Annotated in this window: 48 protein-coding genes; 8 read left to right on the top strand and 40 right to left on the bottom strand. The window is 70.8% G+C overall.

Annotation, left to right across the window (positions count from 1 at the left end; translation table 11 throughout):
* Positions 1–168: 168 nt before the first annotated feature.
* Positions 169–2,388 (bottom strand): NADP-dependent isocitrate dehydrogenase, encoded by a 2,220-nt coding sequence (locus AB0O24_RS11970; protein ID WP_363375118.1) that lies wholly within the window; start codon positions 2,386–2,388, stop codon positions 169–171.
* A gap of 175 nt (positions 2,389–2,563) precedes the next feature.
* Between AB0O24_RS11970 and AB0O24_RS11965 the strand changes: the two genes are divergently transcribed.
* Positions 2,564–3,016: a GNAT family N-acetyltransferase gene (locus AB0O24_RS11965; RefSeq protein WP_058628148.1), complete on the top strand. Its 453-nt coding sequence runs from the start codon at positions 2,564–2,566 to the stop codon at positions 3,014–3,016.
* Positions 3,017–3,324: 308 nt separating this feature from the next.
* On the top strand, positions 3,325–3,576 hold the full coding sequence (locus tag AB0O24_RS11960) for a hypothetical protein (RefSeq protein WP_275797752.1): 252 nt from the start codon (positions 3,325–3,327) through the stop codon (positions 3,574–3,576).
* An 82-nt stretch (positions 3,577–3,658) separates the two neighbouring features.
* Here the strand turns inward: AB0O24_RS11960 and AB0O24_RS11955 are convergent, their stop codons facing one another.
* From AB0O24_RS11955 to AB0O24_RS11910, 10 genes are all read right to left on the bottom strand, one after another.
* Positions 3,659–4,414, bottom strand: a complete 756-nt coding sequence (locus AB0O24_RS11955) for a hypothetical protein (RefSeq protein ID WP_363375115.1) — start codon at positions 4,412–4,414, stop codon at positions 3,659–3,661.
* Entirely contained in the window at positions 4,411–5,139 is a 729-nt protein-coding gene (locus tag AB0O24_RS11950; protein WP_275797757.1) for an ABC transporter permease, read from the bottom strand. The genes AB0O24_RS11955 and AB0O24_RS11950 overlap by 4 nt, the downstream gene beginning before the upstream one ends.
* On the bottom strand, positions 5,136–5,855 hold the full coding sequence (locus AB0O24_RS11945) for an ATP-binding cassette domain-containing protein (RefSeq protein ID WP_363375111.1): 720 nt from the start codon (positions 5,853–5,855) through the stop codon (positions 5,136–5,138). The genes AB0O24_RS11950 and AB0O24_RS11945 overlap by 4 nt, the downstream gene beginning before the upstream one ends.
* The gene (gene mpaP, locus AB0O24_RS11940; protein ID WP_275797761.1) at positions 5,852–7,522 is read right to left on the bottom strand and encodes a daptide biosynthesis intramembrane metalloprotease; all 1,671 of its coding nucleotides are present in this window, start codon (positions 7,520–7,522) and stop codon (positions 5,852–5,854) included. The genes AB0O24_RS11945 and mpaP overlap by 4 nt, the downstream gene beginning before the upstream one ends.
* Positions 7,512–8,003: a hypothetical protein gene (locus AB0O24_RS11935; protein WP_275797763.1), complete on the bottom strand. Its 492-nt coding sequence runs from the start codon at positions 8,001–8,003 to the stop codon at positions 7,512–7,514. The genes mpaP and AB0O24_RS11935 overlap by 11 nt, the downstream gene beginning before the upstream one ends.
* 287 nt (positions 8,004–8,290) lie before the next feature.
* A complete protein-coding gene (locus AB0O24_RS11930) occupies positions 8,291–10,108 on the bottom strand; it encodes an ABC transporter ATP-binding protein (RefSeq protein WP_275797765.1) in 1,818 nt (605 codons plus the stop codon).
* A complete protein-coding gene (locus AB0O24_RS11925; RefSeq protein WP_275797767.1) occupies positions 10,105–11,970 on the bottom strand; it encodes an ABC transporter ATP-binding protein in 1,866 nt (621 codons plus the stop codon). Before AB0O24_RS11925 ends, AB0O24_RS11930 begins: the two co-directional genes overlap by 4 nt.
* Positions 11,971–12,285: 315 nt before the next feature.
* A complete protein-coding gene (locus AB0O24_RS11920; protein WP_363375107.1) occupies positions 12,286–12,780 on the bottom strand; it encodes a methylated-DNA--[protein]-cysteine S-methyltransferase in 495 nt (164 codons plus the stop codon).
* Positions 12,777–14,477, bottom strand: a complete 1,701-nt coding sequence (locus tag AB0O24_RS11915; RefSeq protein WP_363375133.1) for an AlkA N-terminal domain-containing protein — start codon at positions 14,475–14,477, stop codon at positions 12,777–12,779. The genes AB0O24_RS11920 and AB0O24_RS11915 overlap by 4 nt, the downstream gene beginning before the upstream one ends.
* Positions 14,478–14,644: 167 nt before the next feature.
* Positions 14,645–15,877 carry an MFS transporter gene (locus tag AB0O24_RS11910; protein ID WP_363375104.1) on the bottom strand — a complete coding sequence of 411 codons (1,233 nt, stop codon included), beginning with the start codon at positions 15,875–15,877 and terminating at the stop codon, positions 14,645–14,647.
* A gap of 81 nt (positions 15,878–15,958) precedes the next feature.
* Between AB0O24_RS11910 and AB0O24_RS11905 the strand changes: the two genes are divergently transcribed.
* On the top strand, positions 15,959–16,828 hold the full coding sequence (locus AB0O24_RS11905; protein ID WP_307382491.1) for a LysR family transcriptional regulator: 870 nt from the start codon (positions 15,959–15,961) through the stop codon (positions 16,826–16,828).
* Between the two features lie 98 nt (positions 16,829–16,926).
* On the opposite strand, the gene AB0O24_RS11900 is transcribed toward AB0O24_RS11905, so the two are convergent.
* From AB0O24_RS11900 to AB0O24_RS11875, 6 genes are all read right to left on the bottom strand, one after another.
* Positions 16,927–18,939 carry a hypothetical protein gene (locus AB0O24_RS11900; protein ID WP_363375101.1) on the bottom strand — a complete coding sequence of 671 codons (2,013 nt, stop codon included), beginning with the start codon at positions 18,937–18,939 and terminating at the stop codon, positions 16,927–16,929.
* A gap of 80 nt (positions 18,940–19,019) precedes the next feature.
* The gene (locus AB0O24_RS11895) at positions 19,020–20,087 is read right to left on the bottom strand and encodes a glycosidase (RefSeq protein WP_307382494.1); all 1,068 of its coding nucleotides are present in this window, start codon (positions 20,085–20,087) and stop codon (positions 19,020–19,022) included.
* Positions 20,088–20,089: 2 nt separating this feature from the next.
* Entirely contained in the window at positions 20,090–20,917 is an 828-nt protein-coding gene (locus AB0O24_RS11890) for a carbohydrate ABC transporter permease (RefSeq protein WP_363375097.1), read from the bottom strand.
* On the bottom strand, positions 20,914–21,888 hold the full coding sequence (locus AB0O24_RS11885; RefSeq protein WP_363375094.1) for a sugar ABC transporter permease: 975 nt from the start codon (positions 21,886–21,888) through the stop codon (positions 20,914–20,916). Before AB0O24_RS11885 ends, AB0O24_RS11890 begins: the two co-directional genes overlap by 4 nt.
* 1 nt (position 21,889) lies before the next feature.
* Complete coding sequence (locus tag AB0O24_RS11880; RefSeq protein WP_275796421.1) at positions 21,890–23,173, bottom strand: extracellular solute-binding protein; 1,284 nt, start codon at positions 23,171–23,173, stop codon at positions 21,890–21,892.
* A 38-nt stretch (positions 23,174–23,211) separates the two neighbouring features.
* Positions 23,212–24,237: a LacI family DNA-binding transcriptional regulator gene (locus AB0O24_RS11875; RefSeq protein WP_275796423.1), complete on the bottom strand. Its 1,026-nt coding sequence runs from the start codon at positions 24,235–24,237 to the stop codon at positions 23,212–23,214.
* Between the two features lie 258 nt (positions 24,238–24,495).
* On the opposite strand from AB0O24_RS11875, the gene AB0O24_RS11870 reads away from it, so the two are divergent.
* Positions 24,496–25,923: an NAD(P)/FAD-dependent oxidoreductase gene (locus AB0O24_RS11870; RefSeq protein WP_363375090.1), complete on the top strand. Its 1,428-nt coding sequence runs from the start codon at positions 24,496–24,498 to the stop codon at positions 25,921–25,923.
* Between the two features lie 9 nt (positions 25,924–25,932).
* Positions 25,933–26,448, top strand: a complete 516-nt coding sequence (locus AB0O24_RS11865; protein WP_363375088.1) for a DUF1697 domain-containing protein — start codon at positions 25,933–25,935, stop codon at positions 26,446–26,448.
* A 622-nt stretch (positions 26,449–27,070) separates the two neighbouring features.
* On the opposite strand, the gene purH is transcribed toward AB0O24_RS11865, so the two are convergent.
* The 11 genes from purH to AB0O24_RS11810 form a co-directional block, all read right to left on the bottom strand.
* Positions 27,071–28,681: a bifunctional phosphoribosylaminoimidazolecarboxamide formyltransferase/IMP cyclohydrolase gene (gene purH, locus AB0O24_RS11860; RefSeq protein ID WP_275797428.1), complete on the bottom strand. Its 1,611-nt coding sequence runs from the start codon at positions 28,679–28,681 to the stop codon at positions 27,071–27,073.
* 55 nt (positions 28,682–28,736) lie between these two features.
* On the bottom strand, positions 28,737–29,336 hold the full coding sequence (purN, locus tag AB0O24_RS11855; protein WP_307382506.1) for a phosphoribosylglycinamide formyltransferase: 600 nt from the start codon (positions 29,334–29,336) through the stop codon (positions 28,737–28,739).
* 48 nt (positions 29,337–29,384) lie between these two features.
* Positions 29,385–30,878 carry a DUF6350 family protein gene (locus tag AB0O24_RS11850; RefSeq protein WP_363375083.1) on the bottom strand — a complete coding sequence of 498 codons (1,494 nt, stop codon included), beginning with the start codon at positions 30,876–30,878 and terminating at the stop codon, positions 29,385–29,387.
* 87 nt (positions 30,879–30,965) lie between these two features.
* On the bottom strand, positions 30,966–32,525 hold the full coding sequence (locus AB0O24_RS11845; RefSeq protein WP_363375080.1) for a polysaccharide deacetylase family protein: 1,560 nt from the start codon (positions 32,523–32,525) through the stop codon (positions 30,966–30,968).
* Complete coding sequence (locus tag AB0O24_RS11840) at positions 32,522–33,061, bottom strand: hypothetical protein (protein ID WP_275797436.1); 540 nt, start codon at positions 33,059–33,061, stop codon at positions 32,522–32,524. Before AB0O24_RS11840 ends, AB0O24_RS11845 begins: the two co-directional genes overlap by 4 nt.
* 95 nt (positions 33,062–33,156) lie before the next feature.
* The gene (locus AB0O24_RS11835) at positions 33,157–34,296 is read right to left on the bottom strand and encodes a sirohydrochlorin chelatase (RefSeq protein ID WP_363375077.1); all 1,140 of its coding nucleotides are present in this window, start codon (positions 34,294–34,296) and stop codon (positions 33,157–33,159) included.
* Positions 34,293–35,432, bottom strand: a complete 1,140-nt coding sequence (locus AB0O24_RS11830) for a uroporphyrinogen-III synthase (RefSeq protein ID WP_363375074.1) — start codon at positions 35,430–35,432, stop codon at positions 34,293–34,295. The genes AB0O24_RS11835 and AB0O24_RS11830 overlap by 4 nt, the downstream gene beginning before the upstream one ends.
* On the bottom strand, positions 35,429–36,661 hold the full coding sequence (gene cobA, locus AB0O24_RS11825) for a uroporphyrinogen-III C-methyltransferase (protein WP_363375072.1): 1,233 nt from the start codon (positions 36,659–36,661) through the stop codon (positions 35,429–35,431). The genes AB0O24_RS11830 and cobA overlap by 4 nt, the downstream gene beginning before the upstream one ends.
* Complete coding sequence (gene nirD, locus AB0O24_RS11820) at positions 36,658–37,074, bottom strand: nitrite reductase small subunit NirD (protein WP_275798626.1); 417 nt, start codon at positions 37,072–37,074, stop codon at positions 36,658–36,660. Before nirD ends, cobA begins: the two co-directional genes overlap by 4 nt.
* A 62-nt stretch (positions 37,075–37,136) precedes the next feature.
* Positions 37,137–39,716, bottom strand: coding sequence for a nitrite reductase large subunit NirB (nirB, locus tag AB0O24_RS11815; RefSeq protein WP_363375129.1), 2,580 nt, complete (start codon positions 39,714–39,716; stop codon positions 37,137–37,139).
* A 448-nt stretch (positions 39,717–40,164) separates the two neighbouring features.
* The gene (locus AB0O24_RS11810) at positions 40,165–40,602 is read right to left on the bottom strand and encodes a nitroreductase family deazaflavin-dependent oxidoreductase (RefSeq protein ID WP_363375069.1); all 438 of its coding nucleotides are present in this window, start codon (positions 40,600–40,602) and stop codon (positions 40,165–40,167) included.
* A gap of 64 nt (positions 40,603–40,666) precedes the next feature.
* On the opposite strand from AB0O24_RS11810, the gene AB0O24_RS11805 reads away from it, so the two are divergent.
* Positions 40,667–42,118: an NCS2 family permease gene (locus AB0O24_RS11805; RefSeq protein WP_363375067.1), complete on the top strand. Its 1,452-nt coding sequence runs from the start codon at positions 40,667–40,669 to the stop codon at positions 42,116–42,118.
* 190 nt (positions 42,119–42,308) lie between these two features.
* Here the strand turns inward: AB0O24_RS11805 and AB0O24_RS11800 are convergent, their stop codons facing one another.
* Both AB0O24_RS11800 and AB0O24_RS11795 read right to left on the bottom strand, forming a co-directional pair.
* Positions 42,309–42,581 carry a hypothetical protein gene (locus tag AB0O24_RS11800; RefSeq protein WP_363375064.1) on the bottom strand — a complete coding sequence of 91 codons (273 nt, stop codon included), beginning with the start codon at positions 42,579–42,581 and terminating at the stop codon, positions 42,309–42,311.
* A 231-nt stretch (positions 42,582–42,812) separates the two neighbouring features.
* Positions 42,813–43,634, bottom strand: coding sequence for an arginase family protein (locus AB0O24_RS11795; protein WP_363375061.1), 822 nt, complete (start codon positions 43,632–43,634; stop codon positions 42,813–42,815).
* Positions 43,635–43,735: 101 nt separating this feature from the next.
* Between AB0O24_RS11795 and AB0O24_RS11790 the strand changes: the two genes are divergently transcribed.
* Positions 43,736–44,167: an Lrp/AsnC family transcriptional regulator gene (locus tag AB0O24_RS11790; RefSeq protein ID WP_363375058.1), complete on the top strand. Its 432-nt coding sequence runs from the start codon at positions 43,736–43,738 to the stop codon at positions 44,165–44,167.
* Positions 44,168–44,224: 57 nt separating this feature from the next.
* On the opposite strand, the gene sucD is transcribed toward AB0O24_RS11790, so the two are convergent.
* The 9 genes from sucD to AB0O24_RS11745 all read right to left on the bottom strand — a co-directional run bounded on the left by sucD (position 44,225) and on the right by AB0O24_RS11745 (position 51,713).
* Complete coding sequence (gene sucD, locus AB0O24_RS11785) at positions 44,225–45,127, bottom strand: succinate--CoA ligase subunit alpha (RefSeq protein WP_363375055.1); 903 nt, start codon at positions 45,125–45,127, stop codon at positions 44,225–44,227.
* A gap of 35 nt (positions 45,128–45,162) precedes the next feature.
* Complete coding sequence (gene sucC / locus AB0O24_RS11780; RefSeq protein WP_275801293.1) at positions 45,163–46,326, bottom strand: ADP-forming succinate--CoA ligase subunit beta; 1,164 nt, start codon at positions 46,324–46,326, stop codon at positions 45,163–45,165.
* Positions 46,327–46,499: 173 nt separating this feature from the next.
* Positions 46,500–46,727, bottom strand: coding sequence for a hypothetical protein (locus tag AB0O24_RS11775; protein WP_363375053.1), 228 nt, complete (start codon positions 46,725–46,727; stop codon positions 46,500–46,502).
* Positions 46,728–46,798: 71 nt separating this feature from the next.
* Entirely contained in the window at positions 46,799–48,355 is a 1,557-nt protein-coding gene (locus AB0O24_RS11770; protein WP_363375051.1) for a hypothetical protein, read from the bottom strand.
* Positions 48,331–49,065 (bottom strand): ABC transporter ATP-binding protein, encoded by a 735-nt coding sequence (locus tag AB0O24_RS11765; RefSeq protein WP_363375127.1) that lies wholly within the window; start codon positions 49,063–49,065, stop codon positions 48,331–48,333. Before AB0O24_RS11765 ends, AB0O24_RS11770 begins: the two co-directional genes overlap by 25 nt.
* Before the next feature lie 265 nt (positions 49,066–49,330).
* A complete protein-coding gene (locus tag AB0O24_RS11760) occupies positions 49,331–49,489 on the bottom strand; it encodes a hypothetical protein (protein ID WP_363375048.1) in 159 nt (52 codons plus the stop codon).
* Positions 49,486–49,770 (bottom strand): hypothetical protein, encoded by a 285-nt coding sequence (locus AB0O24_RS11755; RefSeq protein WP_363375045.1) that lies wholly within the window; start codon positions 49,768–49,770, stop codon positions 49,486–49,488. The genes AB0O24_RS11760 and AB0O24_RS11755 overlap by 4 nt, the downstream gene beginning before the upstream one ends.
* A 177-nt stretch (positions 49,771–49,947) precedes the next feature.
* A complete protein-coding gene (locus AB0O24_RS11750; protein ID WP_275801283.1) occupies positions 49,948–50,550 on the bottom strand; it encodes a response regulator transcription factor in 603 nt (200 codons plus the stop codon).
* On the bottom strand, positions 50,547–51,713 hold the full coding sequence (locus AB0O24_RS11745) for a histidine kinase (protein WP_363375043.1): 1,167 nt from the start codon (positions 51,711–51,713) through the stop codon (positions 50,547–50,549). Before AB0O24_RS11745 ends, AB0O24_RS11750 begins: the two co-directional genes overlap by 4 nt.
* A gap of 152 nt (positions 51,714–51,865) precedes the next feature.
* Between AB0O24_RS11745 and AB0O24_RS11740 the strand changes: the two genes are divergently transcribed.
* A complete protein-coding gene (locus AB0O24_RS11740) occupies positions 51,866–52,366 on the top strand; it encodes a small multidrug efflux protein (protein ID WP_275801279.1) in 501 nt (166 codons plus the stop codon).
* 224 nt (positions 52,367–52,590) lie between these two features.
* Here the strand turns inward: AB0O24_RS11740 and AB0O24_RS11735 are convergent, their stop codons facing one another.
* Positions 52,591–53,181, bottom strand: coding sequence for a DUF305 domain-containing protein (locus AB0O24_RS11735; RefSeq protein WP_363375040.1), 591 nt, complete (start codon positions 53,179–53,181; stop codon positions 52,591–52,593).
* Positions 53,182–53,262: the final 81 nt, after the last annotated feature.

Raw genomic sequence — 53,262 nt, 5'->3', positions numbered from 1 at the left:
GTCCAAGACACGCCGTAATCGGGGCGGCCGTTACGGCGTGTCTTGGACACTCGACCGGTCCCGGCGGGCCGTGGGACGCCGACACGATCCCGCGCGGGGGCGCGTCGCGACGGCAGAGGGGCGGATGCCAGTGGCATCCGCCCCTCCCGGGTTCAGCGTGTGAGCGGCTCAGCGCAGCGCGTCGACCACCGCGTTCAGCGTCGCGGACGGGCGCATGACCTTCTCGACGAGCGCGGTGTCGGGACGGTAGTACCCACCGATCTCGGCGTGATGGCCCTGGACCGCGTTGAGCTCGGACACGATGGTCTGCTCTTCGGCCGCCAGCTTGTCGGCAACCGGCGCGAAGACCGCGGCGAGGTCGGCATCCTTCGTCTGCTTCGCCAGCTCCTGCGCCCAGTACAGCGCGAGGTAGAAGTGGCTGCCGCGGTTGTCGATCGTGCCGAGAGCACGGCCGGGCGACTTGTCGTTCTCGAGGAACGTGCCGGTCGCGGCATCCAGGGTCTCGGCGAGGACACGAGCGCGCTCGTTGCCCGTGGTGTCGGCGAGGTGCTCGAGAGACGCCGCGAGGGCGAAGAACTCACCGAGCGAGTCCCAGCGGAGGTAGTCCTCCTCGACGAGCTGCTGCACGTGCTTGGGGGCGGAGCCGCCGGCACCGGTCTCGAACAGGCCACCGCCCGCGAGCAGCGGAACGATCGAGAGCATCTTGGCGCTCGTGCCCACCTCGAGGATCGGGAACAGGTCGGTGAGGTAGTCGCGCAGCACGTTGCCGGTGACCGAGATCGTGTCCTCGCCGCGGCGGATGCGCTCGAGCGAGTACGTCGTGGCCTCGGCGGGGGCGAGGATCTCGATCGTGAGGCCTTCGGTGTCGTGGTCGGCGAGGTACTCGTTGACCTTGGCGATGAGGTTGCGGTCGTGGGCGCGGTTCTCGTCGAGCCAGAACACGGCCGGGACACCGGTCGCGCGGGCGCGGGTGACGGCGAGCTTCACCCAGTCGCGCACAGCCACGTCTTTGGTCTGGGTCGCGCGCCAGATGTCGCCCGTGTTCACCTCGTGCTCGAGCAGCACGTCGCCGTTCGAGGCGACGACCTGCACGCGGCCCGGCGCGGCGATCTCGAAGGTCTTGTCGTGGCTGCCGTACTCCTCGGCGGCCTGGGCCATGAGCCCGACGTTCGGCACCGAACCGATCGTGGCCGGGTCGAGCGGGCCGTTGGCGATGACATCCTCGATCGTCGCCTGGTAGACCCCGGCGTACGAGGAGTCGGGGATGACGGCGAGGGTGTCGTCCTCTCCCCCGTCGACGCCCCACAGCTTGCCACCGTTGCGCACGAGGGCCGGCATCGAGGCATCCACGATCACGTCGGACGGAACGTGCAGGTTGGTGATGCCCTTGTCGCTGTTGACGTACGACAGGCGGGGGCCGGATGCCAGGGCGTCACGGATCTCGGCGGCGATGGCGTCGCCGCCCTCGACGTTCGCCAGACCCGCGAGGATCGAGCCGAGACCGTCGTTGGGGGTCAGACCGGCGGCCGCGAGGGCGTCGCCGTGTCGGTCGAACACGTCGGCGAAGAACGCCTTCACGACGTGACCGAAGATGATCGGGTCGCTGACCTTCATCATCGTGGCCTTGAGGTGCACCGAGTAGAGCACGTCGTCGGCCTTCGCCTGCTCGAGCGTGTCCGCGAGGAACGCGTCGAGGGCCGCGGCCGAGAGGAAGGTGGCATCCACGATCTCACCCTGCAGGACCTTCAGTCCCTCCTTGAGCGTGGTCACGGTGCCGTCGGTGGCGATGTGCTGGATCGACAGGACGTCGTCGTCGGCGATCACGACCGACTTCTCGTTCGAGAAGAAGTCGTCGTGGCCCATCGTCGCGACGCGGGTCTTCGAGCCCTCGCCGAACGGCTTGTTGCGGTGCGGGTGCTTCTTGGCGTAATTCTTCACGGCGAGGGGTGCACGACGGTCGCTGTTGCCCTCGCGCAGCACGGGGTTCACCGCGGAGCCCTTGATGCGGTCGTAGCGCGCGCGCACGTCTTTGTCTTCGACGCTCGACGCCTCGTCCGGGTAGTCGGGGATGTCGTAGCCCTGCGACTGGAGCTCGGCGATCGCGGCCTTGAGCTGCGGGATGGATGCCGAGATGTTCGGCAGCTTGATGATGTTCGCCTCGGGCAGCGTCGCGAGACCGCCGAGCTCGGCGAGCGCATCGCCCACCTGCTGCTCGGGGGTGAGGCGCTGGGGGAAGGCCGCGAGGATGCGGCCGGCGAGCGAGATGTCGCGGGTCTCGACGTCGACCCCCGCCTGCTTCGTGACGGCCTGCACGATGGGCAGGAACGACGCGGTGGCGAGAGCCGGCGCCTCGTCGGTGTACGTGTAGATGATGGTGGAATCGGGCACGTCAGATCTCTCCGTAGAGGCGGCCAGGGTGTGGTTTCAGCCTATCGCACCTCGGCAAAGTCTCTTGATGTCAAGATAATTCGGTGGTCGTCGCGATGGCCGCTTGCGGGTTTCGTCCGTGACTCTGCGGCATCCCCAAGGTTGCACACCCCCGCAGGCCCGATAGCCTGGGCGCATGGCCGACCTTCGTCTCGTCGAACTGTCCGCCGCCACGATCGTGGCGGTCAACACGCTGTCGTTGAAGCCCGGACAGGAACAGTTCCTGGCACCGGTGAGCTACGGCATCGCCGCCACCGTCATGAACCCCTCGACGTCGTGGCAGCGCGTGGTGCTCGACGGAGACGAGGTCGTGGGCTTCGTCAGCGCCAACTTCGATCCCGAGGCGCACGAAGAGCACTTCCGCTCCGTACTGTGGCGCATCAACGTCGACGCCGATGAGCAGGGCCGCGGCGTCGGCAGCTACGCGATCGCCGCGGTGCTCGCCGAGGCGCGCGAGCGCGGCATGGACCACGTCGACGTCATCTACGAGCCCGGCGTCGGCGGCCCCGAGGCCTTCTTCCAGCGCGTGGGTTTCCAGCCCGTCGGCGAGACCGAGTACGGCGAGGTGATCGCGCGCGTCAGCGTGTGACCCCGCAAAGCGGTGTCCTGACCTCCCGGGCCGGACGCGACCCCGGTGCGGCACGACGTTCGCAGAATCGCGCCGAACTCGCAGAGCGTCAGCGGGAATCCGCCCAGGACGCGGATTCTGCGAAGGCCGTGGGCGAGGCGCAGAGTGTTCGTGCACATCGGAAGACTTCCTCAGGTTCTGCCCATTTTCTGACCCGAAGCGTGCGCCACCGCGGGTGACAGCCCGGCACATTCGACACCGTGGATCTTCGCGAACGGATCATCGAGCGGGACGGTATCGCTGCCCGCCGCGGCGCGACGGATGCGGACGTGACCGCCGCGCGTGCGGGTGCGAGGATCGCGTGCATCACCGCTGCTCTCGACGTCGCCGCAGCATGCCACCCTCCGCAGCGTGTGGACGAAACCCATTGCGCCGGTCGGCAGAAACAGCTGCTCGAGTCGGTGGAAGACGCGCGCGCCCGCATCGTCCTCTGTGTGGGTCGCGAGGACGCGCTCGTGATCCGGGAGGCGGCCACGCGGGCTGAGCGACGAGATCCCGCGGCGCTCCGGCGCGGCGCATGACCGGGGACGGCATCCCGCCAGCTGGCCGAAGAGGTCGGCAGACTCTCCCACTCGAGGCTCGAGATGTACTGGCGCAGCCCGCTCAGCGAAGGTCGCGGCGAAGGAACGACCAGGCTCCCCCGCTCAGCACGGCCGCGATCCACACGGCAGCGAGGGCGGTCGCGGCGGCGGGCACCGGCCCCACGGCGGCGTCGATCCCGAGCGGTCCGAGCTCCCGGCCGACCGCGCGCAGAAGCGTGGGCAGGGGGAGCCACGCGGCGACCGAAGGCCACAGCGGCGCGATCAGGAACGCCGAGATGAGCGACAGCGGGGCGACGAACAGGGCCGGGAGATGCGCCTGCACGAGCAACCCGATGCCGAGTCCCCACAGCGCCGCGGCCGCCCCGATTACCGCGGAAATCCCCACCGAACCGAGGTCGAGCCCCCGCAGACCGAGGGCGGCCGTCAACGCCAGCCGACCGCCGAGCAGCGATGCCACCGCGACGAGCGCGCCGCTCAGCGCGGTGAAGGGGATCCGCGCGGCCAGATGCCACCGCCGCGGCTGCAGGGTGGCGCGCTGAGCGACGACCCCTGCGCGCCGGTCGACCGTGTATCGGAACGACCCGTAGATCGCCGCCATGACCGCGCCGTACATCGCGATCACGGTCGACAACGGTGCCGCGATCGCAGCTCTCGCCTCGTCGGGCGCCGTGGCGAGATCACCCGGAACGCTCGCCCCGATCGACGCGGACAGCACGATCGCGGCGACGCAGACACCCGCGAGGGGCAGATCGCCGACCGCGGAACGGGCCTGGGCGCTGAGTGCGCGCCCGAGTCCGACCGACACCGACACGTTCATCGGAACCGCCGACGCCCGACGGTCCACGCCGCGACCGTCAGGGCGACCGTCCAGCCCACAGCCACGAGGAGAGCGAGCCCTGGATCCAGCAGGACGGGATGATTTCGCGGCGAGGCGAGGGCGGCGAGCGACAGGCCGGGAGAGAACCGGGCGATGTCGGGGGCGGACCCCAGGAAGGCCATCTCGAAGGCGATCGGCCCCGCCAGCACGATGGCTGCGGCCACGTAGTAGTTGCCGGCGATCCAGCCGACCGCCGAGCCGAGGATGGCGCCGAGCATCGCACCGGGCAGGGATCCGAGTACGGTGGCCGTCGCCGCCGCGGACGGGGCAAACACGAGACCGTTCACGCCGAGGACGATCGTCGCGACGCCGCACCAGACCGCACCGAGCCCGACGGTGAGGACCACCGCCACCCCGATCGCGGCGACGCCCTTCGCGACGAACGCGCGACGGAAACCGATCTGCGCGACCGTCCGGGCCATCGAGACGTAATAGAACTCGCGCGTCACCCCGAACGCCCCGGCGAACCCCGCGACGACGAAGGACCACGCGAGCGGTGCGAGGAGCAGCTCCGTCGCGGTCGTGGCATCCAGGGATCTCATCCGTCCGAGGGTGTCGTCGCTGGTGAGAACGATCACCGGGACGAAAGCGCCGAGCAGCAGGACCGCGAGCGTGTTCGCCCCGCTGCGCGAGCGGAGGAGCTCGGAACGGATCACGCCGATCACGCGTCGCGCCCCTCGACGAGGTCGAAGTAGCGCTCCTCGAGCGACGCGCCGCTGCCCGCGGGCACGAGGTCGCTCAGCGCACCGGAGAAGAGAACGCCCCGCTGGAGGATCACGACCTCGTCGACGGTGTTCTCGAGTTCGGCGAGCTGGTGGCTCGAGACGAGCACCGTGCCGCCGGCCCGGGCGAAGGTCCGCAGGTACCGGCGGAACCATCGGATGCCGTCCGGGTCGAGGCCGTTGGACGGCTCGTCGAGCACGAGCGTCCGCGGCGAGCCGATGAGCGCGGTCGCGAGCCCGAGCCGCTGCACCATGCCCGTGGAGAAGGACTTCACCCGCCGACGGGCATCGGCGGCGAGGCCCACCTCGTCGAGCACCTCGTCCACCCGACGCCGGGCGGCCCCCACCGCGAGACGTGCGATCTCGAGGTGCCGACGCGCGGTGATGCCGACCTCGAAGCCGAAGCCGTCCATCTGGACGCCGACGTGCGCCGAGGGCTGCGCGAGGCGGGCGAACGGCATCCCGTCGATGAGAGCCTCGCCCCGGGTCGGAGCCGACAGTCCGACGAGCGTGCGCAGCGTCGTGGACTTGCCCGCGCCGTTGGGACCGAGAAGCCCCACGATGCTGCCGCGACGCACGGCGAACGAGACGTCGTCGACGGCGGTGCGGGAGCCGTAGGTCTTCGTGAGGTGGCGGACCTCGAGCGCGTTGTCTGTCATCGGGCCTCTTTCGGTTCGGATGTCGGGGGGTCGAGAAGGGAGAGCAGAGTGGACGCGGGCTCGACGACGTGGGTCGCCCACACGGCCTCGAGCAGCGAGCGCGAGCCGAGGTGCACGACCGCCCGGCCGGCGGCGGGCACGGCCCCGGCGGGGGCGTCGACCGCGCCGATCACGCGGACGTCGGCCGCGACACCGCGAACCTCGACCGGCGAGAACGCCGTGAGCGGTGCGGTGGTCGTCCGCGACGGCGCGGGCTGCACGACACCCCGCGCCACGACGACCTCGGCGACGATGCCGCTGGTCATCAGGTCGACCGGGAGGCCGTCGGGGAGGGCTCTGTCGTCGGCGGACCCGACGGGGACGACCAGCTCGATGCGGTCGTCGGCGGTCGTGAAGCCGACGGTCCGCGCGTCGCCCACGGGGATGGCCGCGGCCGCACAGACGACGGCCGCGACGAGCGCGGCGCTCACCAGCACGAAGCGGGAGCGCCCGCGCCCTCGTGTCCACCCGCCAGCGAGCCACCGGACGACCAGGGTCCCGACCGCGGCGACCACCACAGCCTCGAGGACCAGCACGACGACGGCACCGCCCGGCCCCGTGCCGGCCAGCCCGCGCACCGCGCGCTCCAGGGCGGCGCACACGAGTGCCGACGGAACGACCGCGCTCAGGATGCCGAAGGGAACGCTCCACCACCGGTTCAGTGCCCGGGGCGCGGACGCGCCGCCGAACAGGACGCGGCGCAGCGCGTCGGCGGCATCCGCCATCGTCCGCCCGCGCAGATTCGGTTCGTCCAGGGCGCTCATCAGCGCGATGTACCCGTCGAACCGCACGAACGGGAGAAGGTTCAGCGCGACGACCGCGACGCAGGCGCAGCTGAGGACGAGGAGTGCTCGCCGCGTGCCGGGGTCGGGCGCGGCGAGCGCGCACAGCGCCGCCACGCCGGCGAGTGCGGCGTGCACGGCGGGGCCGGCGAGAGCGACCCGGACCCGGGACGCGCGAGACGGCAACCGCCACGCGTCCGTGACATCCACGAAGAACGCCGGGCCGAGGTAGAGCAGCATCACGCCAGCACGCCGCGGACGTCCGCCACCGTGCGCGAGGGTCACCCCGTGCGCCGACTCGTGCACGAACGTCGCGGTCACGAGCACGAGCGCGACGCCGAGGACGTCGACCAGCGGCAAGGGGGACGTCAGCGCAGCGGCCACGTCGGAGGCCTGGAGCACCAGCGCTGCGAGCCCGCCGACGATCAGCGCGGCGAGGGGCCAGACGAGCCACCCGCGCAGCACGGGGCGGATGAAGCGATGGAGACGGTCGAACAACCCCGGCGCGCGCAGCGTCGCGAACTGGATCGTCAGAGGCGGGCGGTAGGTGAATCGCCCCGCGGCCCGCCGTTCGGAGCCGTGCAGCAGACCCGCGCGGCCGAAACGTTCGATGAGGGCGGCGAACTCCTCCGGTGTCTGGGTGGAGGCGAAGCGTCGACGCAGCTCATCGAGCCGTGCTTCCCCGTCCATGGCGCGTAGCATCGCGGCGACGGTCGACGACGCACGCGAGACCGGCACTCCGTCAACGCTGACGAGCCAGCGTTCGCCGCCCGCGGCCGGCTCGATGTGCACGGTGTCGGCCAGCCGAGGCGCCGCGCCCTCGGGGACGAGAGTGTCACGCGGCATGACGCGTTCCCCCGTCGACCCGGGAGCGGAGCAGCACCATACCGTCCCCCGTGGCGCTGCCGTGGGTGAGCACCGGGACGCTCTCCGGCGCAGGGAAGCCGGCATCCCGCATCTCGCCGGCGACGCGCGCTTCGTCGAGGATGTGCAGGCGGGTGGTCAGCACGGGCACCGGACCCGGCGCGGGCGGCAGGGGAAGCGGCATCCAGTTGACGATCCGGCGGGCACCGTCGGGTTCTACCTGCTGCGACTGGAGGTACGTGCGCGGCCCCACGGCGAGTTCTCGATCCGCCGACTCCCGGAGAGTGCGGAGGGCGCCGGCGCCCGCGACCGACAGCACGAACGAGCCGCCCGGCGCGAGGTGTCGGCGCACCGTGCGGAAGAGCCGACGGCGGTCGGCCGGCCCGAGCAGCGTGATCGAGGTCGCGGCGAGGACGATCAGGAGGCCGCCCGATGGAAGGACTCGTGCCGCCCCGTGATCCATTCCCCGACGATCCGCGCGTCCCGCGCGTCGACTGCCCCTCGTGTCACCGACACATCCCCCTCGCTCCGCTTCGCGCACTTCCGGAGCGCGGAGGCCCTCCGTCGAACGGGAGACCGAAAGAGAATGTATACATGCGCACCTGCGATCGGAAGCGCCGAGGCGAGCGAATCACCCGCCCCGTCCGCCACGATCACCATGGCGCGCGCGAGAGACGCAAGAGAGAGGTCACTTTCGAGGGAGCATGGGGGATGCCACGACCCCGCGGCCGCGGCATCCCCTCTCTCGCATCAGACCAGAGACTCGCGCCAGGCGGCGTGGAGCTGGGCGAACTTGCCGGTGCCGGCGATGAGGGCGGCGGGTGTGTCGTCCTCGATGATGCGGCCGTGCTCCATCACCAGCACACGGTCGGCGATGGCCACCGTCGAGAGGCGGTGCGCGATGATGATCGCGGTGCGATCGGCGAGCAGGGTCTGCAGCGCATCCTGGATCTGGCGTTCGCTCGGGATGTCGAGCGACGCCGTGGCTTCGTCGAGGATGAGCACGGCGGGGTTCGCCAGGAACGCGCGCGCGAACGAGATGAGCTGCCGCTGCCCCGCAGAGACGCGCCCTCCGCGCTTGTTCACGTCGGTGTCGTAGCCGTCCGGAAGCTTCTCGATGAAGCTGTCGGCGCCCACGGCCCGGGCCGCGGCGCGGATCTCGTCCATCGTGGCGTCGGGCTTTCCGAGCGCGATGTTGTCGGCGACGGTTCCACTGAACAGGTATGCCTCTTGCGTGACCATGACGATCGCGCGGCGCAGATCCTTGGGGTGAAGGCGGCGGAGATCGACGTCGTCGAGGGTGACCGCGCCCGCCGTGGGGTCGTAGAAGCGCGACACGAGCTTGGCCAACGTCGACTTACCCGCGCCGGTCGTGCCGACGAGGGCGATCGTCTGCCCCGCCGGAATGTCGAGCGAGAAGTTCGGCAGGATGACGCGGTCGTCGCTGTAGCCGAAGGTGACCTCGTCGAAGCGGACGTGACCCTGGGCCTCCCACAGGTCGACCGGGTCGGTCGGGTCGGGAACCGTGGGCTCCTCCTCCAGCACGCCCGACACCTTCTCGAGCGCCGCCGTCGCCGACTGGTACGAGTTCAGGAAGAACGCGACCTCTTGCAGCGGCGAGAAGAAGTTGCGGACGTACAGCACGGCCGCCGTCAGCACACCGATCTCGAGCGGTCCCGCGATCACGCGGCCGCCGCCCCACAGCAGCACGACCGCCACCGACACCGCGGCGACCGCCATGATGCCGGGCTCGAACGTGCCGAAGAGACGGATCGAGCGCATGTTGACGTCGCGGTAGTCGCCGGCGAGCTTGCCGAACTCCTCGTCGTTGCGGGGCTCTTTGCGGAACGCCTTCACGGCCCGGATCCCCGTCATCGTCTCGACGAACTTCACGATCACCTGCGCGCTGATCACGCGCGACTCGCGGTAGATCACCTGCGAGCGGCGGTAGAACCAGCGCATGAGCAGGTACATCGGGATACCCATGACCGTCAGGATCAGCCCCGACTGCCAATCGATGAGGAACAGCGCGACCAGAGTGAACAGGCCGTAGAGCACGCCGGACACGAGCTCGTTGAGCCCGCCGTCGAGCAGCTCGCGGATGGTGTCGAGGTCGCTCGTCTGGCGCGAGATGATGCGCCCCGACGTGTAGGACTCGTGAAACTCCAGGCTCAGCTTCTGCGTGTGCAGGAAGATGCGCTTGCGGAGGTCCAGCATCACCGCCTGGGTCAGCCGCGCGGCGACGACGACGTACCAGCCGATCAGGACGGCCCCGCCGACACCCGCCAGGAGGTAGATGCCCACGACGCCGATGGTCGGCATCCAATCGGCTCGATCGATCACCGCGGGCAGCGCGTTGTCGATGCCGTACGCGATCAGCGCGGGGCCGGCGACGCGGAGCGCGGTCGACACCACGAGGACGGCCGCCGCGAGGACGAGCTGCCACCGCAGGGGAGACACGAGCGAGCCGAGCAGACGCAGCGAGCGCTGACGGATCGCGCGGCTCTCGTCGCGCGTGTAGTCGGAACGGTCTTCGCCGCTGGTTCCGGAGACGGTTGCGGTGCTCATCGGGTCGCCTCCTTCTCGGTCAGGGTGTCGTCGTCATGTGCGCGGATCACGTCGATCGCACCGGTGCGCGCCTCGCGTTCCGCCTCTTCGAGGCTCGAGATGACGTATCGGTAGTGCTCGCTCTCGCGCAGCAGGTCGGAGTGAGCGCCGACGGCGGTCACCCGGCCGTTCTCGAGGAGCGCGACCCGGTCGGCGAGCGTCACCGTCGAGGGACGGTGCGCCACCACGAGGGCCGTCGTCTCACTGAGCACCTCACGCAGGGCGTCTTCGACGAGAGCTTCGGTGTCGACGTCGAGCGCCGACAGCGGGTCGTCGAGCACCAGGACGGCCGGACGCGCCGCGACGGCGCGCGCGAGCGCGAGCCGCTGCCGCTGCCCACCGGACAGGCTCAGCCCCTCTTCGCCGATGACGGTGTCGAGGCCGTCGGGAAGGTCGAAGACGAAGTGCGCCTGTGCGACCTGCAGCGCTTCGCGCAGGATGCGGTCGGCTTCGGCCGAGCCCGGCTCGAGGTCTTCGCGGCCCAGCAGCACGTTCTCGCGCACCGTCTGCGAGAACAGCGTCGCGTCTTCGAACGCCATGCCCACGTGCCGGCGCAGTTCGGCGAGGGTCAGTTCGCGCACGTCGACGCCGTCGAGCAGCACGCGTCCACCGGTGACGTCGTACAGGCGTCCGGGCAGGGTCGTGAGCGTCGTCTTGCCGGAGCCGGTGAGACCGACGAGAGCCATCGTCTCGCCGGGACGCAGCACCAGATCGACGCCGTCGATGAGATCGGGCTCGGTGGCAGCGGCATCCTGATACCGGAAGTGCACACCCTCGAAGGTGAGCTCGCCCCGGGGCTCCGCGATGGTGCGGGGGTTCTCGGGATCGACGATCGTGTTCTGCTCGTCGAACACCTCGAAGATGCGGTCGGTCGCCGTGCGAGCGTCGAGGAGGAACGAGAAGAGGAAGCCGATCGACTCCATCGGCCAGCGCAGCACGGTCGCCATCGCGAAGAACGCGACGAGCTCGGCGACCTGGAGCTGTCCGAGCTGAGTCAGCACGATGCCGGCGCCGAGGCACACCGCGAAAGCGATGTCGGGCAGCAGCACCAGGAAGAACCAGATCCAGCCGACGGCGCGGGCCTTGTCGATCTCGGTCTCGCGCAGCGACTCGGCCTGCCGCGTGAACTTCTGCAGGGCGTGCCGCCCCCGGCCGAAGGCCTTGAGGACACGGATGCCGTGGACGCTCTCTTCCACCGAGGTGGCGAGGTCGCCCGCTTGGTCTTGACTCTGACGGGTCAGGGCGCCGTAGCGCTTCTCGAAGCGGAAGCCGACGTAGATCACGGGGGCCGAGGTGACGAGGAACAGCGCACCGAGCAACCAGTGCCAGCGGAAGAGCAGGACCGCTCCGATCGCGATGGTCAGCAGGTTGACCACGAGCAGGATGACGCCGAAGGCGAGCCAGCGGCGGAGCATGCTGATGTCCTGCATCATGCGAGACAGCAGCTGGCCCGACTGCCAGCGGTCGTGGAACGCGACGGGCAGGCGCTGCAGGCGCGAGTAGAAGGACTGGCGCAGGTCGTACTCGACCTTGGTCGCCGGTGCGAGGACGAACCAGCGGCGCAGCCACACCATGGCCGCCTCGGCGAGGCCGAGCGCGAGCACCGCGACCGACCCCCACACGAGGGCGGTGGGGTCGAGCGAGGCGATGGGCCCGGCGACGATCTGCTCGAGCACCAGCGGGATCGCCAACGCCAGCAGGCTCGCGATGAGGGCCGTGACCGCACCCGCGATGAGGCGCGGGATGACGGGACGCGCGATGGGCAGAAGCCGGGCGAGAGCGCGCGGGGTGGACAGGTGCGGGCGAGGCGAAGCGGAAGTCATGATCCTCAAGGGGTCGAAGCGAGCGCCGGGATCGGGCGCGGAAAGGGGATGCCGAGGGCACCGGCATTCAGCCGGGACGGGCGCGGTGGGCGGCGCTCGAGCGCCGGCGAGAGGCCCTAGTGGCGCCCGTGAGGACGCGCGGAAAAGACGGAGGGCGCAGCGACACGGGCGACGGGGGCGTCGATGTGGTCCATGGCATCCTCCTTGAGATGAGCGGAAGCTGCCCGGGGGTGTGACAGCCCTTCAGGATATCTCTGAGCGAACGCCGAGGGCAAGAGCCGGTTCGAGACCAGGGGCCGCGCGACGCCCCTCCCCTCACGCCGCCTCGCGCTCCAGCAGACGCCGCTTGACGTCGGTCCCCCACGCGAATCCCCCCATCGTGCCGTCGCCGCGCAGGACGCGATGACAAGGCACGAAGAGGGCCGGAGCGTTACGGGCGCAGATGGATGCCGCCGCCCGGACGGCCGAGGGAGAACCGAGCGCCGCGGCGAAGCCGGTGTAGGTCAGCGGCGTGCCCGGGGTGATGCGGCGCAGGGCGTCCCACCCCGCTTGCTGAAGGGGCGTCCCGAACTGGCGCACCTCGACCGCGTCGATCGCGCTGAGGTCGCCGTCGTAGTAGGCCCGCACCGCGTCGGCCGCGGCGGTGGTGCCTTCGACGACCTCGTCGGGCCGCCGGTCGGGCCGAAGACGGGCGAGCACCGCCTCCGCGTCGGAGGTCCAGCCCGAGACGAGGACGCGTTCGTCGGCGTCGGCGAGGATCGCGAACGGTCCGTCGGGCGTATCGAGGAACTGCAGAGTCGAGGTACTCATCGGAGGGGCTCGCTTTCGGGTGCGGTGGGGAGGGGCGCGGAGGCGGTGGGGCACGCGGGCGCGGCAGGGGTCGCGGGCGCGGCAGGGGTCGCGGGGAGAGACGCGGGGATGTCCGCGGATCGGCGGTGCGATCTCTCGGGGACAGGCGTACGGCGGGTGACGGCTTTCCCGGGCCGCCGGACCGCGGCAGCCGCCGCCGTTTCGGCACCCGACAGCCGCCACGCCTGGGTGACAGGAGCGGCGTACCAGTAGTGAGCCATGGCGTAGCTGCGCCAGGGAGCCAGCCGCGCGGACCACTCCGTGAAGCCGGCCGGGCCGGACGGCAGGCCCAGGGCCGCCGCCCCCGCTCGCGCCGCGACGTCGCCGGGGAGGAGGACGTCGGGATCGCCGAGGACCCGCATGCGGACGTAGTCGGCCGTCCACGGGCCCACCCCGCGGAGGGCGAGGAGCCGCTGGCGCTGCTCGACGCCGTCATCGCCCGGTCCGAGCGTGAGGGAGCCGTCCGCCAGGGCTTCGGCGACGCCCACGATCGCCCTCATGCGGGCACCGGGACCGCGCAGCACCTCGAGTCCTCGATCGGCGATCGCCGCGGCATCCGGGAACAGGGTCAGCGGCTCGGGACCGATCGTGACCGACTCGCCGAGCTCGGCGGTCAGCCGCCCCTGCATCGTGCGGGCGGAGGCCACACTGATCTGCTGGCCGATCATCGCGCGCAGGAGCATCTCGCCCGCGTCGATCGCGCCGGGAACGCGGACACCGGGGATCGCCGCCACGGCGGCGGCGAGCTCGGGATGCCGCGACAGCTCGGTGTCGACCGCCAGCGGATCTGCGTCGAGATCGAAGAGGCGACGCACCCGCGCGATGAGCGTGCCCAGGTCGGCGAGGGCGGTGAGGCGCGCACGCAGGCGCAGCCGGCCGTCGTCGGCGAGGCGCACCTCGAACCACCCGGGCCCGCCGGGCAGGCGCACGACCCGCGCGAAAAACCGGTCGCCGCCGACCTCGACGCCCGGGATCGCGTGAGCCCGCATCCACCCGAAGAGACCCGTGGTGTCGATCGGTCCGCGGACGGGTAGGGCGAGATCGATCTCGCCCGCGGAGGCCTCGGCCCCGGACGCCCGCGACCGCCGTGCGCGCAGCTCGCGCGGCGGCATCCCGAACACCTCTCCGATCGTCTCGGTGAATTGACGGATGCTGGAGAACCCGGCGGAGAAGGCGACATCGGCCGACGACAGGTCGGTGCCGACCAACAACGCACGGGCGGTGTGCGCGCGATGCGCGCGAGCCAGGGCGAGAGGCCCCGCCCCGAGCTCGGTGGTGAGGACACGGATGAGGTGGCGCGGCGAGTACCCGAGACGTCGCGCGAGCCCCGGCACCCCCTCGCGGTCGACCACGCCGTCGGCGATCAGGCGCATCGCCCGGGCGGCGACGTCGCCGCGCACATCCCACAGCGGTGAGCCCGGAGCGGCCTCGGGCAGACACCTCTTGCAGGCGCGATAGCCCGCTTCGTGCGCCGCCGCCGAGGTGGCGTAGAAGGTGACGTTCGCTTCTCTCGGCGTCCGTGCGGGGCAGCTCGGTCGGCAGTAGATTCCCGTCGACCGCACGGCCGTGACGAACTGCCCGTCGAAGCGCCGGTCGCGCGACTGGATCGCGCGATAGCGCTCGGCGAAGCCCGGGGCGGTCGGAACGGGGAGGGTCATGGCATCCACCCTGCCACCGACCTCCGACATCGGCTGGCGGAAATCGGACACGAGGGTGGAGCCGATGTCGAGTGTCCAAGACACGCCGCAACGGGTGGGCCCGAAACGGCGTGTCGTGGACACTCAGCGGGAGACGATGCGCGGCCGCCGGGCCGGACGCCGCTCCGTCACGCGACCCGCGCGGTCTCGCGCAGGATGACCAGGCCGCCCCAGATCGTCAGCGCCAGCACCAGCACGACGAAGCCGAGGAACACCGGCACCAGCGGGAGGGCGAGGAGCGCGACGCCGACGGCCAGCGGCGGCACCGTCATGCCGGCGAAGGCGAGGAGGAAGACGCCCGAGGTGATCTCGCCGCGGGTGCGGGGGTCGGCGAGCGACCCGGCCGTGGCGAGGGCGCCGCGGAAGAGGAGCCCGACGCCGGCTCCCGCGACGATGCCGCCGACGAGGAAGAACGGGCCGGAGGTCAGCAGATCGGCGGCACCGAGGCTCAGTAGACCGGCGACCATGGCGACCAGGCCCAGCCGCAACTGCGTGCGTGTCGAGCGGCCCGCGAAGACGACCTGGGACACCGCGGCGGCACCGAAGACCGAGAACGACACGGCGCCGGCGACGAGGTGGTCCGTGACGCCGAGCCGCCCGGCCAAGAACGTCGGGGCCACCGAGCCGAAGAGCCCCGTCACCGCGAAGGCGGCGAAGGCCGCGGTCCCCGCGGCCCAGTAGGCGCGTCGTCCGTCCGCGGGGATGCGGACCCGCTGCGGCCGGTAACGGAAGGAGCGGTCGACCTCGACCGTCTCGGGAACGAAGACGTAGGCGAGGCCGAGCGCGAGGAACCCGACGAGGAAGACGACGTATGGCAAAACGAGCGGCGCCGGCGTGAACTCGGCGAAGAGGCCGCCGATCAGCGGGCCGAGGGCCAGGCCACCCATGTTCGCGACACCCGTGACCGTGGCGGCGAAACCCGGGGATGCCGGGTGCGACACGCGCCGGAGGTCGGCGAGGTGCGCCGTGGCCGAGGCCGTCAGGAGTCCGATGCCGAGCCCGGCGACGAGGCGAGCGGCGATGACACCGGCGGCGTCGGCGCGCAGCACGAACACCAGGGCCGCGACGATCTCGAGCACCGTGGCCGCGAGGATGAGCGGGCGGCGACCGAGACGGTCGCTGAGGTGGCCAGCCAGGTACAGCGACACCATGACGCCGATCGAATACGCGGCGAACATCACCGTGATGAGGAACGTGGGGAAGCCGTCGCGCGCCTGATACAGCGCGTAGAGCGGCGTCGGCACCGTGTTGAAGGCCATGAGCGCGAGGAACGTGGCGGCCGTGACCCAGAACCCGGTCCGGTGAGAGAGACGCGCGGATGCCACGGGAACGGCGACCGGAAGGGTGATCGAGGAAGTCATGACCTCAGGATGCCGCGGGTAAGACATCGAGGGAAACGAACAGTTTCGATGGAAGTAATCGACTAGATCTATCATTGCGCCATGGAAACGCGCCTGCTCGAATACTTCGTCGCGGTCGCCGACGAGCGCAACGTCACGGCCGCCGCCGCCCGCCTGTTCGCCGCGCAGTCGACGGTGTCCGCGGGTCTCGCGAGCCTCGAGCGCGACCTGGGCGTGCGCCTGTTCGAGCGCTCCACCAAAGCCGTGCGCCCGACGGCCGCGGGCGAGGCGCTCCTCCCCCTCGCCCGCGCTCTGCTCACCGATCTCGACGCGCTGCGGGGAGTGGCATCCGAGTCCGGGACCGGGATCCGCGGTCTCGTGCGCATCGGCACCTTCGCCGGCCTGCGGGTCATCGACCTCCCCCGAATCCTCGCCCGCCTCCGTCGCACGCACCCGCTGGTCGATGTCCGGGTCACGGTCTCGGCGACCGGCTCGCGGGGACTCTTCGACGACCTCGATCGCGACCGCCTGGATCTGGCGCTGACGGCTCTGCCCCCGGCATCCGGTTCCGTATCGCGACCGCTCGGTTCATTCCCCTGCGTCGCCGTGCTGCCCGAGGCCCACCCGCTCGCCCTCGCCGACGGGCCGGTCGCCCTCGCCGAGCTCGCGGGCGACGACTGGATCGACGTGCTCCCGGGATTCGGCAATCGCGTGCAGCTCGACGGCGAGCTGGAGCGCCGCCGGATCGCGCGGCACATCGTGGCCGAGGTCGGCGAACTGGCGACGGTCCCGGAATACGTCGCCGCAGGGCTCGGCGTCGCGGTGATCCCCGACGTGGTGCCGACGACCGGATGCCGCGTCCGTCCCGTCGCGGACGACCTCCCGCCGTGGATCGTCTCGCTGACGGTCGCCGCCGCAGCCGTGCGCCGCCGGCACGTGCAGGCGGTGGTGGAGGCGATCCACGCCGCGTGATGAGGCATCCGGGGTCGGGGCGCATCCGTCCGTTCGGGGCGTGAACATCGCGCCCCGAACGGACGATCACGCCCCGAACGCCTCACGAGCAGGAAGCGTCAGCGCTCCGCGACCGCGAACCCGCCGGAGGGCAGGACCACCGTGGTCTCACCGTCGAACGCGGTCGTGCGAAGCGGCGCACCGCGGGCGTCGTAGACGCGCACCGTTCCGCCGCCCGAGACGGTCGTCCGCTGCGCACCCGGCGCGCTCGACTTCACGAGCTCACTGCGGCTCCCGGTGCCCTCGAGCACGAGGCGTGACACGAACGGCCGCACGATGAGTCCGTCGAGCATCAGATCGCCGCGCTGGGCGGTGACGTTCAGCTCCGTCCGGCGCTCGGACACGGGCGCGGTGAGAGCGCGCGGCAGCAGCGCACCCGGGGTCGGTGAGATGCCCTGCGCGGGGCCGGTGATCTTCAGTGCCCCGTTCCCGCGCCATCGCGAGAGCGACTGCTCCCCCGGCTGTGAGAACACGACCGGCTCGACCCAGCGCTTCGTGTCTGCGGAGCCGATGTCCCACGTCGCGCTCTGCCCGGGCTTCAGAGTGAGAGCGTCGCCCGACCAGCTCGACTCGCCCGTCCACGACGTCGGCGTCGACACGGTGCCGTCGGTGGAACTGGCATCCTCCGCCTGAACGAACGTCAGGCCCACGCGGTCGGTGACGGAGGTGAGGGCCGTCGCACGCGCGGCCACATCGGGGTGCGCGTCGAGGGCGAGCGCGGTCAAGAGCCCGTGGATGGTCGACTCCGCGCCGCTGTTCCGGTTCACGGTCCCGTCGGGCTGGAGGCCGTCGAAGGTCACACCGGTCGACGGGTCGTACATCCGCGCTCCGGCGTGGTTCGCGCCGAAGAACCACGCGGCTTGCAGTCCCGCGAGCTCGGCGAATGCCGACGATCCGGTCGTGTCGGCCAGCGCGAGCAGGGACTGCACACGCGAGTCCGCACCGTACGCGATCTGGACGCGATCGGTGGGGCTCGGGAACCAGCCGTTGTCCGGCCCTCCCGCTGTCAGCAGCGTGGTGGTGAAGCTCGTGGCATCCGTGATCGCCGGGGCGACGAGCGCATCGTCGCCGAAGAGGTCTCCCGCCTCGGCGAGGGCCGCGGGCATCTGCGAACCCCACGCGTGCCACATCGCGGGCGACTGCGCCCACGGCAGGATCGCGCCGTACGGCCACTGACGGGTGTTCCCGGATGCCATGGCCGCGACGCCCTCGGCGAGCTGTCGCGCCGCGGTGGCCGAGGTGTCGTCACCGGCGCGGACGGCCGCGGTCAGTCCGAGGACGGCCTCGGCCGAGGCATCCGCCCCGTCGACGATGAGCCACGCGGGCACGCGCATGCCGTCGGCCTCGGTGTACTGGCCGTACTTCGACAGCACGTCGCGTTCGATCGCGCCGCGCGACAGGGCCAGCCGCTCCTTGAGGAAGGCGGCGAAACCGGGGTCGTCGTCGACGAAGGCCGCATACCCCTCCCCCAGCGCCCAGACCGTGCGTGCCGTCCAATAGCTCGGGCCCGAGTCGGACGGGTCGGGCAGCTCGACGGGCTCGGCGGACGGGTTGAGCTCGCCGTCCGGCTGCATCCAGAGCACGACGTTGCCGGCCGAGGGTCCGTCCGTCGTCTGGTGGTAGGCGACCGTCCGCAACAGCTCGTAGGCCTTGTCCCGGCTGTCTGCGTCGCCGGTCTGCTTCCAGTGCCGGAGGTAGACGACGGCGGCGCGGGTGTTGTCGTCGGCGTTGTACGCGCCCTGGCCCCAGTGACCGGTCGCGGCGTCGAGCGGACCTCCACCGACACGCTCGAAAGTGCCGCCGTCACGGGCATCGGCGTAGGTCCACGGCGCGAGGAGGGTGGGTTCCTCGGTCTGACGGTAGGTCGAATGGCCTTCGACGCCCGCGGGAGGGGTGGCCTCGTCGAGGAGGAAGTCGAGATGGGCGAGGTTCGTCAGCGGCGCGGCCGGGGCGGCCTCGGCCGTGGCGGTGGACGAGGTCGCGAGGGCCGACGCCGGGCCCGCCGTGAGCGGCACGGCCAGGGCGACGGCAGCGAGAGTCGCCGTGATGCGCGCACTCCATCGTGCGTTCATGGGAGGGGGATCCTTTCGATGGGGGTGGATGTCGCGGGTGTCGCGCCCGAGGTGTCGAGGCCCGGGCGCGGCCCGACGCGTCAGTCGGTGCGCTCGAGCAGGGCGACGCCGATCTTCGAGTCGGCCATGCCGTAGAACACGAAGTGTCGGCCGTCGATCTCCTCGATCGCGGTCGGGAAGACCACGTTGGGCACGATGCCGCTGCGCTCGTCGTCGGTCTCGGGGGCCAGCAGCGGCTCGGGCGTCCGGGCGATCACGCGGCTCGGGTCATCGGCATCCAGGATCAGGGCACCCGCGGCGTAGTTGACCTTCTGCTGCTGCGAGAACGCGCTGTCGATCACGCCGGTCACGCCGTGGTGCAGCACGAGCCAGCCCTCGGGGATCCGCAGCGGGGGCGGTCCCCCGCCGATCTTGACGGCCTCGAACGGGAACGCGGGACCCGCGACGAACCGGTGCTGTTCCCACAGCGCGAGGTTCGCGAGGTCCTCGCGGACGGATGCCACGGGCACGTAGCTGATCCAGATGGACTGCCGCTCGTCCTCGACGCCGGCCGGCACCCGCACGCCCTGTCCGGGCTTCGTCTCGCCGAGATCCCACATGGGTCGGTGCAGCACGGCGAACGCCTCGCTGCCATCGGGGGCCGTGACCGTCTCGGGGAAGAAGACCGTGTCCTTGTTGTGGAACAGATTCAGGTCCATGTCGAGGTCGTCCTGGTACCGGAAGAGCACCGGGCCGAGCCGCCGCCAGTCGCGCAGGTCCTCGGAGACGGCGACGGCGGTGCGCGGGCCCAGGGGGCCATAGGCGACGTACGTCATGACGTGCAGGCCCAGCGCCTCGATCCAGGTCGTGCGCGGGTCTTCGGTTCCGGCGTTATCGGCACCGCGCTCCCACCCGCGGTCGGGCTGGAGCACCACGCCCTCGCGTTCCACGGCGACGGGCACACCGTCCTCGACGACGACGCGGGCGAGGCCCACGCGCGAGACGTTGCCCTCGGCGACCAGGCGCGGCAGCAGGTACAGCTCGCCGTCGGGGCCGCGACCCGAGGCCGGGTTGAGCACCCCCTCGGCTTCGTCGATGTTGCCGGGCTCGGGGGTCATCACCACACCCACGCGCGTGAGGCGGTAAGGGACGGGGGATTCGGGGGTCATTGTCATCCTTTCACTCCGGATCCGAGGTCGTTGGAGGTGAAGTAGCGCTGGAAGATCAGGAACAGCGCCACCGCGGGGGCGGCGAGCACGACGGCGCCGGCCATCATCGCGCCGAAGGGGTTGGTGGTGGAGGCGGCGATCGTGGAGATGAAGTTCGCCAGCGACACCGCGAGCGGCTGCATCGTGGCGTCCTTCGTGATGAGGAAGGGCCACAGGAACTCGTTCCACGGACCGATGAAGGTCAGCAGCACCGCCGTCAGCAGCGCCGGGCGCACGAGCGGCAGCGCGACGCTCCAGAGCAACCGGAACTCGTTCGCTCCGTCGATGCGGGCGGCGTCGAACAGTTCCTTGGGGAGCTGCAGGAAGTACTGCCGGAAGATCACGACCGCCGTGGAGTTGATGAAGAACGGCAGGATCATGCCGAGGTAGCTGTCGCTCAACCCGTAGTCGCGGGCGATCATGACGTACAGCGGGATCATGAGCAGCTGAAACGGGATCACCTGCACCAGCAGCACGAGCGCGAAGGTCGCGGACCGGCCGCGCCATTTCAGCACCGCCAGCGCGTACCCGGCGAGCACCCCGAACACGATCGTGCCGAGGATCACTCCCCCGGTGAAGATCCCCGAGTTGACCAAGCCCTTCAGCAGATTGATGCGTCCGTCGATCGCCATGTAGTTCTCCAGCGTCAGGTTCGATGGGTGCGGGAACGCCCCCGCGATCGTGGAGTCCGGGTTCGTCTGCAGCGAGCCCACGACCATGTAGTAAAAGGGGAACAGGAACGCCAGGGCGCCGAGCGTCAGGACGCCGTAGGTCACGATCTTGGTCTTCATGATTCCTCCCTCCCCACGAAGCGGCGCTGGAGCGCCGCGATGATCAGCACGAAGATGATCAGCACCACCCCGATGGCCGCGGCGACGTCGGGGTTCTGCTGCTCGATGCCCTTCTGGTAGATGAGGAGCACGGGCGACGTCGACGCCCCGTTGGGGCCGCCGCCGTTGGTGAGCAGGTACGGCTCGGTGAAGAGGTTCGCGCCGGTGATCGTGGCGAGCAGCACCACGAGGAACGTCGCCGGACGCACGCCCGGAACGGTCACCGAGAAGAACTGCCGAAGGCGTCCGCCGCCGTCGACCGCGACCGATTCGTACAGCTCGCGCTGCACGTTCTGCAGCGCCGCGAGGTACAACAGGATGTAGAACCCGAGTCCCTTCCACGTCACGAACAGGGCGATCGTCGGCATCGCCAGCGCGGAGTTGACCAGCCACGACGGGTTCGGTGCCAGCGGGCCGAGGGCGTTGTTGATCAGCCCGTCGTTCGAGAACAGGAACAGCCACACCGCGACCACCGCGACGGATGCCGTGACGTAGGGCACGTAGAACGCGACCCGGAAGAACGCGCGGGCGCGCACCACGCGGTCCAGCGCCGTGGCCAGCACGATCGACAGCACGACCGTCAGCGGGACGTTGATGAGCAGGAAGATCCCGACGTTGCCGAACGATCGCCACACGGCCGGATCGCTCAGGGCCGTGACGTAGTTGTCGAGCCCGACGAACGGCCGCGCGACGTTCGCGCCCGGGGCGGTGAAGAAGTAGTCGTGGAACGACATCCACACCGCGAACACGATGGGGTACGCGAAGACGACCGCGATGAAGATCAGGTACGGAGCGGAGAACAGGATGCCGAGCGGCTGCGCCCCGAGAAGTCGGCGACGCTTCTTCCCGGCATCCCCCGCTCCCCCCGCACGTCCGGACCGGCCGGGGTCGCCCCCGGTCCGCCCGGACGTGCGGGTGAGATCGACGATCATGTCACTTCCCCGCCGCGAGCTGGTCGATCCGGGTCTGGGCGTTGGAGAGGAATGTGTTCACGTCCTCTTCGCCGAAGATGACCGCCTTGGAGTACTCGTCGCGGAAGGCCTGCCAGATCTCGACCGAGCTGACGACGTTCGGCACCTCGACCGTGCGCGCGGCCTGGTCGCCGAACTGCTGGTAGGCCGGGTTGGCGCTGAAGTAGTCGGCGTACGTGGTGGTCAGGTCGGTGCGCAGCGGCATCTGCCCCGTCTCCTCCAGCCACTTCCCGTCCTGCTCCTGGCTGGTGGCGAACTTCAGCACCTCCCACGCGGTGCCCTTGTTCTGGCACGCGGTGAAGAGGCCCACGTTCTTGGCGTCGCTGAAGGTCCAGGTCTGGTCGGCCGCGGTGCCCTTCTCCGTGGGAACGGGCACGGCACCCCAGTTGACCTTGTCCTTGTAGACCGAAACGGCCCACGGCCCGACGATCGCCATCGCAGCCTTGCCGTCGGCGAACGCGTCGCCCTGGTACTGCTCGTTGCCGGCGAGCTTGTCGGCGTAAATGGTGCGCCAGAAGTTCGCGACGGCCTCGCCGTCGGCGTCGTTGAAGGTGGCCTTGCCGTCCTCGACGAGCTGCTTCCCGCCGGTCTGCGCGGCGTACAGCGGATAGAAGTCGAACCACGACTGGAAGAACTCGCTCGTGGGCGCCGGGTTGATGGCGTAGTCCGAGACGCCCGCCGCCTTCAGCTTCTGCGAGGTGGCGAGGAACTCGTCGTACGTCGACAGCTGCGGGTTCTCGGCGTCGAGGCCGGCTTTGGCGAAGAGGTCCTTGTTGTAGAAGATCATGACCGGGTTGCTCTTCCAGGGCAGCTGGTAGAAGCCGCCGTCATCGGAGCGGTACTGGTCGGCGAGGTCGCCACTGCGCTCGGTGATGTACTGCTCGCCGTCGGGGAAGTCCGACAGGTTCACGAGGCCGCCCTGGCGCTGGAATCCGGGCACCGCGGCGGGCGAGGTGTTGAACACCAGGCACGGGGCGTTGCCGGCGGTGATCGCCGCGCCGATGACCTCTTCGCTGGAAGACCCGGCGGGGATCTCCTGCGCGGTGATCTGCTCGTCGGGGTGGTCGGCGTTCCAGGCCTCCACCATCTGCTGGCCCCACGCGATCTCCGCCGCGTTGTTGGAGTACCAGATCGTGATGGGGCCCTTGGCATCCATTCCGGATGCTCCCCCGCCACCTCCGCTGCACGCGGAGAGGGCGAGGATGCCGGTGGCGGCTACTGCTGTGGCGAGAATGCGTCGTCGCATGTCTTCCTCCTTGTGGGGCGGGCGGGGGCCCGCGGGTGTCAGCTTCGGATCGGCGGCGCGGTGGAGTCGCGCACCTGCAGGCCGGGGTCGGCGAGGGCTAACGTCTCGGGCTCTCCCCCCGCGATCGCCTCGAGCAGAGCGCGGGCCGCGGCCGCTCCCCAGCCCCGCGCATCGGTGGAGACGCTCGTGAGGGCGGGGAACAGGTGCCGGCCGAGTTCGGTGTCGTCGAACCCGGTGATCGAGAGGTCGCGGGGCACCGACAGGCCGCGGCGCTGCGCCGTGCCGAGCCCCGCGACAGCCATGTTGTCGTTCGAGTACACGATCGCCGTGGGCGTGACCTCGGCGTCGAGCAGGGCCGTGGTGGCCCGCGCCCCGTCGGCGGCGCTGAAGTCCGTCTCGACGACACGGGCCCGGATGCCGCGCGCTCGCGCCGCGGCCTCGAACGCCGCGGCGCGGTGGCGTCCGTGCAGCATCGCGAAGGGTCCCGCGACGTGGGCGATGTCGGTGTGCCCGAGGTCGGCGAGGTGGTCGACGGCGAGGCGGATGCCGGCGCCGTCGTCGACCGAGACCGAGGTGAAGGGGCTGTCGACGTCGGGGACGCCGAGGGTGACGGCCGCGATACCGAGGCTCGCGACGAGTTCGATCCGCGGATCGTCGGCTCGGAGGTCGGAGAGGATCACGCCGTCGACGCGACGGTCGGCCGCGAGTCCGCGGTAGGTCTCCTCTTCGTGACGGCCCGGAGTGGCGGCCGCGAGCACGAGGACCTGTCCCGAGACGGAGAACTCGTCCTCGACGCCCGCGATGAACGAGGGGAAGAACGGGTCGGCGGCGATGACGTCGGGGCTGCGGCCGATGACCAGGCCGCACGCGAAGGCGCGGCCGACGCTGAGCGACCGCGCCCGCAGGCTCGGGCTCCACCCCATCTCGGCGGCGACGGAGAGGATGCGGTCACGTGTGTCGGGGGCGACGCCGGCGCGGCCGTTCAGCGCGAACGACACGAGGCCCTTGCTGACGCCGGCGCGGCGCGCGACGTCGGCGATCGTGGGTCGCGTCTCGTTCGTCATGGTGCACCTCGTCGTGGCATCCGTCGGTCTAAACCGGTTCAGTGGGATCGAGACTAAACCGGTTCAGGTCGAACGTCAAGCCCTCGCCGCTCGCGACGCGCGGCGGTGCACCCTCGGTTGATTTGGGTTGGGGCGTATTCCTCCGTGCGGGGCGCGGCTTCGCGCGCGCCGCACGGGAACTCGCGCCCCGAACCTCAGCCTCGCGCGCCCGTGCCGCAACCCCTCGCCGATGTCGGAGGCCCTCGATAGCGTGAGGACATGAGCGAACGCGAGTACGACCTCATCGTCATCGGAGCCGGCCCCGTCGGCGAGAACGTCGCCGACCGCGCCGTGCAGGCGGGGCTCACCGCCGTGATCGTCGAATCCGAGCTGGTCGGCGGCGAGTGCTCCTACTGGGCGTGCATGCCGTCGAAGGCGCTGCTGCGCAGTGGAGCTGCGCTCCGCGCCGCACGAGATGTCGACGGTGCGAAGCAGGCCGTCACCGGCGACCTCGACGTCGCCGCTGTCCTTCGTCGCCGCGACACGATGACGAGTAATTGGGACGACGCCGGTCAGGTCTCGTGGCTCGAGGGTGCGGGCATCGAGCTCGTGCGCGGCCACGGCCGCCTCACCGGAGAGAAGACGGTGCGCGTCACGGCCGACGACGGCACCACCACCGACCTCGTCGCGCGCCACGCGGTCGCGGTGTGCACGGGTTCCGCGGCGCTGCTTCCCGGCATCCCGGGGCTCGCCGACATCGAGCCGTGGACGAGCCGCGAGGCGACCGCGGTACAGAGCGTCCCGGCCTCGCTCGCGATCCTCGGCGGCGGCGTCGTCGGCGCCGAGATGGCGACGGCCTTCGCGAGCCTCGGCGCCGAGGTCACGATCATCGCGCGCTCGGGGCTGCTGGGCGGCACCGAGCCGTTCGCCGGCGAGCTCGTCGCGGATTCGCTCCGCGAGCGCGGTGTCACGGTGAAGACGGGTGTGGATGCCACGGCCGCCCGCCGCGACGACGACGGGCGCCGCGTGCTCGAGCTGTCCGACGGCACCACCGTCACCGCCGACGAGCTTCTCGTGGCCACCGGCCGCGTTCCCCGTACCACCGACCTCGGCCTCGAGACCGTCGGGCTGGAAGAGGGGTCGTGGCTCGACGTCGACGACACCCTCCTCGTGCGGGGCTTCGACTGGTTGTACGCCGTCGGCGATGTCAACCACCGCGCGCTCCTGACCCACCAGGGCAAGTACCAGGCCCGCGCCGCGGGCGACGTGATCGCCGCGCGGGCGCAGGGTGGCGAGGTCGACGACGCCCCGTGGGGCGCTCATGTCGCCACCGCCGACCACGACGCGGTGCCGCAGGTGACGTTCACCGATCCCGAGGTGGCATCCGTCGGTCTCACCGCCGCCGCCGCCGAGAAGCGCGGGGTGAACGTGAAGGTGCTCGACTACGACCTGGCGCACGTCGCGGGCTCCAGCGAGCAGTCCGACGCGTACGTCGGCAAGGCCCGCGTGATCGTCGACCTCGACCGTGGCGTTCTCGTCGGGGCGACGTTCGTCGGTCCCGACATCGCCGAGCTGCTGCACTCCGCGACGATCGCCATCGTCGGCGAAGTGCCGATCAAGCGGCTCTGGCACGCCGTGCCGTCGTACCCCACGGTCAGCGAGGTCTGGCTGCGCCTCCTCGAGACGCTCGGCCGCGACAGCGCGTAATCTGGCGCCATGCCGCGTTCCGTCGCGCTCATCCGCGGGGTCGGTGGACCCACGGCGATGAAGATGCCCGCACTGCGCGAGGTGTTGGCATCCGCCGGTCTCGGCGAGGTCGAGACGCTCCAGGTGGCGGGGAACGTCGTGCTCGACGACGGCGGCCGCTCCCCCGACGAGATCGCACGGGCGATTCGGGATGCCGTGCGCGCAGCGTTCGGCCACGACCTTCCGGTGATCGTTCGCTCGCACGCCGAGCTCGCCGATGCGCACGCCCGGAACCCGTTCGCCGACGCCTCGGAGGGACGCTGGGTGCAGACGGTGTTCCTCGACGCGGCGCCGGTCGTCGCGCTCGAGGTGCCCGATGGCATCCCCGAGGAGGCCGTGCTCGACGGCCGCGAGGTGTTCGTGCGGTATCCCGAAGGAATCGGCGGGTCGAAGCTGCAGGCCGGCTGGTTCGAGAAGCGCCTCGGTGTCACCGGTACCGCCCGCAACGCGAACACGATCGCGAAGCTCGTCGCGCTGAGCGTCTGAGCCGCGGGGACCCCGCGCCTCGCGCTCTACGCTCCGTGCCGCCACGACCACGCATAAACGCGATCTACGCACATAAACACGCGCACCACGCGTTTATGCAAGCAAACAGCGTTTATGCCGCGGCACTCCGCGCGCGGCACCCCGCGCCTCATCGAGGCATCCCAGCCCGCGGCACCGAGGCGCGCCGCCAGCGCGTGCCCACTCGCACACCGACGCGGGCCCAATCCGCCACGCCCACATCCATAAACGCGATCCACGCACATAAACACGTGCGCCACGCGTTTATGCGAGCAAACGGCGTTTATGCCGCCGCAGCCCGCCCCGGCGACACCCAGCGCGCCGCCAGCGCGGCCCGCCCTCGCACCGGCCAGAGCCCCGCCAACGCATGCCCGCTCGCACACCCGCGCGACCCCAACCCGCCATGCCCGCACCCATAAACGCGATCCACGCGCATAAACACGTGCTCCACGCGTTTATGCGAGCAAACAGCGTTTGTGCCGCACCAGTGCGGCGCCCCGCCCCGCGCCGCACAGCCCCGCCGCATAACCCCGCACCGCAACCCCACCCCGAAACGCACGCCGCCCCCGCAACCGAAGTCGCGGGGGCGGCGGGACAGCGCGGGTCAGTGGAAGAAGTGACGCTCGCCCGTGAAGAACATCGTGACGCCGGCGGCGCGCGCGGCGTCGATGACCTCGCCGTCGCGGACCGAGCCACCGGGCTGGATGATCGCCGAGATCCCGGCGTCGATCAGCACCTGCGGGCCGTCGGCGAAGGGGAAGAAGGCGTCGGATGCCGCGATCGAACCGCGGGCACGGTCGCCCGCGCGCTCGACGGCGAGGCGGCACGAATCCACACGGTTGACCTGCCCCATGCCGATGCCGACCGTGGCCGAAGCCTGCGCGAGCACGATCGCGTTCGACTTCACCGCGCGGCACGACTTCCACGCGAAGATCAGGCTCTCCATGTCGGCCTCGGCGGGACGCTCGCCCGAGACGAGCTCCCAGTCCTTCGCGACCGACTCGATGTCGTCGGGGAAGCGGTCGGCATCCTGCAGCAGCAGGCCACCCGAGACCAGGCGCACGTCCATGCGCTCCTGCTGCCAGTCGGTGGGCAGCTGCAGCACGCGGAGGTTCTTCTTGAGCTTAAACACCTCGAGCGCCTCGGGCTCGAAGTCGGGCGCGATGATCACCTCGGTGAAGATGTCGCGCAGGTTCTCCGCCATCTTGAGCGTCACCGTGCGGTTGGCCGCGATCACGCCGCCGAATGCCGAGACGGGGTCGCACTCGTGCGCGCGCAGGTGCGCCGAGGCGATGGGGTCGAGCGCGTTGGGCGCCGCGACGGCGATGCCGCAGGGGTTCGCGTGCTTGATGATCGCGACGGCGGGCTTGACCATGTCGAAGGCGGCACGCAGGGCGGCGTCGGCGTCGACGTAGTTGTTGTACGACATCTCCTTGCCCTGCAACTGCGTCGCCTGGGCGATGCCGTGGCCGCCGACGCGCGTGTAGATCGCGGCGCGCTGGTGCGAGTTCTCGCCGTAGCGCAGGGTCGAGAGGCGCTCGGCCTGGATCGTCAGGTGCGCGGGCAGGTCGATGTCGTCACCGAGCGTTCCCTCGGCGAACCACGTCGACACGGCGGTGTCGTACGCGGCCGTGTGCGAGAACGCGCGGGCGGCGAGCTCGCGGCGCTGCACCAGCGAGGTCCCGCCGTCGCTCTGTAGGGCCGAGATGATCGCGGGGTACGACTCGGGCGAGACGACGATGGCGACGTTGGCATGGTTCTTCGCCGAGGCGCGCACCATCGCGGGGCCGCCGATGTCGATCTGCTCCACGACGTCGTCGCCCTCGGCCCCGGATGCCACGGTCTCGACGAACGGGTAGAGGTTCACGACCACGAGCTCGAACGGCAGGATGCCGAGCTCTTCGAGCTGCGCTTCGTGACCGGCCAGGCGAAGGTCGGCGAGGAGACCCGCGTGGACGTTCGGGTGGAGCGTCTTCACGCGACCGTCGAGCGACTCGGGGAAGCCGGTCACCGCCGAGACGTCGGTGACGTCATAACCGGCCTCGCGCAGCAGCGTCGCCGAGCCGCCCGTCGAGACGATCTCGACCCCGGCCGCCGCGAGAGCGGCTCCGAGCTCGAGAAGGCCGGTCTTGTCGCTCACCGACACCAGCGCGCGGCGGATCGGGACGATGTCGCGGGGACGGTAGTCGGCGGGGTCGTGGCGGGGTCCGGCCATGGCTTCGGCTCCTGTGTCTCGTGCGGTTCGAAGAGCGGGCGACCGCCCGCGGGGATCAGGGGATGCGGGATGCCGCGGCGGCGAGGTCGAGCTCGCCCTCGGCGATGCGGCGCACGACGTCGATCAGCAGACGTCGTTCGACGGGCTTGATGCGCTCGTGCAGGGCGTGCTCGTCGTCGCCGGGGAGGACGGGGATGCGCTCCTGCGCGAGGATCGGGCCCGTGTCGACGCCGGAGTCGACGACGATGACGCTCGCCCCCGTCTGGTCGACGCCCGCGGCGAGCGCGTCGCGGACACCGTGGGCACCCGGGAACTCGGGCAGGTACGCGGGGTGGGTGTTGATGATGCGCGGTTCCCACGCGGCGACGAGGTCGGCGGGCAGCAGGCGCATCATCCCGCTCAGCACGACGAGGTCGGGGTTCCAGACCGCCAGCTGTGCCCCCAGTTCCGCTCCCCACTCCTCGCGCGAGTCGAACGCGCTGAAGGGGACGAGGAATGTGGGGATGCCGAAGTGCTCGGCGTGCGCGAAGCCGTCGGCCTCGCGATCCGCACCGACCGCGACCACGCGCGCCGGGAAGTCGGGGGCGGCAGCCGCCTCGAGCAGGGCGCGGAGGTTGGAGCCGGTGCCGGAGATGAGAACGGCGACCGTGAGCACGGAGGCCAGTCTACGCAGGTGCGTCCGAGCCCGCCGAGCGGGTGACGCTCAGCCCCGCCCCGCCGAACCGCCGTCGTCGGGCTTCGCCCACGCCGCGCGGATGCGCGCGCGCACCTCGTCGTCGCTGAGCTCGCCCGCCGGGTCGGTCTCGCCGGGGGCGCGATACGAACTCGGCCAGACGTCGTGGGCGATCCCGGCACCCGGTGCCGACACGGTGGGGGCGGGCCCGGTGGCGTGCTCGTCGCGGTCGAACGGCGCGTGCGTGCGCGGGGTGAACGAGAACGCGGGCACCTCGTCACGCGTTTCCTCGTACGGGCGCGGCGTGGTGTCGTCGTCGACCGCCGGACCGAAGCGCGGGCTCAGCAGCAGGATCGCGAGGCCGACCAGCACCTCGAGGCCGAGGGCCAGGGCGAGCGGGCCCGGCTCCGGGCCGGTGTGGGCCAGACGCCCCGGGCCGATCGCTCCCGTCGACGCGACCGCGATGAGCGCGCCCACACCGCCGGTGAGCGCCGCGACGACGATCGCGAGGACCAGACGCGGGCCGACCGGTTCGGGGTCGGTGGTCAGCGGCATCCGGGATCGAAGGATCCACCCGGTCAACGCGCCGATGCCGACGGGGAGCAGCACCAGCAGGAGCAACCACGGCGAGGTCGTGTCGGGGATCGCGCCGAGCACCGGGACGCCGGGGAGCGCGCCGACCTGTGTGGCGGCGGGGGTGACCGCGGTGTCGGTGCCGACCGCGAACCCCGGTCCGGCGATGAACGCCACGGCCCACAGCACGAGCGTCGGGAGGTACACGAGCTGGCAGAGGGCGATGACGGTGGCGCCGATGGCGTCCGCGTTGCTCGCCTGGTAGATGCCGATGACCTGGGTCGAGCGCGCGATGAGTCCCGCGACGACGACGACACCGCCGGCACCGACGAGTCCCAGCGTGGTGAGGGCAAGGCCCCGCAGAGCGAGCGGCGGCACGCTCCCCCACGCTCCCGGCAGACGCGACAGCTGACCGCGCAGCGCGTCGATCGGCCCGTCGTCGCCGACGCGCCATGCCCCGACCACAGCGCCGAGGAGAGACGGAACGAAGAACAGCAGCGAGGGCAGCAGGATGGCCAGCCAGGTCTCGGATGCCACGAGCGCGGCGTTGCCGGTCAGCGCGACGACGCTCGCGATCGCGGCGAAGACCAGCGAGCCCGACAGCCATCCCGTTATCCCGGCCCCCGCTTCCGCGGCGCGAACGCCCGAGCGCGCGGCGAAGAGCGCGGTGAACGCGGCGAACGCCAGCGGCGCGAGCGACAGGGTGAAGTTCGCGAGCGAGGGGTCGATGCCGGTGGCCGCGAGGTAGGTGTCGGGGAGGGTGACGGCGAGCGGCACGAGGTGCCCGAGGTGCCAGATGGCGGCCGTCGCGGGCCACAGCGCGCTCCAGTCGGGGCTGCCGAGACCGGCCACCCAGAGCAGGGCGAGCGGGGCGAGCACGACGGCGATACCGCCCGCGGCGGCCAGGACGGCGTCGAGGGCGGCCAGGAGGGCGACGAGAAGGCGATGCATGGGCGAGTGAGACCCTACCCGCGCTCCCCCAGCGCTCCCCTCAGGCGCGGCGGCGAGCGCTCGAGACCAGGTCGCGACGCGGCGAGATCAGCGCGCGCTGCGCCAGGCACCCGAGGGGGGTGCTGTCCCGCCGAACAGCTCGGTCACCGTGACGAGGGTGAAGCCACGGTCACGAAGACCCCGGATCACCTCGGGCGTGACGCGCGCCGTGAGTTCGTGGACGTCGTGCATCAGCACGATGGAACGCGGTTGCGCGCGGTCGACGGCTCGCGCGACGAGCACCTCGGGGTCGGGTTGCTGCCAGTCGTTCGTGTCGACGTCCCACAGGATCGCGGGCAGTCTCGCCGCCTTCAGGACCTTGTCGTCGTACTCGCCGTACGGGGGCCGGAACGTCGTCGGGGTGACACCGGTGGCGTCGCGGATGGCGTTCTGGGTGTCGCGGATCTGCCGCCCGATGGCGGCCTCGTCGAGCGTCGGAAGCTGCGGGTGGTTCCACGTGTGGTTGGCGAGCTCGTTGCCCTCCGTCACCATGCGGCGCAGGGTATCGGCACCCCCGGCGACGTTCCGGCCGATGGCGTAGAACGTCGCCGCAGAGCGTTCGGCGGCGAGGGCGTCGAGGATGCCGGGGGTGAGCGGTCCCGGGCCGTCGTCGAAGGTGAGAGCCACGCACGCGGCCAGACGGCAGTCGGTCGTGCCGGTGCGCGTGGGCGGCGCGTCAGGTGCCCGGAAGGCCGCGCCCGCAGCCAGGGCATTCGACAGGGTGACTCCGAGCGGCGACGCGAGCACGGTCACTCGAGCGGGAGGAACGGCGATCAGGCGCTCGGCGGAGGATGCGGCGGCTCCGAGCGCGTCGAGTGCGGGCGAGGTGAAGCCCGCAGGGAGCCGGAAGACGAAGGAACCGTCGGGTGCGGGCACGGTCGTGTCGAGGATGCCGGCGAAGCCCTCCACCGCAGCGGCGTCGGGCGGGTCGACGGGAGCCAGGCTCAGCGAACCCGCTTCGCGCCGCAGCATGTCGGACACCTCACTCCACAGGGACGCTGCCGCCTCGACACCCCACAGCCCGCGCGCTCCCACGATCTCGCCGCTCGCCACATCAGCGAAGAACACCTCGGCGCGATCTGCGGTGGGCGCACCGCCGACGGCGTCGATCGTGCGGATGCGCTGGCCGATGACGGATGCCGTTGCGGCGAGGATGTCGCAGACGACGGCCGTTCCCGTGCCCCCGACCGGGCCCAGCGCCGGATCGGCGATGACGTCGCCGGCGGGGCGTAGCGTCGAACCCGCGACACAGCGGCGCTCGGCGAGTCCGGCCTCGCGAGCGAAGACCTCGGGTCGCATGGCGCGCCCGGTGCTCGCCTCGCGCGCGTCGATGGCTGCGCGCAGGCGTTCCATCGCCGCGGTGCTCACGGCCGGCGCCCCCGGCACGACCGCCACCCGCGCCTGCACCCCGAGCGTGTCATTGCGCACCCGCTCGCCGGCGAGACCCGGCACGTCTCCGGCTGAGAGGGGCGACGGCGCCTCCTCCACGACCCGCAGGTCTTGCGCGTTCCAGCCCCGCGGCATCCAGTCGGGATCGCTCGGCTGCATGCACCCGGCCAGCGTCAACGCCGCGACGAGACCCACGATCGGAGCGAGAACGCGCCTCACGATTCGACCCGCACGGTGTCGAGCAGACCGGCGATCTCTGCGCGGTACTCCTCCAGCGAGACATCCTCGGTGACACGGACCACGAAGCGCCCCGACGCGCGTTCCCCGCCGATGGCGGCGACGAGCGCCTCGGCTGCTTGAGCGTGCACGAGGGGCGCGCCCGTCGTCACCGTCTCACGATGCAGCGGTCCAAGACCCTCGATCCCGGCGGTCGAAGCGGCCGTGGCCAGGTCAGCGTCGGCGACATCGACGGTGATCGAGAGCTTCGCGTCGGGAGTACGCACGACCACGCGCGGGGCATCCTCGCTCTCGCGCTGCACACTCCACCCGGCGGGAACGACCACCGTGACCGCCGTCCCCGCGTCACGCACGCTCTCGGTACGATCCGTTTCCGCGACGCTCGTCTGCAGGTTGGGCAGGACGAACGGAACGAAGACGAAGGCGAAGGCCGCGAGTCCGGCGCCGAGGGCGACGACGACGATAACGGCGGCAATCGACGCTGCGCGCCATCGCGACCGACGACGACCGACCCCCATCGCTCCCCTCCGCACAAGCACGAGCCTAGGTGGCCGGAAAACGCAAGCGCCGCACGGCGCGCCAGGGATGCCGGCAGGCGAGCGACCGGCAGCCTTCAGGCGCGGCGGCGAGCGCCCGCGAGCAGGTCGCGCACCGCGGCGAGAAGGCCGCGCCGTGAGGTCGCTGAGTCCGTCGACGGGTCCGGCCCGGCCGCACCACCGGAGGCTTCGACAAGCTCAGCCACCTCCACACACCCAGGCCCCTGAGCCTGTCGAAGGGACCGACACCCATCGAGACCACCGGAGGCATCGACAAGCTCAGCCACCTCCACACACCCAGGCCCCTGAGCCTGTCGAAGGGACCGACACCCATCGACACCACCGGAGGCATCGACAAGCTCAGCCACCTCCGCACACCCCGGTCCCTGAGCCTGTCGAAGGGACCGAGACCCATCGACACCACCGGAGGCTTCGACAAGCTCAGCCACCTCTACACACCCAGGTCCCTGAGCCTGTCGAAGGGACCGAGACCCATCGAGACCACCGGAGGCTTCGACAAGCTCAGCCACCTCCGCCGGGGCGACCTTCCGCGCCGCCGCCCACCTCTCCCACACGACCGTCGCGAGACGCGGGTCCGCGCCGATCGGGGCGGTGGTGAGATCGGCATCCGCCTTCTCGATCACCCGGGAGAAGTGCCCGGGCGCGAGGACGTAGCTCGCCGCGACGGTACGGTGACCGGCTTTGCGCGCCACGTGCACGGCATCCGGGATCCGCGGTTCGGATGCCGCGGCATACGCCGTCACGACGGGACCGGCGATCCCGGCCTCCGTCATCAGCTCGGCCATCCGCTCGACGTCCACGACCGCGCCGGGGCGCGTGGAGCCCGCCGCGGCGAGCACCACGGTGTCGTCCGCGCCGGCGCCGGTCGCGCGCACGCGGTCCACGAGGATCTCGGCGAGCACGGGGTGCGGGCCGAGCGCGGGAGCCACGGGAAGGCCGTCCGCCGCCTCCACGAGGTCAACCTCGGTGTGGTACCCCGTCGACAGCAGCAGCGGCACGATGACGATGTCGTCCGTGCGCTCGCGCGCGGCCGCGACGACGTCCGTGACGTAGGGCCCGTGCACGTCGACGTAGGCCTCGTGCACCTCGACGCCCGGGGGCGCGGTCTCGCGCAGCACCTCGAGCAGCTCGCGCACGACGACGCGCCCCTCCTCGAATCTCGTGCCGTGCGCGCAGGCGATGAGTACGGCGGTCATGCGTCCTCCTCGTCGATCACGTCGAGCCGGTAGCCGCGCTTGTACACCGTGCGGATGAGGTCGAGCTCGCCGAGCGCCTCGCGCGTGCGGGCGACCGCGACCTCGACGGCGTGTCCGCTCGCCTCCGAGCTCGACAGGGCCGCGATGAGGTCGGCGCGCGAGACCACTGCCCCGGGCTGGCGGCCGAGCGCGCGCAGGATCTCGACGCCCGTGCGGGGCAGGGGCGTGAAGACGCCGTCGAGCACGATCCCGGACGACCGGATGCCGAGGCGCCCCGCCGTGGTGGGGATCAGCGGAGCGTCCGCCCCGCCGTAGTACGTGACGACCGCGCGCACGAGCGCTCCGAGCCGACCACGATCGGGGATGAGCGGCGGGATCCCCGCCTCGATCAGCGGACCCGCGGTGATGGGGCCGACGGCGGCGACCAGCACGTGCCCGCGGGCGGCACGGGATGCCACCCCGTCGAGCGCGTCTGCCCGCTCGGCCGCGAGGATCCATTCGCGAGCCGCGGGAGCGGAGGTGAACAGGACGGCGTCGATCTCTCCGCGCGCGACCTGCTGCGTCGACGCCGCGACGACCTCGGGGTCGGGCGGCGGACCCCACCGGTAGATGGTGAGGCTCGTCACGCGCGCTCCGGCGGCTTCGAAGGCTTCGTCGAGGCCGTCCGCGCCGGAGCCGTGGTGCTGGACGGCGACGTGGAGCCCCTCGATCCCCTCGGCGACGAGGAAGTCGCGGAGCTCTGCCGCCGTCTCGCTCTCGGCGACCCAGTCGGCCTCGAATCCTGCCTGCTGGATCGCGCCGCGCGCCTTGGGTCCGCGCGCGACAATCCGCGCGGCGTCGAGCACGGGGGCGAGAGTGTCGTGGAGTCCCGCCTCGTCCGCCGTCTCCATCCACGCGCGAAATCCCACACCCGTCGTGGCGACGACGACATCGGGAGGGTCGTCGACGAGGGTCCGGGTCTGCGCGATGAGCTCCTCGTCGTCGACGTGCGGGACGATCGTGAGCGCGGGCGCGACGCGCACGCGCGCGCCGTGGCGCTCGAGCGCGGCGGACAGCTCCCCCGACCGGCGATCGACGGGAAGAAGCACGGTGCACCCCTGGAGCACCGTGCTGATCGTCCGCGCGGGTGTCGTCACCCGATCCCCTCGCTCTGGGCGACCGTCACCGGCAGGAGCAGGTCGGGCCGGGCGACCTCGCCGAACACCAGCACCGCGGGGTTGGCGAGGCGATGGGTCTCGGCATCCTGGATCGCGGTTCCGAGCGTGGTGCGGATCGTGCGCTGCGCGGGCGTGTGGCCGTTCTCGACGAAGGCGACCGGCCGCGTCTCGGGAGCACCGGCGGCGCGGGCGGCGGCGACGAACCGCGGCAGGGCACTCACGCCCATGAGGGCGACGACGGTGGCGGAGTCGTCGCGGAGCGCCGCGAGTGTCGCTTCGCTCGGGGACTCCTGACCGTTCACCACGTGCAGGGTACCGGCCACTCCGCGGTGCGTCACGGGGATTCCCGCGGCGGACGGGACGGCGATCGAGCTGGAGATCCCCGGGACGACCTCGACGGGGATGCCGGCCGCCCGGCACGCGATGACCTCTTCGCCGCCGCGTCCGTAGACGAACGGATCGCCGCCCTTGAGTCGCACGACGCGCAGGCCCCGAGCGGCGCGGTCGACGATCAGGGCGTTGATCTCGTCCTGCGGGACGGGGTGGTGCTGGGGGCGCTTGCCGACGTCGATGAGCTCGACGTCGTCGCCGAGCTCGGCGAGCACGCCGGTGGGTCCGAGCCGGTCGTGCACGACGACGTCGGCCTCGGCGAGCAGCGCGCGAGCGCGCACCGTCATCAGATCGACCGGGCCAGGGCCGCCGCCGACGAGCGCCACGCTCCCCACGAGCGGGCGACGTCGGCGGCGGAGCGGAAGGGCGCCTTCGGCGAGGCGCTGGGCGATGGCGTCGCGCACGGCGACGGTGCGGCGCGGGTCGGCACCCGCGGTCGACACGACCCCGACCATCACATCGCCGCTCGTGGTCTCGGCGGCCAGGCGTGCGGTGCCCTTGCCGCCGTGGCCGGCGTTGACGCACCACACGCGGCGCGCCTCGGCGGCGGCCACGACGTCGGAGTCGACGGATGCCGAGCCCGTGGCCGTGTGGCAGAACCAGGCGTCGTCGAGGTCTTCGGGCTCGAAGGAGCGTTCGTGCCACTCGATGTCGCCGGCGACGGCGAGCGCCGTGAGCCCCGCGGTCGCGACCGGGGCGATCAGACGCACTCGGGCTCCCGCCGCGCGGAGCCGCGCGATGCGCTTCTCGGCGACGGAGCCGCCGCCGACGCACACGACGAGACGGTCGGTGAGGTCGAGTCCTGCGAGAGCGATCATCGGGGGTCCTTTCCTGCGCCAGCGGCATCAGCCGCGGGGGCGAGCTTGACGAACACGACACCGTCGGTCACCGCGACCGGGTGGACCCGTACGCTCTGCGGTTCCTTGCCCTGCGTGTCGAGGCACACGCCGGTACGCAGGTCGAAGACCTGCTTGTACATCGGGGATGCCACAGTCGGCACGCCCGCGCGATCGCCGACGATCCCGCGCGACAGGATCGCCGCCCCGCTGAACGGGTCGATCTGGTCGGTCGCGAAGATCCGGCCGTCGTAGGTGCGGAACAGCGCGATCTGCCGCCCGTCGACGAGGGCGGCCGCTCCGCGCTCGACGAGAAGGTCGTCGACGTGGCAGATGCGGGTCCAACCGGGAGCGGCGGGCGAGGCGGGGGCAGGTGCGGCGGTGGCCCCGGGCATGGCGGCCGCGGGGGTCTCGGCATCCGGAGTCATGGCATCCGTCCTGGTCGCGTTCACGATCGTCACGAGCGCACCGCCAGCGTCGTGCCGCCGATGAACACCGCGCCCGAGGTGCGCTCCTCGGCCGTGGCGGGGCGGGGCTGACCGCGCTCGCTCACGTAGGCGAGCGTGGGGTCGGCCGTGTCGGGGGCGTTGACGAAGCTCTGGAACCGCTTGAGCTTCTCGGGGTCGGCGAGGGTCGCGGCCCACTCGTCCTCGTAGTTGTCGATGTGGGCGGCCATCGCCCGGTCGAGGTCTTCGGCGATGCCGAGGGTGTCGTCGAACACGACGCCCTTCAGCGCCTCGAGGCCGCCCTCGTAGTCCTCCATCCAGGGCGCGGTGCGCTGCAGCCGGTCCGCGGTGCGGATGTAGAACATCAGGAAGCGGTCGATCGCGCGCAGCAGCCCCTCGTCGTCGAGGCCCTCGGCGAAGAGCACCGCGTGGCGCGGGGTGAAGCCGCCGTTGCCGCCGACATACATGTTCCAGCCGGCCTCGGTCGCGATCACGCCGACGTCTTTGCCGCGGGCCTCGGCGCACTCGCGCGCACAGCCCGAGACGCCGAACTTGATCTTGTGCGGCGAGCGGAGGCCCCGGTAGCGCAGTTCGAGCTGCACGGCCATGCCCACGGAGTCCTGCACGCCGTATCGGCACCAGGTCGAGCCGACACACGACTTCACCGTGCGCAGCGACTTGCCGTACGCCTGCCCCGACTCGAAGCCGGCGTCGACGAGGCGCTTCCAGATGGCGGGCAGCTGCTCGAGGCGCGCCCCGAACATGTCGATGCGCTGGCCGCCGGTGATCTTCGTGTAGAGCCCGAAGTCACGGGCGACCTCACCGATCACGACGAGCCCCTCGGGCGTGATCTCGCCGCCCGCGATGCGCGGAACGACACTGTACGTGCCGTCGCGCTGGATGTTCGCCATCACGTGGTCGTTGGTGTCCTGCATCGTCGCGAGCTCTCCCTCGAGCACGTGCTCCGCGTACAGGCTCGCGAGGATGCTCGCGAGAGCCGGCTTGCAGATGTCGCACCCGCGTCCGGTGCCGAAGCGCTCGACGATCGCGGTGAAGGTTCGAAGCCCCGAGATCCGCACGGCGTCGAAGAGCTGCGCGCGGGTGAACGAGAAGTGCTCGCACAGCCCGTTCGAGACCTCCTTCCCGGATGCCGCGAGCTCGGTCGCCACGAGCTTCTTCACGAGCGTGAAGCACGAACCGCACGCAGCCCCCGCCTTGGTACAGGCCTTGACCTCGGCGGCATCCGCGCAGTCGTGCTCCGTCACGGCGCCGCGGACGGTGCCGGCGGTCACGCCGTTGCAGGAGCAGACGATCGCGTCGTCGGGCAGGTCGCCCTGCGGGGCCGGGGCGAGGTCGCTCGGCATGAGGTAGGCGGCCGGGTCTCCCCCGAGCGCGCGACCGACGAGCGGGCGGAGCGAGGTGTACGCCGAGGCGTCGCCGACCAGGATGCCGCCGAGCAGCGTTCGCGCGTCGTCGCTCAGCACGAGCTTCTTGTAGACGCCCGAGACCGGGTCGGCGTAGGTGACGTCGAGGGCGTTCGGGGTCTCGGCGAACGCGTCGCCGAAGCTGGCGACCTCGACGCCCGAGAGCTTGAGCTTGGCCGACGTGTCGAAGCCGTCGAACGCGGCCTCTCCCCCGAGCAGGCGGGTCGCGGCGACCTCCGCCATTGCGTAGCCGGGGGCGACCAGGCCGATGCACTGCCCGTCGAAGCTCGCGACCTCACCGATCGCGAGGATCGCCGGGTCGGAGGTGTCGCAGCCCGCGTCGATCACGACACCGCCGCGCGCGTCGACGGCGAGCTCCGCGGCGCGGGCGAGCTCGTCGCGGGGACGGACGCCGACCGTGAACACAACGATGTCGACGGCCTCCCACGTGCCGTCACGGAGCTCGAGGCCGCACACGGCGCCGGTCTTGTCGGCATCCACCCGGGTCGTCACCGACTGCGTGCGCACCTCGATGCCGCGCGCCTCGATGAGCCGCTGCAGCGCCTTCGCGCCGCCGAGGTCGAGCTGCGCCGACATGAGCCGCTCGTTCGACTGGAGCACGAACGGCGAGACGCCCTCGGCCTGGAGCGCACCGGCAGCTTCGAGGCCGAGCAGGCCGCCGCCGACGACAGCGCCGCGCAGGGGCCGGCCGAGCTGCGCGGAACGCCGCGCGATCCAGGCGCGCATACCGGCGACGTCGTCGAGCGTGCGGTAGACGAAGCAGCCGCGGTGGTCGAAGCCGTCGAGCGCGAGGCGCGCGGCGTAGGAGCCGGTGGCCAGCACGAGACGGTCGTACGCGTGCGTCTCGCCCGACGCCGTGGTGACGGTGCGGTTCGCGCGGTCGATTCTCGTGACCCGCGCGTCGGTGTGCACCCGCACCCGCTCGTGGTCGAGGACGGTGGGGTCGAGGGCGAGGTCGTCCGGCGTCTTGCCGCTGAAGATCCCGGTGAGCCCGACGCGGTCGTAGGGGCCGCGCGACTCGTCGCCGAGCACCGTGATCGACCAACGGCCGTCGGTGTCGCGGCTGGTGAGGCTCTCGACGAAGCGGTGGGCCACCATTCCCGCGCCGACGACCACGACGGATCCGGATGACGCGGGGTGGAGCATGCCGTCACCGTACGCGGCGGACTTTGCCGACGCGTCAGCGCCGTGTTTCGTTCCGGTTGCGGGATTCGAGCGGGCCATGCCCCGACGCTAAGCAGCCGAGGTTTCCCCCGCCGTCGCCCCGGCGTTACCCCCGGCGAACGTTTCTCTCACGCGGCGGCGGCGGTGGTGTGAGGTTTCGCCAGCGGCATCCGGTCCCTTGGACTAGCTCAGGGACCTCCGCCCAGGTGGCTGAGCCGACGCGCGAGGTGGCCGCGCCCGCAAGCAAGGTGGCTGAGCCCGTCGAAGCCACCGCAACCCGCAGAACGCCCGGACCCTTCGACAAGCTCAGGGACCTCCGTAGGTGGCTGAGCCCGTCGAAGCCACCGCAACCCGCAGAACGCCCGGACCCTTCGACAAGCTCAGGGACCTCCACCGAGGTGGCTGAGCCCGTCGAAGCCACCGCAACCCGTTACTCGACCGGCTCCAGCACGAACACCTCGATGCGCCGCTCGGTCTTCTTCTGGTACTCGTCGTAATCGGGCCAGACCTCGGTCGCGTAGCCCCACCACTCGTCGCGCTCGGCGCCCTCGGCCTGATGCGCGTCGTACTCCTTCTTCACGTCGCCGTCCTGCAGCGCGACGCGAGGGTTCTTCACGAGGTTGTAGAACCACGCGGGGTGCGCGGGAGCCCCACCCTTGGATGCCACGACCGCGTACTTTCCGTCGTGCTCGACCCGCATCAACGCGGTCTTGCGGAGCCCTCCGGTTTTGGCCCCGACCGTGGTCAGGACGATGATGGGAACGCCCCGCAGTTCGGCGGCTTCCCGGCCTCCCGAGGCCTCGAACGTCTCGGCCTGCTGGCGGGCCCATTCGCTGGTGCTGGGCAGATACTCTCCTGAGAGCGACATGTCACCACGATACGTCGGCGCCTCCCCCTCCGGTTCTCACCCTCCCCTGTTTCTTGGAGCCTTCATGAGCGCTTCTGCTCCCGAGACCACGGCCGCCTCCGAACCGAAGAACGGCCTCGACCGGTTCTTCGAGATCACCGCCCGCGGTTCGACCGTCGGGGCCGAGGTCCGCGGCGGCGTGGTCACGTTCGTGACGATGGCGTACATCGTCATCCTGAACCCGATCATCCTGTCCGGAACCCCCGACGTCGCCGGCAACGCCCTCGGCTTCCCCCAGGTCGCCGCGGTCACCGCGCTCACCGCGGGTGTCATGACGATGCTGTTCGGCCTCGTCACCCGCCTTCCGTTCGCGTTCGCCGCTGGCCTCGGGATCAACTCGTTCCTCGCCGTCGGCATCGTCGGCGAGGTCACGTGGCCCGAGGCGATGGGACTCGTCGTCATCAACGGCCTGATCATCGTGCTGCTCGCCGTCACCGGCCTCCGCCGGATGATCTTCGAGGCCGTTCCGCTCGCTCTCAAGACGGCGATCACGGTCGGCATCGGCCTCTTCATCGCCTTCATCGGCTTCGTCGACAGCGGTCTCGTCACCTCGACCGGGCTCAACTCTCCCCCGGTCGGCCTGGGCGTGGGTGGCTCGATCGCGACGATCCCGACCGCGCTGTTCGTTCTGACCCTCGTGATCACCGCTGTGCTGCTCGTCCGCAAGGTCAAGGCCGCGCTGCTGATCGGCCTGCTCTCGGGTACGGTCATCGCCGTGATCGTCCAGGCCGTCACCGGTCTCGGCGCCAAGGCCGAGGACAACCCCGGCGGCTGGGGCCTGAGCGTCCCGACTCTCCCCGCGCAGTGGGTGAGCCTCCCCGACCTGTCGCTGGTCGGCCAGGTCGACCTCGTCGGCTCCTTCGGCCGCATCGGCGTCCTCGCCGCCCTGATGCTCGTCTTCACGCTCGTCTTCACGAACTTCTTCGACGCGATGGGCACGATGACCGGCCTCTCCCGCGAAGCCGGTCTCGCCGCTCCCGACGGCACGTTCCCCCGTCTGCGCTCCGCGCTGGTGGTCGAGGGAATCGGCGCGGTGGCGGGTGGAGCGACCTCCTCGTCGTCGAACACCGTGTTCATCGAGTCGGGCTCCGGCATCGGCGAGGGTGCCCGCACGGGCCTCGCGAACGTCGTCACCGGCGGCCTGTTCCTGCTCGCGATGTTCTTCACCCCGCTCACGAGCATCGTTCCGACCGAGATCGCCGCCGCGGCGCTGGTGATCGTCGGCGCGCTGATGATGGCGCAGATCCGCCACGTCGACCTCAGCGACATGTCGGTACTCATCCCGGTCTTCCTCACCGTCACCGTGATGCCCCTGACCTATTCGATCGCGAACGGCATCGGCGCGGGCTTCGTCAGCTGGGTCCTCATCCAGTCGCTGTCGGGCCGCGTCCGCCGCGTGAGCCCCCTGTTGTGGATCGTCGCCGCCGGCTTCGTCGTCTTCTTCGCGCGCGGTCCGGTGGAGGCGCTGCTCGGCTGAGCCCGGTGCTTTGACGGGGCCCGGATGCCATGGCATCCGGGCCCCTCACATTCGTTGCCGCAGCGGCCCCTCAGAGCCTCTCCGCGCTGTTGAGGCGCGGGCGAAGATAGGCCACCGTCTGAACCACCGGCGCCAAGCCGAACACCGCGAACACGGGATACAACCCGATGATGGGCACCACAGTGATGATTCAGGTCAACGCCCCGTAGGTGTGACCGATCGAGACGGCTACCGCGACGAGAAGACTCAGGATGCCGGGGAGCATGGTCACGACGCCGATGATGACGGCACACCAGACGAGTTCGCCCACGACGAACCACCCCGGTCCCGCGTGGAGCAGCCACGCGAACATCGGATTGTTCTCGTGCCCGGTCGCAGGATCAGACCAATACGTCGTGGGCTGACCGAGCAGCGTGGACACCGAGTCGGTCAGCGAACACGCGCACGCGGGGAGGGCGATCAAGGCCCGCTGTCGTGGGTTCGGCTGTTGCCAAGCGTTTGCGACCACGCGTATGAATGCCCTTTCGACGAGACTCTCGCCGATGCTAGGACGCCGAATCGGAGGACCAGTCTTCACTTAAGCGACGTGCGGGAGCCTTTCACCCGTGGGGCGCCTCGGGGAGAGATCCAGCTCACCTGCTCCGATCACGCGTCGCCCCGAGATCGCACCCAAAGACGCCGGGTCTCCTCGTCATCACGAGCGGACCATGGTGAACGGTTCGAGGAGCGGTGACAGTGCAGCGACAAGCTCGCGCGCGGGAGCGCGGTCGTCGGCGCTCCGAGCCTCGAGTTCTCCAACCTCGATTCCGACCACCTCGCTCTCGGCGAGTGCACCCGCGCAGGCGTGAAGCTCGTCGAGGGTCAGGCCGCCGCGCACCGCGTAGTCAGTCGGTACGATCCCGGGTTCCAGCACGTCGCAGTCGATGTGCACATACACCGGACGCCCAGCGATTGCGCGCCGCAGCCGTTCGGCCAGGTCTGGCCCCGGCAGCACGGACGCCACCGCCCCGGCCTCGATGAGTACTCGCTCGGCAGGGTCGGGATCGCGCACTCCGACGAGCACGGCGTTGTCCGCGCGAAGGCCCGCGCCCAGCCCCGAATCCCACAGCCCGAGGGGGCCTGCGAACGCCAACCCGCCGAGGTAGCCGGAGTCCGTGGTCCCCGGAGTGTGCAGGTCGGCGTGCGCGTCGAACCACACCACCACGGCATCGGGCCGGTGCCGGGCGACGACCGGGAGAGTGGCCAGCGCGACCGCGCACCGGCTCAGCGCGGTCACCGGCACTGCCCCCTCCCGGAACACCTCGTCGAGATGGCTCGAGAGGCGCAGAAGGTCGGGGCGGGCGGCATCCAGTTCCTCCTTCCAGCCGCCGCTGATCGCCGGCGAAGGGGTGCCGATGACCACGGATGCCGTGCCCAGGCGGTCCGTGAAGGCCTCGGTGAGGAGCCGGGAGGCGAGCATCGCCCGGTCGTTGTGGTCTCCGGCACGGGCGGCGAAGTGAGTGAGAGCGATCGACATGCGGCCAGGTTAGAAATCGACGAAGTGGAGGCGCAATCGGCGAAAAGGCAGCACTTCGTGGCATCCATCATCGATATGCGAACCGGAAGTAGGCTGAGTGTGTGATCGACGACCTGGACCGCGAGATCCTCGCCCGACTGCGGGTGAACAGCCGGGCCCCGCTGGCTGCGCTCGCGCGCGACCTCCATGTGAACCGCGCCACGGTGTCCGCGCGCATCGATCGGCTGGCGGCCACCGGGGTGATCGAGGCGTTCACGATCCGGCTCACGGACGAGGTGGATCGCGACAGCATCCGCGGAGTGGTGCTCGTGGCATCCGAGCCCGCGCGCGGGCAGGACATCGTGCGAGGGATCCGTGGACTCCCCGAGGTCGAAGAACTGCACTCGACCCTGGGCGTCTGGGACCTCGTCGTTCACCTCCGCGCGAGCAGCATGGAGCGCTTCGACGACGCGCTCGAGCGCATCCGCGCGTTGCCCGGCGTGACGAGGACCGAGACGAGCCTGCTGTTCAACTCCCTGACGCGCGACCACTGAGCCCGGGAATGCGAAAGGGCCCGGATGCCATGGCATCCGGGCCCCGAAAGCGAAACGTCAGAGCGCTTCGATGATCTCGCGCATCAGCGACGCGGTCTCGGACGGCGTCTTGCCGACCTTGACGCCGGCGGCCTCGAGGGCCTCCTTCTTCGCCTGGGCGGTACCGGCCGAGCCGGAGACGATGGCGCCGGCGTGGCCCATGGTCTTGCCCTCGGGGGCGGTGAAGCCGGCGACGTAGCCGACGACGGGCTTGGTGACGTTCTCGGCGATGTAAGCGGCGGCGCGCTCCTCGGCGTCTCCACCGATCTCGCCGATCATGACGATGGCCTTGGTCTCGGGGTCGGCCTCGAACGCCGCGAGGGCATCGATGTGGGTGGTACCGATGACCGGGTCGCCGCCGATGCCGATGGCGGTCGAGAAGCCCAGGTCGCGCAGCTCGAACATCATCTGGTAGGTCAGGGTTCCCGACTTCGACACGAGGCCGATCGGGCCCTTGCCGGTGATGTTCGCGGGCGTGATGCCCACGAGCGCCTCGCCGGGGGTGATGATGCCGGGGCAGTTCGGGCCGATGATGCGGGTCTTCTCGCCCTTCGACTTCGCGTACGCCCAGGCCTCGGCGGTGTCGCCGACGGGCACGCCCTCGGTGATGACGACGAGGAGGGGGATCTCGGCGTCGATGGCCTCGACCATCGCGTCCTTCGTGAAGGCCGGGGGCACGAACGCGATCGACACGTCGGCGCCGGTCTCGCGGATGGCCTCTTCGACCGAGGCGAAGACGGGCAGCTCGACGTCGTTGCCGGCGGCATCCTTGTGCGTGACGGTGGTGCCGGCCTTGCGGGCGTTGACGCCACCGACGACCTGGGTGCCGGCCTTGAGCATGAGGGCGGTGTGCTTGGTGCCCTCGCCGCCGGTGATGCCCTGGACGATGACCTTGGAATCCTTGTTGAGGTAGATAGACATGTTCTCTTTTTCCGGTCCCTGAGCTTGTCGAAGGGTTACGCGTTGGCCAGTTCGGCGGCCTTGTCGGCGCCCTCGTCCATACCGGCGGCGAGGGTGACGAGCGGGTGGTTGGCGGCGGCGAGGATCTCGCGACCCTCCTCGACCTGGTTGCCGTCGAGGCGCACGACGAGCGGCTTGGTCGCGGTGTCGCCCAGGATCTCGAGGGCCTTCACGATGCCCTCGGCCACGGCGACGCACGAGGTGATGCCACCGAAGACGTTGACGAAGACGCTCTTGACCTGCTCGTCGCCGAGGATGACGTCGAGGCCGGCGGCCATGACGGTCGCCGAGGCGCCGCCACCGATGTCGAGGAAGTTGGCGGGCTTGACGCCGCCGTGCTTCTCGCCGGCGTACGCGACGACGTCGAGGGTCGACATAACGAGCCCCGCGCCGTTGCCGATGATGCCGACCTGGCCGTCGAGCTTGACGTAGTTGAGGTCGTGCTGCTTGGCCTTCGCCTCGAGCGGGTCGGCGGCGTCCTTGTCTTCGAGCGCCTCGTGGTCGGGGTGGCGGAAGCCGGCGTTCTCATCGAGCGAGACCTTGCCGTCGAGGGCGATGATGTCGCCGTCCTCGCTCTGGATGAGGGGGTTCACCTCGACGAGCGTGGCGTCCTCGCCCTTGTAGACGTTGAAGAGCTTGACGAAGACGTCAGCGACCTTGGGCGCCAGCTCGTCGTCGAACTTGGCGGCGCGAGCGATCTCGAGCGCCTTCTCGGGCGTGATGCCCTCGATCGGGTCGACCTCGATGCGCGCGAGGGCTTCGGGACGCTCGACGGCGAGCTCCTCGATCTCCATGCCGCCCTCAACGCTAGAGAGCGAGAGGTACGAGCGGTTCGAACGGTCGAGCAGCACCGAGAAGTAGAACTCCTTGGCGATGCGAGCGCCGGCCGCGACCATGACGCGCTTGACGACGTGGCCCTTGATGTCGAGGCCGAGGATGGCCTGCGCCGCCTCGAAGGCCTCGTCGGGGTTCTTGGCGACCTTCACGCCGCCGGCCTTGCCGCGGCCTCCGGTCTTGACCTGAGCCTTGACGACGACGACGCCACCGAGCTTCTCCGCGGCCGCCTTCGCCTCCTCAGGGGTGTCGGCGATGATGCCGGCGAGCACCGGCACCTCGTACTTCTCAAAAAGATCACGTGCCTGGTACTCGTAGAGATCCACGGACAATCCTTCGCTGGGCGATCGGTGGTGGGAGGAGGCAAAAGTCTCTCGATATCAAGAGATCTGCGCCAATCGATAAGCCTACTAGACAGGTCCGCCGCCCCCGACCCCAGCCCGTCCGAACGGAGGGGGTCCCGGATGCCGGGACCCCCTCTGTTCGCTCCGGATCAGGCTCAGGAGTCGCGGCGCGGCGCAGCCCCGAGGCGGATGCGACGCACGTTGAGCCAGTAGAAGACCGGGGTCATCAGGACCACGATGGCCGACATCGCGATGACGATGACAAGTGTCTGGTGCTGACCGAGCAGCGCGAAGACGAGGTAGCCGAGGCTGGAGGCGAGGGCCATGACGAAGCTGTTGAGCCAGATGCGGCCCTTGCTGGGGGGTGCTGCGGGGGTGGACACGGGTTCTCCTTCGGTGAGGTGTCGTCGGTCCGCGCGGGTGCGGGTCGACATGTGGGGTCAGGCGAGCGAGGTCAGCGCGGGGAGAAAGCGGCGAGGAGCCGATCGGGATGCCGATCGAGGTAGTCCCCGCTGACCCTGATCGCCACGACGGCACCGACCACGGCCAGCACCAGCGCGGCGAGGAGCACCAGGTCCACCGGGAGGAACGCCTGGACCAAAGAGCTCAGCCATCCGGCCGCGAGAACGAGGCCGATGGCGGCACCCGACGCGCCGAGCGCGCGCACCACCAGCGTGCTGCGGTCCCCCTGCGGAGCCTCCTGGTCGTACGCGTTCCGCGAGCTCGAGACCGCGCCGACGGCGAAAGACAGGGCCAGAGCGGCGAGCGCGGAGATGAGCGCGGTCGGAATCTGGTCGGCGGTCCCGCTCGCGATTCCGAGACCGATGGTGACCGCGGCCACCGCGGGAACGAGGAACAGCGATACGGCCAGCATCTTGCCCCGCAGCACGGAGGCGAGCGACGCACCGGTCTGTACGGTCAGTTCGATCCCCCGCCCATCCCAGGCGAAGAGGTTCAGCAGCACGCCCGACGCCATCGCCACGGTTCCGATGGCCGCGGCGAACGGGAGCCCCGTCGTATGCACCTGCGCCACAGCGAACATCACGCCGACGACGGGGCCGACAATGAGGAACTGTGCGGCACGCGGCGCCCGGAAGAAGTAGTAGCGCAACTGCTGGCTCGCCGCCCCGAGGGCCGCACCGGCCGAGAACGGGCGCAGCACCGGCGGCACGAGCGGCAGCTCGCGCGCCGAACGGTGATGGGGGGATGCCACGGCACGAGCCGTGTGGCCCTTCACATGCCGCCGCAGCGCGACACCCCAGAGCAAAAGGGCGAGCGCGATCGTCACGACCACGATCCCGAACCGCGCGAGGGCACCGGGCAGGTCGCCCGCATCGAGGACGTAGCCGACGGCCGCTGCCGCCCCGGGAGGCGTCCAGGTCAAGATCGTGACGAAGATCGCCCCCGCGTTCTCGGCCACCCCCAGGATCGGAGCGAACACGTGCGGCAGAACGTAGATCGAGACCACCACGAGGCCCGAGAGGACGACGGCCAGATCGCGTCCGCGTCGTGCCGACAGCGCTTCCGCGAACAGGGCGCGCACGGCGTACGACGTCGCCACGCACATCACGGTGAACAGCAGCCCGGCCGCAACCGCGGCGAGCCGGCTGGCCACATCGACGTGGATCTGCGCGACGCCGCCGATCGCGGTGAGGAACGTCGCGGCCGCCGTGGGCGAGAACAGTCCGCCGAGGAGCAGGCCGCTCACCTGTTGGGTCCTGCTGAGCGGGTACTGCTCGAGAACCGTGGGGTCGATGATGTTCGCGATCGGCAGCGGGGTGGTGATGGGGAGCACGGCCCACCCGACGAACAGCGCCACGAACAGCAGGAGCACGAGAAGATCGCCGAACGCCTCGAGACCGGAGTCGAGCGTCGCCACGAGCGCTCCGCCGCACAGCCCCACCAGGATGCCGAGCGCCCAGCCGAGCGCGAAGGTGGCGATGCCGAGAGCGGAGGCGCGCGCGCCCCCGATCTGGATCGCGAGCCTCAGGCGGGCGAGGACGAGAGCCATGCGAGATCCCCCTCCGCGAGGTCGCGGCCGCCGACGATATCGACGAACGCCTCCTCCAACGAACCGTGGGGCGCGAGTTCGGCCACGGTGCCCTCGGCGACGAGGGTGCCCTTGGCGATGATGGCCACGCGGTCGCACAGCTTCTGCACCACGTCGAGAACGTGGCTCGAGAAGACGACGGTGCCGCCGCCCTGGCGGAAGCGCTGCAGCATCTGCTCCATGACCTGCGTGTTGACGGGGTCCAAGGCGCCGAACGGCTCGTCGAGGATCAGCACGCGCGGACTGTGCAGCATCGCGACGGCGAGGCCGACGCGCTTGGTCATCCCGAGCGAGAAGTCGGCAATGGGCCGCCCCGCGTCGGCTTCCAGGTCGAGCACGCGAAGCAGATCGTCGCCGCGGCTGCGAATGTCGGCGGATGCCATTCCGCGCAGCATTCCCGCGTAATCGAGCATTTCGCGTGCGGTGAGGCGTCCGAACAGCGGCGGATTGTCGGCGACATATCCGAGAAGGGCCTTCGCGTGCCGGGGGTTGGGCCACACCGAGACTCCCGCGACCTCGATCGTGCCGGCATCCGGCTCGAGCAGCCCGGTGATCATCCGGATCGACGTGGTCTTGCCCGCGCCGTTCGGACCGGCGATGCCGTAGAACGAACCCTGCGGAATGGTGAGGTTCAGACCGTCGACGCTGGTCACGTCGCCGAACTTCTTCATCACACCCGCAACCTGAATAGCCCCTGTCATATTGCTGAGAATAGGGGAAGAATGCGGTGCGATTGTGACGTTCTGCCGAACTACTTCCACATTTCGCCGCTGTTCCTGTTGTCCGGATACAACAACACTGAGCACGAGCTGGCCTACGTGCGAAGAAGCCACCGCCGGCGACTCGTCACTCGCCCGAACCTGTCTTCACCCCGCACCAGGCGATCGCGCCCCTCCTTCGACGGACGGCACGCCGAATCACGGCAGTCGTCGTCGTTCAGTGCTCGGCAATCCGCCGCGCGGAGATGGAGCGCCGCCCGAACCACGCGAACGCGATGAGCACGAGCGCCCCGCCCGAGAGCAGCCCGTCTGCAATGCCGGCCAGCAGCAAGAAAATCATGAGCACGAGAGTCACCACGCACATCACGACGGTCAACGCGAGACCCATAGTCGATCGCACAACACGCCTATGCCCCCGAGGAGTCGCAGAACGCCGAAGATTCCGCTCATGACCATCAGCAGGGAGAGATTGTCCTGAAAGTAGGGCAGCGCGAAGTGGAAGCGCTCGCCGACGTCGGCCTGGCCGACGCCCAGCAAGACGAGGACGGGGAGCGCGAGCAACGCGCCGATCTCCATCACCACTGCCTGCCCGATCACGAGCCACGCAGCGACGCGGTACCGCCAGCCCAAGGCGGCGCGCGGCAGAGTAGTCGACATGTCCGCATGATAGAGGGCGTATGGTTCCTCGCTCACGCCATATCCGTCTCAGAGTCCCGATCCGCACGGCCGTGGCAGCCATGCTTCACCTCCGAGTTCCTCACGGCTCGAGCCGCCACGTGACTCACACCGGCGGCGACCGCCGAGGGTCCTGCTGTGGAGCGCTTCCGCCGAGGCTCAGATCCAGCCTCGCTCCCGCGCGTGGATCGTCGCCTGCTGCCGGCTCGCCAGCCCGAGCTTCCCGAGCACCGATGAGACGTGGTTGCGCACGGTCCCGGCCGAAAGGTGCAGTGCCGAAGCGATCTCGGCCACCGTCTCCCCGCGCGCGCCCGCCCGCAGCACGTCGAGTTCGCGGTCGGTGAGCGGGCTCCGTTCGTCACTCAGCGCGTCGGCGGCGATCTCGGGGTCGACGTAGCGTCGCCCGGCGGCGACCTCGCGGATGACCGCGGCCACGTCATCCGCGGGCCGTGATTTCGGTAGGAAGCCGTCGACCCCCGCACCGAGCGCGCGCCGCAGCACGCCGGGACGCGCGTGACGCGTGACGATCACGCACCGCGACGGCACACGCCGCAGGATCCGCGCTGCCGTGTCGACGCCGTCGAGCCCGGGCATCTCGAGGTCGAGCAGGCACACGTCGGGGCGCAGCCGTTCGGCCTCGGCGATCGCGCTCTCGCCGTCGCGGCACTCCCCCACCACTTCGAGATCGGGCTCGAGCCGCAGCAGCGCGGCGAGCGCCGTACGGATCATGTCCTCGTCATCGGCGATGAGCACGCGGATCATGCCGGCACCTCCTCGGGCACGCGAACGGTGATTCGGAACAGATCGCCCGCGTGGGCGGCATCCACTGTTCCGCCGACGCGCCGGACGCGCTCGGCGATTCCCGACAGCCCCGCGCCGTCTCCGACCGGAGACGCTGCGGCGCGCGCGTCGTTCTCGACGATCAGCACCCACGACCCCTGGTGTCGAGCGAGGGAGAGGGATGCCGAGACCCCACCACCGTGCTTGAGCACGTTCGTCGTCGACTCGCGGATCACCGGCCCCAGCACGTCAGCGGGGGCGCGGCCGGCCTCGGTGTCGACGAGAAGCTCGACGGTGAGACCCGCCGCGCGGAGCAGATCGGCGGCGTTGGCGAGCTCGTCGGGAAGGGGTACCCCGCGGAAGCGGGCCGCGAGGTCGCGGGTCCCGCGCCGCGCGTCGTCGACGCTCGCGCGGGCTGCCCGCACCTGCTCCACAGCCGCCTCGGGATCGCGTCCCATCATCTTCTCGGCGAGCTCGAGCTGCAGCGCGATCACCTGGAGGTGGTGTCCCTGCAGGTCGTGGAGATCGCTCGCGAGGCGCAGGCGTTCCTGCGCGGCGGCGAGACGACCCTCCGCACGACGGGCGCGATCGAGCTCACGCACGATGTCCCACCACCACAGCGAGGTCGCGGTCAACGGCGGCAGCATCGCGATGAAGATGCCCATCCCGAGGATCTGGGCGACGTACCCGCCCGGGTTGAGGCGAGTGGCCTCGATCACCCAGGCGGCGATGATCACGACGGTCAGCAGCACGACGAGACGAAGGCGGATACCCGCGCGCCACCGCACGAGGCACAGGGCCTGGGCGACGAGCACGGCACCGAGCAGCAGGGAGCCCGCCGCCGCTCCGGCGAGCGCAGCCGACACCACTCCGGCCAGCACCCAGGGCCACACCGGGCGCCGGGCGCTGGGATCGCCGTCGTCGAGCGGCTCGCGCCGGTAGTGAAGAAGCAGCAGGATCGCGGATGCCACCGACCCGCCCGCCCCGACCAGGTACAGCACCGTGATCCACACCGGCTCGTTCAGGACGAGGACGAGTGCCCAGATCACCAGGCCGAAGACGTGCAGCATCATGATCGAGACGACCGTGTACCACCACGTCACGCGGACGTCGCGGGCGTAGGCGGCGGCGGGGGAAGTGCTCACCCCGGCCACTGTACGGCCGTGACATTCGTCATGGGTGGGGCGCAACATCCTCCCGATTCACCGTGACACCGTGACACTGCCGCCGGAGGGCCGCTCTCGCTGGGATGGAATCACCGCGGAACACGCCGCGGTCTCATCCCCCAGGAGCAGCCATGTCGAACCCCGTCTCCGACCTCGTCCTCGGTTTCCAGAACCTCGTCGCCGAGGTTCCCGACCTCGTCCAGCCCCTCGTCGTCGCGCTGGCAGGCGCCGTGCCCTTCATCGAGGGCGAGGGGGCTGCCGCGATCGGCATCATCGGCGGCATCCCGCCGATCGTCGCCGCTCTCGCCGGAGCCGTCGGCAACCTGATCTGCGTCGCCATCGTCGTGCTCGCGACCTCGCGTGTGCGCACCGCCGTGACCACGCGGCGGGGCGGCGCCGAGAAGCCCGTCACCGCGCGCCGCGAGAAGTTCGAGCGGGCGTACCACCGCTATGGAACGCCCGGCGTGAGCCTGCTCGGCCCCCTGCTGCTGCCCACGCAGTTCACGGCCGCGGCCCTCACCTCGACCGGTGTCCCGCCGATGCGTGTGCTCGCGTGGCAGGCCGCGGCGATCGCCCTGTGGACGACGGTGATCACGCTGATCATCACGGGAGTCATCCGCGCGGTGGCGTGAGCCCGGGAGGGCGGGCCGCGGACCCAGGTCGCGGTCGTATCCCCGCGAGGACGCACCCGTTTGTCGAGGACGCACCGGATGGGCCCCGAACGGGGGCGTCCTCGCCGAACGGGTGCGTCCTCGCCGAACGGAGGCGTCCCGAGCGAACGGAGGCGTCCCGAGCGAACGGGCACGGCGGCGTCGGTGGGGCCGCACCCGGTCAGCACCTCGAGACCGCACCCGGGTCAGCTCAGCTTCGCCTGCAACTGCTCCATCGTGGCGATCTCCGTCATCTGGGTCTCGACGATGCTCCTCGCGAGCGAGACGGCCGCGGTGTTCGACCCCGCTTCGATCTCCTCTTGCGCCATGTCGACGGCGCCGCGGTGGTGCTGGATCATCTGAGACAGGAACAATCGCTCGGCCTCATCACCCGACGCCTTCTCCAGAGCCGTGATGTCGTCCGCGTTCATCATGCCGTCGCCATGGTGCATCGATCCCGCGTTCGAGGCATCCACTCCCCAGCCCTCCAGCCACCCCTGCATCTTGTCGATCTCGGGCTGCTGGGCGGCCTTGATGTCCTCCGCCAGCGCCGTCACGCGTTCGTCGATGCCGTCCTTCGCGAGCAGAGTGTCCGACATTTCCACGGCCTGCGCGTGATGAGGAATCATCATGCTCGCGAACATGACATCAGCGTCGTTCCGATCGCTCGACGCGGGCGGTGCGCTGTGATCGCCGTGGTCCATGCCCGACATCGAGCTCCCCGTGCCGGCGCATCCGGCGATCGCGAGCAGCAGAGCGAGCGTGGCGCCGGCCATCGACGCGGAACGGATTCTCATCGGGGCGTCCTCCTGGTGGCTGATGAAGCGGTGTCGGCCTCAGGGTACTGAGGCGCGCGAAGCACTGCCCACCGTGGCGAT

Origin of the sequence: Microbacterium sp. NPDC086615, from assembly GCF_040686055.1 — a bacterium.
Lineage (GTDB): Bacteria > Actinomycetota > Actinomycetes > Actinomycetales > Microbacteriaceae > Microbacterium.
The sequence above is the reverse complement of the archived record's forward strand: the minus strand, read 5'-3'. Positions and strand labels throughout refer to the sequence as shown.

Bases quoted from the DNA above. Each gene is read 5' to 3' on its own strand.
- AB0O24_RS11910 (WP_363375104.1), bottom strand. From the start codon at position 15,877: ATGACTTCCTCGATCACCCTTCCGGTCGCCGTTCCCGTGGCATCCGCG.
- AB0O24_RS11900 (WP_363375101.1), bottom strand. From the start codon at position 18,939: ATGAACGCACGATGGAGTGCGCGCATCACGGCGACTCTCGCTGCCGTC.
- AB0O24_RS11865 (WP_363375088.1), top strand. From the start codon at position 25,933: ATGCCGCGTTCCGTCGCGCTCATCCGCGGGGTCGGTGGACCCACGGCG.
- AB0O24_RS11955 (WP_363375115.1), bottom strand. From the start codon at position 4,414: ATGAACGTGTCGGTGTCGGTCGGACTCGGGCGCGCACTCAGCGCCCAG.
- AB0O24_RS11840 (WP_275797436.1), bottom strand. From the start codon at position 33,061: ATGGGGGTCGGTCGTCGTCGGTCGCGATGGCGCGCAGCGTCGATTGCC.
- AB0O24_RS11805 (WP_363375067.1), top strand. From the start codon at position 40,667: ATGAGCGCTTCTGCTCCCGAGACCACGGCCGCCTCCGAACCGAAGAAC.
- sucD (WP_363375055.1), bottom strand. From the start codon at position 45,127: ATGTCTATCTACCTCAACAAGGATTCCAAGGTCATCGTCCAGGGCATC.
- AB0O24_RS11945 (WP_363375111.1), bottom strand. From the start codon at position 5,855: ATGACAGACAACGCGCTCGAGGTCCGCCACCTCACGAAGACCTACGGC.
- AB0O24_RS11915 (WP_363375133.1), bottom strand. From the start codon at position 14,477: ATGACCCTCCCCGTTCCGACCGCCCCGGGCTTCGCCGAGCGCTATCGC.
- purH (WP_275797428.1), bottom strand. From the start codon at position 28,681: ATGGCCGGACCCCGCCACGACCCCGCCGACTACCGTCCCCGCGACATC.
- AB0O24_RS11920 (WP_363375107.1), bottom strand. From the start codon at position 12,780: ATGAGTACCTCGACTCTGCAGTTCCTCGATACGCCCGACGGACCGTTC.
- AB0O24_RS11875 (WP_275796423.1), bottom strand. From the start codon at position 24,237: ATGACGAACGAGACGCGACCCACGATCGCCGACGTCGCGCGCCGCGCC.
- AB0O24_RS11750 (WP_275801283.1), bottom strand. From the start codon at position 50,550: ATGATCCGCGTGCTCATCGCCGATGACGAGGACATGATCCGTACGGCG.
- cobA (WP_363375072.1), bottom strand. From the start codon at position 36,661: ATGATCGCTCTCGCAGGACTCGACCTCACCGACCGTCTCGTCGTGTGC.
- AB0O24_RS11755 (WP_363375045.1), bottom strand. From the start codon at position 49,770: ATGTCGACTACTCTGCCGCGCGCCGCCTTGGGCTGGCGGTACCGCGTC.
- nirB (WP_363375129.1), bottom strand. From the start codon at position 39,716: ATGCTCCACCCCGCGTCATCCGGATCCGTCGTGGTCGTCGGCGCGGGA.
- AB0O24_RS11740 (WP_275801279.1), top strand. From the start codon at position 51,866: ATGTCGAACCCCGTCTCCGACCTCGTCCTCGGTTTCCAGAACCTCGTC.
- AB0O24_RS11965 (WP_058628148.1), top strand. From the start codon at position 2,564: ATGGCCGACCTTCGTCTCGTCGAACTGTCCGCCGCCACGATCGTGGCG.
- AB0O24_RS11880 (WP_275796421.1), bottom strand. From the start codon at position 23,173: ATGCGACGACGCATTCTCGCCACAGCAGTAGCCGCCACCGGCATCCTC.
- nirD (WP_275798626.1), bottom strand. From the start codon at position 37,074: ATGCCCGGGGCCACCGCCGCACCTGCCCCCGCCTCGCCCGCCGCTCCC.
- AB0O24_RS11930 (WP_275797765.1), bottom strand. From the start codon at position 10,108: ATGAGCACCGCAACCGTCTCCGGAACCAGCGGCGAAGACCGTTCCGAC.
- AB0O24_RS11925 (WP_275797767.1), bottom strand. From the start codon at position 11,970: ATGACTTCCGCTTCGCCTCGCCCGCACCTGTCCACCCCGCGCGCTCTC.
- AB0O24_RS11810 (WP_363375069.1), bottom strand. From the start codon at position 40,602: ATGTCGCTCTCAGGAGAGTATCTGCCCAGCACCAGCGAATGGGCCCGC.
- AB0O24_RS11935 (WP_275797763.1), bottom strand. From the start codon at position 8,003: ATGGATCACGGGGCGGCACGAGTCCTTCCATCGGGCGGCCTCCTGATC.
- AB0O24_RS11870 (WP_363375090.1), top strand. From the start codon at position 24,496: ATGAGCGAACGCGAGTACGACCTCATCGTCATCGGAGCCGGCCCCGTC.
- AB0O24_RS11735 (WP_363375040.1), bottom strand. From the start codon at position 53,181: ATGAGAATCCGTTCCGCGTCGATGGCCGGCGCCACGCTCGCTCTGCTG.
- AB0O24_RS11795 (WP_363375061.1), bottom strand. From the start codon at position 43,634: ATGTCGATCGCTCTCACTCACTTCGCCGCCCGTGCCGGAGACCACAAC.
- AB0O24_RS11905 (WP_307382491.1), top strand. From the start codon at position 15,959: ATGGAAACGCGCCTGCTCGAATACTTCGTCGCGGTCGCCGACGAGCGC.
- AB0O24_RS11895 (WP_307382494.1), bottom strand. From the start codon at position 20,087: ATGACCCCCGAATCCCCCGTCCCTTACCGCCTCACGCGCGTGGGTGTG.
- AB0O24_RS11835 (WP_363375077.1), bottom strand. From the start codon at position 34,296: ATGACCGCCGTACTCATCGCCTGCGCGCACGGCACGAGATTCGAGGAG.
- AB0O24_RS11890 (WP_363375097.1), bottom strand. From the start codon at position 20,917: ATGAAGACCAAGATCGTGACCTACGGCGTCCTGACGCTCGGCGCCCTG.
- AB0O24_RS11850 (WP_363375083.1), bottom strand. From the start codon at position 30,878: ATGCATCGCCTTCTCGTCGCCCTCCTGGCCGCCCTCGACGCCGTCCTG.
- AB0O24_RS11885 (WP_363375094.1), bottom strand. From the start codon at position 21,888: ATGATCGTCGATCTCACCCGCACGTCCGGGCGGACCGGGGGCGACCCC.
- mpaP (WP_275797761.1), bottom strand. From the start codon at position 7,522: ATGCCGCGTGACACTCTCGTCCCCGAGGGCGCGGCGCCTCGGCTGGCC.
- AB0O24_RS11765 (WP_363375127.1), bottom strand. From the start codon at position 49,065: ATGAAGAAGTTCGGCGACGTGACCAGCGTCGACGGTCTGAACCTCACC.
- AB0O24_RS11770 (WP_363375051.1), bottom strand. From the start codon at position 48,355: ATGGCTCTCGTCCTCGCCCGCCTGAGGCTCGCGATCCAGATCGGGGGC.